This window comes from Gordonia sp. GN26 (assembly GCF_054823965.1).
The window spans coordinates 1-41918 of sequence record NZ_JSYC01000058.1 but is presented as its reverse complement, the minus strand read 5'-3'; the positions used below and the strand labels follow the sequence as shown (position 1 = coordinate 41918).

General features: G+C 67.0%; 43 protein-coding genes. 30 read left to right on the top strand and 13 right to left on the bottom strand.

The annotated features are described in order from the left end of the window. On the top strand, positions 1 to 427 hold a 427-nt coding region (locus tag OK17_RS14065; RefSeq protein ID WP_461417810.1), incomplete at its 5' end, for a GTP 3',8-cyclase MoaA family protein. Next, positions 420 to 704: a MoaD/ThiS family protein gene (locus OK17_RS14060; protein WP_006865129.1), complete on the top strand. Its 285-nt coding sequence runs from the start codon at positions 420 to 422 to the stop codon at positions 702 to 704. The genes OK17_RS14065 and OK17_RS14060, both read left to right, overlap by 8 nt. 207 nt (positions 705 to 911) lie before the next feature. On the opposite strand, the gene OK17_RS14055 is transcribed toward OK17_RS14060, so the two are convergent. Genes OK17_RS14055 through OK17_RS14035 form a run of 5 tightly spaced genes read right to left on the bottom strand, consistent with a single transcriptional unit; the run spans position 912 to position 6437 of the window. Continuing rightward, entirely contained in the window at positions 912 to 2033 is a 1122-nt protein-coding gene (locus OK17_RS14055; RefSeq protein ID WP_461417812.1) for an XdhC family protein, read from the bottom strand. Between the two features lie 14 nt (positions 2034 to 2047). Next, positions 2048 to 2716 carry an SRPBCC family protein gene (locus tag OK17_RS14050; protein ID WP_461417809.1) on the bottom strand — a complete coding sequence of 223 codons (669 nt, stop codon included), beginning with the start codon at positions 2714 to 2716 and terminating at the stop codon, positions 2048 to 2050. A 36-nt stretch (positions 2717 to 2752) separates the two neighbouring features. Continuing rightward, entirely contained in the window at positions 2753 to 5110 is a 2358-nt protein-coding gene (locus tag OK17_RS14045) for a xanthine dehydrogenase family protein molybdopterin-binding subunit (protein ID WP_461417808.1), read from the bottom strand. Then, positions 5107 to 5583: a (2Fe-2S)-binding protein gene (locus OK17_RS14040; RefSeq protein ID WP_232718007.1), complete on the bottom strand. Its 477-nt coding sequence runs from the start codon at positions 5581 to 5583 to the stop codon at positions 5107 to 5109. The genes OK17_RS14045 and OK17_RS14040 overlap by 4 nt, the downstream gene beginning before the upstream one ends. Next, positions 5580 to 6437: an FAD binding domain-containing protein gene (locus OK17_RS14035; protein ID WP_461417807.1), complete on the bottom strand. Its 858-nt coding sequence runs from the start codon at positions 6435 to 6437 to the stop codon at positions 5580 to 5582. Before OK17_RS14035 ends, OK17_RS14040 begins: the two co-directional genes overlap by 4 nt. A 323-nt stretch (positions 6438 to 6760) precedes the next feature. Between OK17_RS14035 and OK17_RS14030 the strand changes: the two genes are divergently transcribed. From OK17_RS14030 to OK17_RS13975, 12 genes are all read left to right on the top strand, one after another. Further along, positions 6761 to 7306 carry an aromatic-ring-hydroxylating dioxygenase subunit beta gene (locus tag OK17_RS14030; protein WP_232718009.1) on the top strand — a complete coding sequence of 182 codons (546 nt, stop codon included), beginning with the start codon at positions 6761 to 6763 and terminating at the stop codon, positions 7304 to 7306. A gap of 37 nt (positions 7307 to 7343) precedes the next feature. After that, the gene (locus OK17_RS14025; RefSeq protein ID WP_232718010.1) at positions 7344 to 8735 is read left to right on the top strand and encodes an aromatic ring-hydroxylating oxygenase subunit alpha; all 1392 of its coding nucleotides are present in this window, start codon (positions 7344 to 7346) and stop codon (positions 8733 to 8735) included. After that, positions 8732 to 9421, top strand: coding sequence for an isochorismatase family protein (locus OK17_RS14020; protein WP_269785053.1), 690 nt, complete (start codon positions 8732 to 8734; stop codon positions 9419 to 9421). Before OK17_RS14025 ends, OK17_RS14020 begins: the two co-directional genes overlap by 4 nt. After that, positions 9418 to 10680: an NADH-ubiquinone oxidoreductase-F iron-sulfur binding region domain-containing protein gene (locus OK17_RS14015; protein ID WP_461417806.1), complete on the top strand. Its 1263-nt coding sequence runs from the start codon at positions 9418 to 9420 to the stop codon at positions 10678 to 10680. The genes OK17_RS14020 and OK17_RS14015 overlap by 4 nt, the downstream gene beginning before the upstream one ends. Continuing rightward, the gene (locus tag OK17_RS14010) at positions 10680 to 10874 is read left to right on the top strand and encodes a ferredoxin (RefSeq protein WP_006865119.1); all 195 of its coding nucleotides are present in this window, start codon (positions 10680 to 10682) and stop codon (positions 10872 to 10874) included. The genes OK17_RS14015 and OK17_RS14010 overlap by 1 nt, the downstream gene beginning before the upstream one ends. Positions 10875 to 10931: 57 nt before the next feature. Then, positions 10932 to 11702, top strand: coding sequence for an SDR family oxidoreductase (locus tag OK17_RS14005; protein WP_232718013.1), 771 nt, complete (start codon positions 10932 to 10934; stop codon positions 11700 to 11702). A gap of 65 nt (positions 11703 to 11767) precedes the next feature. After that, positions 11768 to 12781, top strand: a complete 1014-nt coding sequence (locus tag OK17_RS14000) for a M29 family metallopeptidase (protein WP_006865117.1) — start codon at positions 11768 to 11770, stop codon at positions 12779 to 12781. Continuing rightward, positions 12778 to 13923 carry a DODA-type extradiol aromatic ring-opening family dioxygenase gene (locus OK17_RS13995; protein WP_461417805.1) on the top strand — a complete coding sequence of 382 codons (1146 nt, stop codon included), beginning with the start codon at positions 12778 to 12780 and terminating at the stop codon, positions 13921 to 13923. Before OK17_RS14000 ends, OK17_RS13995 begins: the two co-directional genes overlap by 4 nt. Beyond that, a complete protein-coding gene (locus OK17_RS13990; protein WP_006865115.1) occupies positions 13920 to 14813 on the top strand; it encodes a nitrilase-related carbon-nitrogen hydrolase in 894 nt (297 codons plus the stop codon). The genes OK17_RS13995 and OK17_RS13990 overlap by 4 nt, the downstream gene beginning before the upstream one ends. Beyond that, positions 14810 to 15085, top strand: coding sequence for a hypothetical protein (locus tag OK17_RS13985; RefSeq protein WP_461417804.1), 276 nt, complete (start codon positions 14810 to 14812; stop codon positions 15083 to 15085). The genes OK17_RS13990 and OK17_RS13985 overlap by 4 nt, the downstream gene beginning before the upstream one ends. Further along, complete coding sequence (locus OK17_RS13980) at positions 15082 to 15885, top strand: GntR family transcriptional regulator (protein WP_461417803.1); 804 nt, start codon at positions 15082 to 15084, stop codon at positions 15883 to 15885. Before OK17_RS13985 ends, OK17_RS13980 begins: the two co-directional genes overlap by 4 nt. A 72-nt stretch (positions 15886 to 15957) precedes the next feature. Next, on the top strand, positions 15958 to 16707 hold the full coding sequence (locus tag OK17_RS13975; protein WP_461417802.1) for a maleate cis-trans isomerase family protein: 750 nt from the start codon (positions 15958 to 15960) through the stop codon (positions 16705 to 16707). Positions 16708 to 16753: 46 nt separating this feature from the next. Here OK17_RS13975 and OK17_RS13970 read toward each other — a convergent pair whose 3' ends face one another. Beyond that, positions 16754 to 17572 (bottom strand): GntR family transcriptional regulator, encoded by an 819-nt coding sequence (locus tag OK17_RS13970; protein WP_232718017.1) that lies wholly within the window; start codon positions 17570 to 17572, stop codon positions 16754 to 16756. Positions 17573 to 17827: 255 nt separating this feature from the next. Between OK17_RS13970 and OK17_RS13965 the strand changes: the two genes are divergently transcribed. The 7 genes from OK17_RS13965 to OK17_RS13935 all read left to right on the top strand — a co-directional run bounded on the left by OK17_RS13965 (position 17828) and on the right by OK17_RS13935 (position 24009). Further along, positions 17828 to 19234: a purine-cytosine permease family protein gene (locus tag OK17_RS13965; protein WP_232718018.1), complete on the top strand. Its 1407-nt coding sequence runs from the start codon at positions 17828 to 17830 to the stop codon at positions 19232 to 19234. A 199-nt stretch (positions 19235 to 19433) separates the two neighbouring features. Continuing rightward, on the top strand, positions 19434 to 20243 hold the full coding sequence (locus tag OK17_RS13960; RefSeq protein WP_461417801.1) for an SDR family NAD(P)-dependent oxidoreductase: 810 nt from the start codon (positions 19434 to 19436) through the stop codon (positions 20241 to 20243). After that, positions 20230 to 20988, top strand: coding sequence for an SDR family NAD(P)-dependent oxidoreductase (locus OK17_RS13955; protein ID WP_461417800.1), 759 nt, complete (start codon positions 20230 to 20232; stop codon positions 20986 to 20988). The genes OK17_RS13960 and OK17_RS13955 overlap by 14 nt, the downstream gene beginning before the upstream one ends. A gap of 13 nt (positions 20989 to 21001) precedes the next feature. After that, complete coding sequence (locus OK17_RS13950) at positions 21002 to 21820, top strand: SDR family oxidoreductase (RefSeq protein ID WP_461417799.1); 819 nt, start codon at positions 21002 to 21004, stop codon at positions 21818 to 21820. Positions 21821 to 21966: 146 nt separating this feature from the next. Then, complete coding sequence (locus tag OK17_RS13945; protein WP_461417811.1) at positions 21967 to 23013, top strand: hypothetical protein; 1047 nt, start codon at positions 21967 to 21969, stop codon at positions 23011 to 23013. Beyond that, positions 23010 to 23612 (top strand): NUDIX hydrolase, encoded by a 603-nt coding sequence (locus OK17_RS13940; RefSeq protein WP_232718022.1) that lies wholly within the window; start codon positions 23010 to 23012, stop codon positions 23610 to 23612. Before OK17_RS13945 ends, OK17_RS13940 begins: the two co-directional genes overlap by 4 nt. Before the next feature lie 148 nt (positions 23613 to 23760). Continuing rightward, positions 23761 to 24009, top strand: coding sequence for a hypothetical protein (locus OK17_RS13935; protein WP_232718023.1), 249 nt, complete (start codon positions 23761 to 23763; stop codon positions 24007 to 24009). A 43-nt stretch (positions 24010 to 24052) separates the two neighbouring features. Here the strand turns inward: OK17_RS13935 and OK17_RS13930 are convergent, their stop codons facing one another. After that, positions 24053 to 24418 carry a hypothetical protein gene (locus OK17_RS13930; protein WP_232718024.1) on the bottom strand — a complete coding sequence of 122 codons (366 nt, stop codon included), beginning with the start codon at positions 24416 to 24418 and terminating at the stop codon, positions 24053 to 24055. 428 nt (positions 24419 to 24846) lie between these two features. On the opposite strand from OK17_RS13930, the gene OK17_RS13925 reads away from it, so the two are divergent. From OK17_RS13925 to OK17_RS13915, 3 genes are all read left to right on the top strand, one after another. Continuing rightward, positions 24847 to 25398: a YceI family protein gene (locus tag OK17_RS13925; RefSeq protein ID WP_461417798.1), complete on the top strand. Its 552-nt coding sequence runs from the start codon at positions 24847 to 24849 to the stop codon at positions 25396 to 25398. Between the two features lie 252 nt (positions 25399 to 25650). Next, positions 25651 to 27366, top strand: coding sequence for an adenylate/guanylate cyclase domain-containing protein (locus OK17_RS13920; RefSeq protein ID WP_461417797.1), 1716 nt, complete (start codon positions 25651 to 25653; stop codon positions 27364 to 27366). Between the two features lie 122 nt (positions 27367 to 27488). Next, entirely contained in the window at positions 27489 to 28385 is an 897-nt protein-coding gene (locus tag OK17_RS13915) for an oxidoreductase (protein ID WP_461417796.1), read from the top strand. A 254-nt stretch (positions 28386 to 28639) separates the two neighbouring features. Here the strand turns inward: OK17_RS13915 and OK17_RS13910 are convergent, their stop codons facing one another. After that, complete coding sequence (locus OK17_RS13910; protein WP_461417795.1) at positions 28640 to 28948, bottom strand: GIY-YIG nuclease family protein; 309 nt, start codon at positions 28946 to 28948, stop codon at positions 28640 to 28642. A gap of 225 nt (positions 28949 to 29173) precedes the next feature. Then, the gene (locus OK17_RS13905) at positions 29174 to 29686 is read right to left on the bottom strand and encodes a hypothetical protein (protein WP_232718029.1); all 513 of its coding nucleotides are present in this window, start codon (positions 29684 to 29686) and stop codon (positions 29174 to 29176) included. A 247-nt stretch (positions 29687 to 29933) separates the two neighbouring features. On the opposite strand from OK17_RS13905, the gene OK17_RS13900 reads away from it, so the two are divergent. Next, positions 29934 to 31448 carry a SulP family inorganic anion transporter gene (locus OK17_RS13900; protein WP_461417794.1) on the top strand — a complete coding sequence of 505 codons (1515 nt, stop codon included), beginning with the start codon at positions 29934 to 29936 and terminating at the stop codon, positions 31446 to 31448. Between the two features lie 112 nt (positions 31449 to 31560). After that, positions 31561 to 32190, top strand: a complete 630-nt coding sequence (locus OK17_RS13895; protein WP_461417793.1) for an alpha-ketoglutarate-dependent dioxygenase AlkB — start codon at positions 31561 to 31563, stop codon at positions 32188 to 32190. Between the two features lie 60 nt (positions 32191 to 32250). Here OK17_RS13895 and OK17_RS13890 read toward each other — a convergent pair whose 3' ends face one another. Genes OK17_RS13890 through OK17_RS13880 form a run of 3 tightly spaced genes read right to left on the bottom strand, consistent with a single transcriptional unit; the run spans position 32251 to position 36084 of the window. Then, complete coding sequence (locus OK17_RS13890) at positions 32251 to 33972, bottom strand: GMC oxidoreductase (RefSeq protein ID WP_461417792.1); 1722 nt, start codon at positions 33970 to 33972, stop codon at positions 32251 to 32253. Beyond that, positions 33969 to 35510 (bottom strand): flavin-containing monooxygenase, encoded by a 1542-nt coding sequence (locus tag OK17_RS13885; protein WP_461417791.1) that lies wholly within the window; start codon positions 35508 to 35510, stop codon positions 33969 to 33971. The genes OK17_RS13890 and OK17_RS13885 overlap by 4 nt, the downstream gene beginning before the upstream one ends. After that, positions 35503 to 36084 (bottom strand): TetR/AcrR family transcriptional regulator, encoded by a 582-nt coding sequence (locus tag OK17_RS13880; RefSeq protein ID WP_461417790.1) that lies wholly within the window; start codon positions 36082 to 36084, stop codon positions 35503 to 35505. Before OK17_RS13880 ends, OK17_RS13885 begins: the two co-directional genes overlap by 8 nt. A gap of 173 nt (positions 36085 to 36257) precedes the next feature. Here OK17_RS13880 and OK17_RS13875 point away from each other — a divergent pair, with 173 nt between their 5' ends. Both OK17_RS13875 and OK17_RS13870 read left to right on the top strand, forming a co-directional pair. Next, positions 36258 to 36893: a DUF3558 family protein gene (locus OK17_RS13875; RefSeq protein ID WP_461417789.1), complete on the top strand. Its 636-nt coding sequence runs from the start codon at positions 36258 to 36260 to the stop codon at positions 36891 to 36893. Between the two features lie 51 nt (positions 36894 to 36944). After that, complete coding sequence (locus tag OK17_RS13870) at positions 36945 to 37928, top strand: LLM class F420-dependent oxidoreductase (RefSeq protein ID WP_461417788.1); 984 nt, start codon at positions 36945 to 36947, stop codon at positions 37926 to 37928. A 258-nt stretch (positions 37929 to 38186) separates the two neighbouring features. Here OK17_RS13870 and OK17_RS13865 read toward each other — a convergent pair whose 3' ends face one another. Next, on the bottom strand, positions 38187 to 39353 hold the full coding sequence (locus OK17_RS13865) for a pyridoxal phosphate-dependent aminotransferase (protein ID WP_461417787.1): 1167 nt from the start codon (positions 39351 to 39353) through the stop codon (positions 38187 to 38189). A gap of 104 nt (positions 39354 to 39457) precedes the next feature. Between OK17_RS13865 and OK17_RS13860 the strand changes: the two genes are divergently transcribed. Both OK17_RS13860 and OK17_RS13855 read left to right on the top strand, forming a co-directional pair. Then, positions 39458 to 40030 (top strand): pyridine nucleotide-disulfide oxidoreductase, encoded by a 573-nt coding sequence (locus tag OK17_RS13860; RefSeq protein ID WP_461417786.1) that lies wholly within the window; start codon positions 39458 to 39460, stop codon positions 40028 to 40030. 130 nt (positions 40031 to 40160) lie between these two features. Next, complete coding sequence (locus OK17_RS13855) at positions 40161 to 41828, top strand: serine/threonine-protein kinase (RefSeq protein ID WP_461417785.1); 1668 nt, start codon at positions 40161 to 40163, stop codon at positions 41826 to 41828. The last annotated feature ends 90 nt before the right edge of the window (positions 41829 to 41918 follow it).

The window sequence follows — 41918 nt, the reverse complement described above, 5'->3', positions numbered from 1 at the left end:
CATCGAACAGATGCCCCTCGACGCCGACCAGACGTGGACCCGCGACCAGATGGTGTCGGCGCAGGAGCTGCTCGACGTCCTCGGCACGCGGTTCACACTGACCCCGACCGGTCGGGAAGACCCGTCCGCGCCGGCCGAACGGTGGCTCGTCGACGGCGGCCCCGCGACGGTGGGCATCATCGCCTCGGTCACCCGGTCGTTCTGCTCGGACTGCGACCGCACCCGGCTCACCGCCGAGGGCACCGTCCGGTCGTGTCTGTTCAGCGACGACGAGACCGACCTGCGGGCGGCGTTGCGCGGCAACGCCACCGACGACGACATCGCCGACCTGTGGCGTGGCGCCATGTGGAACAAATGGGCCGGACACGGAGTCGCAGCAGCGGACTTCGTTCCCCCGCAACGGAGTATGGGAGCTATCGGTGGCTGACGGCACGAAAGCGGTTGAGGTGCGCTACTTCGCAGCGGCGGAGGCGGTCACCGGGATCCGGTCGGAGGTCGTCCACCTGACCGCCCGCGCCGATCTCCGCGAACTGCGCACCGTGCTCGTCGACCGGCACGGCCCCGACCTGGGTCGCATCCTCGCGGTGGCGGGTTACCTGCTCGGCCCCGCCGCCGACGGCCGGGGCGACGGCGAGTTCACCCGCGAGCTGTCGACGAAGGTCGGCGCCCGCGTCGACGTGATGCCCCCGTTCGCCGGGGGTTAGACACGCCAGCGGGACAGGCACACCCGTAGAACTGACGCCCGGGGGACAGCACCACACCCGACGGCCGATTATGCCGGGAACAGGCAAACCCGAGATGATTACTGCCCCAACCTGATACACCCGAGAATGGATTCTGCCCCCGGGGACAGACACACCCGGGGGCAGAAGGTTCATGAGCCGGCCCAGCCGGCGGTGGGTAAAACCGGCTCAGCCGGGGGTGAGCGCGGGCACCACGGACCGGTGGATCGGTCCGTCGACGCGGCCGAGCGGGCTGCCGGTGCCGCCGCGGCGCTGGGCGATGATCTCGGCCAGGATCGAGATCGCGGTCTCCTCCGGGGTCACCGCACCCAGGTCCAGGCCGATGGGGGAGGACAGGCGGGCGAGCTCGTCGTCGGTGACCCCGGCGGCGCGCAGCCGCGCGAGACGATCGTGGTGGGTGCGGCGGCTGCCCATCGCACCGACATAACCGGCGCCGGAACGCAGCGCGACCGTCAGCGCCGGCACGTCGAACTTGGGGTCGTGGGTGAGCACGCAGATCAGCGTCGACGCCGAGATGGGTTGTGATTCCAGGTATGTGTGCGGCCACATGGTGACGACCTCGTCGGCCTCGGGGAACCGTTCGGGGGTCGCGAACACCGGCCGGGCGTCGCACAGGGTGACCCGGTAGCCCAGCGCCTTGGCCGACCGGATGAGGGCGCGGGAGAAGTCGACGGCGCCGAACACCATCAGGTGCGGCGGCTGCGCGGTCGACGAGATCAGCACGCTCAGATCGGATTCGAGGCAGTTGCCGGTGACGCCCATGTCGACCGTGACCGCCGACCCGGCCTCGAGGTGCCGGCGGGCCTGCTTGATGACCTCCGCGTCGAGAAGGGGATTGCCGAGGGTGCCGGCGACCTGGTCGCCGACGGTCACGATGGTGCGGCCCTGGAGCTCACCCGCCGAGACGATGGTGGCCACGGAGACCGGCACGGTCTCGGGCAGCGGGTCGGCGATGGCCGACAGGCCCGGCAGATCGGCGCGACCGGCCGGGTGGACGAGAACCCGCATCGAGCCGCCGCACATCAAGCCGATGGAGCCGGCCTCGTCGTCGTCGATGGCGTAGGTGCGGATCACCGGCACCCGGGTGTCGAGGACGTCCAGGGCCTCGTGGAAGATGTCGCTTTCGACGCAGCCGCCGGAAATGCTTCCGGCGACCGCGCCGTCGCGGGACACGGCCATGATGCTGCCGACGGGGAGCGGTATCGATCCCTGCGAGGAGATGACGGTGGCGATCGCGCAGTCGATGTCTGCGTCATGCCACCGGCTGATCGTCCCCAATACGTCGCGCATCATGGCCGAATCCCCTATCCGCGCTTGGTGAGACGGCCGAGGAGGAAGCCGAGGCCCAGGGTGACGAGCACCGCGGCGGCGACCTTGATGACCTTGTCGCGGTCGGGGCCCAGGACGCTGACGAGGTCCAGCGGCTCGGCCTCGGCCGGCTTGGCGACGGTCTTCGGCGCCGCCGCGGCCGCAGCCGGGGCCGCAGTGGCCGAAGCAGCAGCCGGAGCGGCGGTCTCCTCGGCCGGGGCCGGCTCGTCGAACTGGGTGGCCAGGTTCTTGGCGAACTGGCTGACGATCTTGCCGCCGATGTCCTCCAGGGCGCCGCGACCGAACTGGGCCGGGCGGCCGGTGATCGCGAGGTCGGTCTCGACGAGAGCGTCGGTGTTGGAGCCGTTCTCGGTCAGGGTGAGGGTGACGGTGGCGTTGACCGTGCCCGCGCCGCGGTTCTCCTTGCCGGCGCCCTCGATGACCAGGCGGTGCTTCTCGTCGTCGCGTTCGACGAAGCGGCCCTTCATCTTGTAGCTCATCTGGATGGCGCCGACCTTGACCTTCACCCGACCGGCGATGTCATCGCCTTCGAAGGAGTCCAGCGTGGCGCCGGGCATGCACGGGGCGACGCGTTCGGGATCGTTGAGGAATTTCCACGCCTCGTCGATTCCGGCCGGAACCGAGAAAGTGTTTTCGAGAATCATGTTGTCTGCCTTGCTTTTCTAGATGGCTGGTGCAAATCAGCGGGTCAGGCCGGCCTTGTCGAGCAGCGTCCACACCCGGGTCGGGGACATGGGCAGCGCGACCAGGTTCTCGGCGATCTCCGGGACGGCGTTCGCCACGGCGTTGGCGATGGCCGCGGGTGGCGGGATGGTGCCGCTCTCGCCGACACCCTTGTAGCCGCCCGGGGTGATCGCGCTCGGATGGACGGTGTGCTCCATCTCGATCTCGGGGATGTCTTCCGACGCCGGCAGCAGGTAGTCGAGGTAGGTGGTCGTCAGCGGCTGTCCCGCATCGGAGTACACGACCTCTTCCAGCAGTGCCGTGCCGAAGCCCATGGCGACGCCGCCGACGATCTGGCCTTCGACGATCATCGGGTTGACCAGCACGCCGGCGTCGTGGACCAGCCAGTAGTTCTCGACGTCGACCTTGCCGGTGTCGAGGTCGACGGCGACCTGCGCGGCGTGGGTGGCGTAGCCGTAGGTGATGCTCGGCGGGTCGTACTCGCCGAGCTCCTCGAGGGCGATCTTGTCGCTGTCGCCGCGGCCCCAGCCCATCCAGCCGCGGTGGGCGACTTCCTGCCACGTCGCCGACGCCGACCCGTCGAGGGTGGAGAACTTGTCCCCGTCGAAGGTGACGTTGTCGCGCTCGGTCTTGAGCGTGTTCGCGGCGAGCGTCTGGATGCGGTCGCGCAGCCGGGTGGCGGCGTCGAACAGTGCCGGACCACCGATGGTCAGCGCGCGGCTGGCCTGCGAGGCCATGTTGGCGAACGGCGAGACCGCGGTGTCACCGAGCTGGACCGAGACGCGGTCGAGGGGGATCTCGAGCACGTCGGCGGCGATCTGCGCGAAGGCCGTCTCGACGCCCTGACCGATCGCGGTCAGACCCGAGAACACCGTGACCGAACCGTCCTCGTTGACCCGGACCTTGCTGGAATCCCAGGTGCTCCAGTGGATTCCGAAGACCTCGGTGAGGGCGGTGGGGGCGAAGCCGGTGATCTCGGTGAACGAGGCGTAGCCGATTCCGCGACGCACCCGGTCGGTCGAGGTGGTGTTCTTGCCCTCGGCCATCGCCACCGCACGCTGCAGGGACTCGGGGTAGTCGCCGGAGTCGTACGGCATCTGCAGGCGCGTGACGAACGGCAGCTCCTCTTCGGTGAGCATGTTCCGGCGACGCAGTTCCACCGGATCGATGCCCATCACGCGGGCGGCCTCGTCCACCAGGCGCTCACGCACGTAGGTGGCCTCCTGCATGCCGTAGCCGCGGTACGCGCCGGTCGGGACGGCGTTGGTGTACCAGGCGGTCACCGTCGCGCCGGCCGCGTCGGCGTACTTGTACGGACCCTCGACCATCAGACCCGACACCTGGAAGGGGCCGGTGCCGCCGGTGCCGGTGCACGAGTGCGCGCCGACATCGCCGTGCAGGTCGACGTGCAGGGCCAGGAACTTGCCGTCGGCGTCGAGGGCGAGACGGGCGCGGTCGAGCTGGCCGCGACCCTGGTAGCTGGACACCAGGGCCTCGGAGCGGTCCTCGATCCACTTGATCTTGGCGCCGAGGGTCTTGGCGGCCAGGCACACGAACGCCTCGTCGGGGAAGAGCAGCGTCTTGAGCCCGAACGCGCCACCCACGTCGGGGGCGACGACGCGCACCTGGTCGGCGCGCAGGCGCAGCGCCTTGGCGACGTCCTGGCGGACCATGTGCGGCACCTGGGTGCTCGAGTGGATGGTCATCTGCCCGGTCGCCGGAATCCACTCGGCGAGGATGCCGCGCGCTTCCATCGAGTTGTGGCTGATGCGGGGGATGGTGAACACCCGGTCGATGACCGTGTGCGCCTTGGCGAAGGCCTCCTCCAGGGCGTCGACGGGATCACCGAAGTGGATCTGGCCGACCTGGTTGGAGCCGAGTTCGGGATGCACCAGCGGGGCACCCTCGGCGCGGGCCTCCTCGATGGAGACGATCGCCTGGGTCTCCTCGAAGTCGAGCTCGATGAGTTCCAGGGCGTCCTCGGCGGCCGCGCGGCTCTCGGCGACGACGATGGCCAGCGGCTGGCCGACGTAGCGGATCTGCCGGTCGAACAGGACGAAGTCGACCTCCTGCTGGCCGGGGATGAGCCACGGCGCGGGCAGGGTGTCGAGGCCGGCCTCGAGCTCGTCGGGGCCGAGCACCAAGCGGACCGACGGCTCGGCCATGGCCTCGGTGGCGTCGAAGCCGGTGACGCGGCCGGCGGCGATCGGGCTGCGCAGCACCGCGGCGTGCAGTGCGTCGGTGGCCTTGATGTCGTCGACGTACCAGCCCTGTCCGGCGAGCATGCGGTCGTCCTGGACACGCGGGACCGACGCGCCGATCAGTGCGTTCTGGTTGGTTTCCGTGGGGGTCATTCGGAGGCCTCCGTCCAGGTCTTGCGGATCGCCGAGCGGATGCCGGTGTAACCGGTGCAGCGGCAGACGTGTCCACCGAGAACCTCGGTCTCGGTGTCTTCGACCGTGCGCCCGCAACGCTGGGCCGCGGTCACGCTCATCAGGATGCCGGGGGTGCAGAAACCGCACTGCAGGCCGTGCTCGTCCTTCATCGCCTTCTGGAAGCAGGACAGCTCGCCCTCGTCGGCCAGCGATTCGACGGTCTCGACCGTCGCGCCGTCGGCCTGCACGGCCAGCATCAGGCACGACCGGACCGGGGTGCCGTCGACGAGGATGGTGCAGGCGCCGCAGACGCCCTGCTCGCAGCCGACGTGGGTGCCGGTCAGGTCCTCGTCGTGGCGGAGGAAGTCACTCAGCAGAGTGCGGACCGGAACCGTTCTGGTGCACTCGGATCCGTTCAGCGTGAACGTGATCGACTTGGTCGGTTCGGTCATTTCTGCTCCTCGTCAAGCGTGGACAAAATACGACGGACGAGGGACCGGAGGAGTCCTCGCCGGTAGGCGGCGGTGCCGTGGATGTCGGTGGGCGGGTTGGCCTCACCGGCGGCCGCGGTCGCGGCGTCTTCGGTGGCCTCGGCGATGGACCGGCCGACGAGCGCGGCCTCGAGCGCGGGGAGGCGCTGCGGGATGTCGGCGACACCGGCGGCGGCCGCACGCGCACTCGCCACGACGCCGTCCCGCACCGACAGGCCCAGGCACAGGCCGGCGAACGGGAAATCGCCCTGGCGGCGGGAGATTTCGTCGTAGACGAAGGTCATGCCGGCCTCGCGCGGGAAGTCCACCGAGACCAGCAGCTCATCGGCTTCCTTCGAGGTGGTGAAGGTGGACTCGAAGAACTCCTCGGCCGATACCGACCGGGTGCCGGTCTTCGAGCGGAGGTTGATCGTCGCGCCGAGGGCGACGGCGACGGTGGGCATCTCCGCGGACGGGTCCGCGTGGCTGAGCGTGCCGCCGATGGTGGTGCGGGCCCGGATCTGCGGGTGGGCGACGTAGGACGCTGCCGTCGCGAGGATCGGCAGGGCCGCGGCGACGTCGGGATCGTGCTCGATGGTGGCCAGACGGACGGTGGCACCGACGGTCACCTTGTCGGCGGACACGACGATGCCGTCGAGGCCGTCCACGCGGTTGATGTCGATGATCAGCTCGGGCCGGGCGAATCTCATGTTGAGCAGTGGCATCAGGCTCTGGCCGCCCGCCAGGAGCGATGCACCGTCCTGAGCATCGGAGAGCAGATCGAGGACTTCTTCGACCGAGGAAGGGGCGACGTAGTCGAACGGAGGCGGTTTCATAGTGGGTCCCTCGCGTGTGTAGCGGTTCGTTTGGGCTGACTGGGGGAGCACTGCATGGGGCGGGATCGGTCGAGAAACGTTGCGACGACCGAACTTTGGGTGACCTAACTAAAGTGTATGTAGCTTTGGATACAGTTAGGATGAGGGGAAACCTCCGGCGGCGCAAGTCTTCGGCCGATATTCGTTCCGGAGGTATTCCGTCCGCGACAGACAAAATTGTGACGGGCGTGTAACAGAACTCGGCGCCCCCTTGCGGGGGTCGCGAACTGTATGCAGACTCTGCATGCATCCAAAATTGTATTCAGTTACGAGGAGGTCTCCGGGTGGAAGACTCGCCGGCAACATCGAAGCCGCCGCTGTCCATTGCGGACCCGCGCCACATCGAGGCAGTCGATTTCTTGATGTTCGAGTGCGAACTGCTGGACGACTACAACGAGCGCGAGTGGCTCAGCACCATGGTCAGCCCGGACATCGTCTATCAGGTTCCCGTCCGCGAGACGGTCGAACGAGCGCGTGGCAAGGGGTTCACCGAGTCGACGTTTCATCTGAACGAGACGCTCGGCTCGCTCAACTCACGGGTGGCCCGTGGTGAGACGAAGTACGCGTGGGCCGAGGACCCGCCGTCGCGCGTGCGTCACTTCGTCTCCAACATCCGTACCCGTGAGCACGAAGACGGCGACCATCTGTTGCGGGTCAAGAGCAACGTGCTGATCTACCGCACGCGTCAGGAACAGACCACGCCGCAGATGCTCTCCGGCGAGCGTGACGACATCCTGCGTCGTGAGGACGGCCGATGGCGCCTGCTCAAGCGGGTCGTCTATCTCGATCTGACCGTCATCGGTACGCACAACCTCTCATTGTTCTTCTAGCACCACTTCCCAGCTCTTCCAGCCCAGGAGCATTCTGATGAAGCCCACACCAGCCCAGTCCGCGTTGTCGCCGCGGGTGCAGAGTCTGATGGACGAGATCGAGGCCGGTCTCCCCGAAGGCCGCATCCCGTCCGCCATCTTCGGAAACCCCGAGGTCTACCAGGCCGAACTGCGCAAGATCTTCGGCCGCAGCTGGGTCTACATGGCCCACGAGTCGGAGATCGCCGCCAACGGCGACTACGTCCTGCGCAAGATCGGCGAGGACTCGTTCATCGTGTCCCGTGACGAGCAGGGCAAGGTCAACGTCCTGTTCGACGCCTGCCGGCACCGCGGCGTCCAGATCTGCCGCTCGGACTCCGGTAACTCCTCGCACTTCCGTTGCCCGTACCACGGCTGGACCTACTCCGCCGACGGCGAGCTCGTCGGAGCCCCGCTGTGGAAGAACGCCTTCGGCAACATGAAGAAGTCGGAGAACGGGCTGGCCAGGGCCGCGCAGGTCGAGTCCTTCCACGGCCTGATCTTCGCCACGCTCGACGCCTCGGCGCCCCCGCTGCGGGAATACCTCGGCGGCATGGCCTGGTACCTCGACCTGGTGTTCGGTCTCGACAAGGACGGCGTCGAGGTGCTCGGTGCGCCGCAGCGGTTCGTCGTCGACGCCAACTGGAAGTCCGGTGCGGACAACTTCTCCGGCGACGACTACCACCTCGGCACGCTGCACAAGTCGGTGTGGAGCATCGGCGCGTTCCCGGTTCCCTTCAGCGAGAACATGATGGGCTACCACATCCAGGCCTCGCCGGGTCACTCGCTGTCGTTCTCGATGGCCGAGTACGCCGACGAGCCGGGCCCCAACTTCTTCGGTTTCCCGGAGGACCTCGCGGCCACCTTCAAGGGCTCCGACATCAGCCCCGAGCAGCTCGAGGTCGCCCGTCGCTCACGCGTTTTCGTGGGCAACGTCTTCCCGAACTTCTCGATCCTCGCCCTGCCGATGACCGAGGACGGCGCCAACCACGCGCCGACCGGTGTGCTCACGATCCGCACCTGGCAGCCCAAGGGCCCGGGCCAGATCGAGATCTGGAACTACTTCATCGGCTACAAGAACATGACCCCGGAGCAGAAGGACCGCACCTACCGTGCCGGCCTGGGCACGTTCTCGCTCGGCGGTGCCTTCGAGATGGACGACACCGAGCCGTGGCTGACCGTGGCCAAGAACGGCAGCTCGGTGGCCGCCGAACTGCTCGACTTCGACCTGAACTACCAGATGGGCATGCCCGGTGTCGGCATCGCCACCGAGGTGGACCCCGACGACTGGCCCGGCCCCGGAAAGGTCTTCTGGACCCGGTACGAGGAAGGCGTGCAGCGCAACATGTACAGCTTCTACGCCGACATGATGCGGGCCGAGCCGGGGGAGTGGCCGGAGTTCGAGTTTTGAGCGCCGACCTCGCCACCGCTGACTCCGCCGGCACCGAAACCGCTGCCGCCGAAGCGGAATCGCAGTTGCGTGAACGCTACCGGCGCGGTGGCCTCCTCGGCCGGCTGACGCCGGGCACCTCGCCCGCCGTGGTGGTCGTCGACCTGCAGTTCGGGTTCACCGAACCGCAGTACGGCCCCGGCTGCGACCTCGACGCGGTGGTCGATGCGACGAACGATCTGCTCGCCGCCGCCCGCGCGGCCGGTGTGCCGATCATCTTCACCACCATCGCGTTTCCCGTCGACAACGACGGCATCGGCGGCACCTGGCTGCAGAAGATGCCGGCGATGAAGGAACTGCGCGAAGGGACGCGACCGGTGGAGATCGACTCGCGGCTCGGGATGCGCGAGGGCGAACACCTGGTGGTCAAGCAGACCGCCTCGGCGTTCGCCTACACCGGGCTCGCCGAGCTGCTGCGGGAGCTGGGTGCCGACAGCGTGATCGTCACGGGTGCAACGACATCCGGATGTGTCCGGGCAACAGCAGTCGATGCCTGCGCCGCCGATTTCCCCACCTTCGTGGTGCGGGAATGCGTCGGCGACCGGGAAGCGGCGCCGCACGACGCCTCGCTGCTGGACATCGACGCCAAGTACGGCGACGTCATTGACGTGCAGGAAGCAATTCGAATGGTCAGGAGCGTGGGATGACAACAACTTTACGGCCCGTCTTGTATCGCGCCGCCGACATCATTCCGCCTGCCGAGGTCGTCGACGGGACGCGGGCGCGTCTGGTCGTGCCGGGCGTGGAGCAGGACGGCTGGGGACTGGACGACGAACGCCGCCTCGGCGCCTTCGCCGGGCCGGTCGAACGCGACGTCATACTGCATGAACTGGAGATCTCCGGTCTGCGCGGACGCGGCGGAGCGGGCTTCCCGGTCTTCCGCAAGTGGAGCACCGTGGCCGCGGCACCCGGCGACTGCGTCGTGGTCGCCAACGGACACGAGGGCGAGCCGGCCTCGTCGAAGGACCGCTGGCTGCTGACGCGCCGTCCGCACCTGGTCCTCGACGGCCTGCTGATCGCGGCGGCCACCGTCGGTGCGTCGGAGGCCATCGTCTGTGTGTCCCACGAGGATGCGGCGTCGTCGGTCGAGGCCGCGATCGCCGACCTCGACCAGGCCGGCCTGGTGCCGGAGGGGCTCACCCTGCGGGTGTTCCGGACCAGCATGAGCTACGTCGCCGGTGAGGAATCGGCGATCTGCCAGGCGATCAACGGTGGTCCGGCGTTGCCGACCAGCAAGCCGCCGCGGCCCTTCGAAGCGGGTGTCCGTGGTCTGCCGACGCTGATCAACAACGTCGAGTCGCTGGCGCACGCGGCCTGGATCCGCATCCACGGTGGAGCCGAATTCGCCTCGGTCGGAACGCAGACCGCCAAGGGGACCGCGCTGTTCACCGTCACCGGCGACCTCGAACGGCCCGGCGTCTACGAGATGGAACTGGGCCGGCCCGTCTCCGACCTGATCACCGCCGCGGGCGGCTCGGTCGAGAACGTCAGGGGTCTGCTCGTCGGTGGCTGGTTCGGCGGTGTCCTGGACGCCTCGGCGGTCGCGCTGCCGTGCTGTTACGACGCGTTCGCGGCGGCGGGCGGCGGACTGGGCTGCGCGGCGGTGACCGTGCTGGGCCCCGAGGACGACGTTCTGGAGACGGCCACCGAACTGGCCGCCTGGTACCAGATGGAGTCGGCCAAGCAGTGCGGCGTCTGCGTCAGCGGAACCGGTGCCATCGCCCGGACCCTGCGCCAGATCAGCCGCGGTGTCGCCCAGCCGGACGCCACCGAGAAGTTGATGAGGTGGGGCTCGACACTCAGCGGTCGAGGTGCCTGCAGCTTCATCGACGGAGCCTCCGCACTGGCCCGCAGTGCGGGGCTGGAACTGACCCGCCGTGAAGGCGCCGAGAAGGGAGACCGGTGATGCGAGTTGCGGTCGATGCAACCAAATGTGACGGCTACGGAACGTGTTTCGACATGTGCCCGTCGGTCTTCCGGTCGGACGAATGGGGTTATGCGTCGGTAGAGGGTGACGGAACCGTCCCCGCCGGCGACGAAGGCAATGCGCGACGGGCGATCTCGCTCTGCGCCGAGCAGGCGATCCGCGAGATCTCCTGACCGGCACCGGCGGAAGCCGTCGCCGACAGCGAGCGAACATCAACAAAGGAGTCATCGGTGTATTTGGGTTTGGACAACGGGGTTGCACTCGTCACGGCAGCCTCCCGGGGTATCGGCCGGGCGACCGCCGAACGTCTGGCCACCGAGGGAATGACGGTGATCGCTCTCTCGCGTAGCGGAGGCGAGCCGGAGAAGTTCGACGACGGACAGATCGTGCCCTGGCAGGCCGACCTCTCCGAGAGCGGGGCCACCGCCGGCCTCGTCGAGGAGATCGTGGAGCAGTACGGGAGTCTCGACGTCGTCGTCCTCAACACCCCCGGCCCCAAGATCACGCCCGTGCTCGACTCCACCTGGGAGGACTGGGAAGCCGCGCACGACACGCTGCTGCGTCCGGTGGTCCAGCTGGCGCTCGACGCCGGACGGCAGATGCGGGAGCAGAAGTCGGGTGCGATCGTGCTGATCTCGTCGACCTGGGTCCGCCAGCCGGCGCCCGGCGGCGTGCTCTCGGCTTCGTACCGCTCGGCGGCGTCGGCGTTCATGAAGTCGCTCGCCACCGAACTGGCCCCCTTCGGTGTGCGGGTCAACCAGGTGATGCCCGGCGCCACCGGCACCGACCGGATGAAGAACATCGTCGAGTCGAAGTCGGCCGGCAACGGCACCACCGTCGATCAGGAGATCGAGAAGATCGTCAAGGACATCCCGCTCGGCCGCTGGGCCGAGGCCGCCGAGATCGCCGACACCATCGCCTTCGTCGTGTCGCCGCGGGCGTCCTTCATGACCGGCAACGCCGTCGCCGTCGATGGGGGAGCGGTCCGCGCCGCTCACTGACGAACCCCGCGAATTCGTCAACAACACAGAACATCTGACCGAACGTCGAACAGAGGAATCCAGAAATGCCGAAGACCCTGACCGAGAACTTCGTCGAGCAGTTCAAGCTCTGCAAGGTGACCGCATCCGAGACCGTCGGCATCATCGCCGAGCTCGGCCAGAAGGAGGAGTATGTCTCCGCCGCGGTCGCCGCCGCACGTCAGCTCGGCGCCAGCGCTCTCGTCCTGCACGCATCGAGTCTGTCGAATCCGAACCTGCCGCCCTACGAGGCGGACGGCCGTGAGGTCGCCCCGCTGCTGGCCGCGGCCGGCGAGTGCGACATCGTCATCGACGTCACCGTCGGTGGCCTCATCCACTCCGACGTTCGTACCCGCATCACCGGCAACGGCAAGCGGATGCTGTTCGTCGCCGAGCCCAACGACGTCCTCGAGCGTCTCGCCGGCAACATCGAACTGCGCGAGGCCGTGGAGAACGGCGGCAACAAGCTCCGTGCCGGCAGCACCCTGCACGTGACCAGCGCGGCCGGCACCGACCTGACCGCGGACATCTCCGGCGAGAACCTGCCGATCACCCACCAGTGGGGCTACGTCGACGAGCCGGGTCGCTGGGACCACTGGCCGTCCGGCTTCGTCGCCTGCTTCCCGAACGACCGCACCGCCGAGGGCCGCATCGTCCTGCAGCCGGGCGACGCCCTGATCCCGTGGCAGCGCTACGTCCGCGACACCGTGACCATCGAGGTCGAGAAGGGCTTCATCCAGGAGATCAAGGGCGACGGTGCCGACGCACACGTGCTGCGCGACTACTTCGAGGCATGGAACGACAGCGAGGTGTGGGCACTGAGCCACATGGGCTGGGGCCTGCTCGAGCGTGCCCGCTGGTCGGCGTTCGACGTCTACGACCCGCGCTCGCTGTACGGCCAGGAACTGCGTTCCACCGCAGGCAACTTCATGTGGTCGACCGGTTCCAACCGGTTCGCCAACCGCGAGACCCCGGCACACCTCGACGTGCCGATGCGCAACTGCACGGTCGAGATCGACGGCGTCGCCGTGGTCCGGGACGGAAAGCTGGTCAGCGAATGAGTGTCGACAAGAGCTCCATCGAGCGCGCCATCCTCGAGATGGCCAAGGACACCGACCTTCTCGCATCGGTGAAGGCCAGCCCCGAGCGGGCGCCGGAACTGCTGGGCATCGACGCCGAATGGGCCGAGACCATCCTGTCCGGCAACCGCGACCGGCTGCGTGCCATCGGTCTCAACGACGGTGTCACCATCCTGGTCAGCCGCTGGTTCAACGATGACCTCGGCGACGCCGCGAGCACCGGCGGTTTCATCGTCGACGACAGCATCCCGGTCCCGACGCCGGACCTGCCGCGCAACCTCGTGTTCGCCGGTGGCTGTTCGCATGTGCCGGACCTGCTGGCCCGTCCCGAGATCGACCCGCCGGAGGCCGTCGAGCGTCTGCTCGCCGGCTACGAGAAGCTCGCCCGTGACATCGCGGCCGCCGATCCCGACGTCATCCTGGTGTCGGCCGACTGCCACTTCCAGAGCTTCAACACCGGGCATTTCGTCCTGGGTGTCGGCGACGAGCACGTCGGCTCGATGGAGTTCTTCAAGCGCCCCGATCTCGATCTGCAGCTGACCGGTCACCGCGAGTTCGCCACCGAGCTGGCCCGCGTCGTCCGCGCTCACGGGCTGGAAGTCGAAGAGGCACAGAAGGTCGAGCTCGACCACGGGCTCATCGTCCCGCTGCGACTGCTGCTGCCGCGGCCGGACCTGCCGGTCATCCCGATCATCACCCAGCCGGCCCGCTCGTTCTCGCCGTTCAACGCACGCGAGTTCGGTGTGGCGATGCGCGACGCGATCGAGAACTCCGGTCTCAAGGTCGCGGTCCTGGCCACCGGTGGCCTGTCGCACTGGCTCGACCCCGGCCACTTCGGCGGCGTCGACGTCGAGTTCGACACCTACCTGCTGAAGCTGCTGGCGACCGGACGCGGTCTGGACATGTGCTCGCTCGAGCCGTATCCGCTTCTCGCACACGGCCAGTACGAGATCATGAACTGGATGATCATGCTCGGCATCACCGGTCCGGGTGTGTTCGGCGACGTGTACAGCTACGAGCCGATGGAGGCCTCCGGCGGCGGCTGGACCGTGGTGAACATGGACCTCGACGCGGCGGCTGCGAAGGCTGCGGCCGCGAACAGCGCCGCAGGCGTCTCGTCATGACGGAGACGACGGGACGGTCGCTCAAGGTCGGCCTGACGCAGTGGCACGCCACCACCGACATCGACGCCAACCTCGCCGTCGCCGTCTCGCTGGTCGAGCAGGCGGCGGACGGGGGCGCGGCGTTGGTCGTGCTGCCGGAGAACGGCCTGATGCTCGGCTCGAACGTCCAGATGCGTGCCTCGGCGTTCACCGAGGACGGCCCGGCCATCGCGGCGCTGGCCGAGGTGGCCGCGCGGCGCGGGGTGTCGGTGATCGTCGGCGGCATGAAGAACCAGACCGCCGACGGGGTCGTCAACTCCGCCATCGTGATCGACTCCGACGGGACCGTCGCCGGTCGATACGACAAGCTGCACCTGTTCGACGCGAACATCGGGGGCCAGTCCTTCGAGGCGTCGTCGGTGGAGAAGCCGGGGTCGGAGCTGGCCGTGCTCGACATCGACGGCGTGCGTGTCGGATTGACCATCTGCTACGACGTGCGCTTCCCGGAGTTGTTCCGGGCGCTCGCGCTCGCCGGCGCCGAGGTCCTGCTGGTGCCTGCCGCTTTCGTCCAGTCGACCGGGGAAGCCCACTGGCACACCCTGTTGCGGGCGCGGGCGATCGAGAACCTGGCGTACGTCGTCGCACCGGCCACGGTGCGTTCGCCGTCGCCGGAGTACACCGACGCGTTCCCGACCTACGGTCATGCGCTCGCCGTCTCCCCGTGGGGCGAGGTCATGGCCGATCTGGGCGAGAGCCCGGCGGCGGTCGAGGTGGTCACGCTGGACCTCGACGCCGTGGAAGCGGCACGCGCGAAGCTCTCGGTGCTGCGGGGTGTCCGCGGTCCGGAGATCTATGGTTCGGAACCGAAGGTCATCTCGGTGACGAGCCGGACGGTAGGAGTGAACGCATGAGTGACGAAGGCATCGCAGGCCAGGAGTCGGTCGCAGCGCAGCTGCCGACCGGCGTCGAGCGCGCGGAGGAATGGGACGGCATCGGCAACGAGTTCGCCGGTGTCCAGTTCCGAAAGGTGTGGACACGCAACGGGGCTCGGCTCCAGCTGTACGTCCCCAAGACGGACGCGACAGTCCTCCTCGACGCGATGGCGCTCGAGGTGCTGGCCGAGCAGACGCCGGAGTTCTTCACCCACCTGATCGCCACCCGTCTGGGGTCCGAGGATGCGTGACATCGGTGGGCGCTCGGGGTAGCGCCGTCGAGACCGCGTACCAGGCACTCCGTGAACGCATAGTCTCCGGCTCGTATGAACCGGGATTCGCGTTCTCGCAGGTGCAACTGGCGCGCGAGCTCGAACTCTCCCGTACGCCACTCCGCGAGGCGCTGCAGCGACTCGAGGCCGAAGGCCTCGTGGTCAGCCAGGCGAATCGCGGAGTGGTGGTGGCGCCGATCGACCTCGCTGATCTCGAGGCGTCCTACGCGCTGCGGCTCCTCGTCGAGCCCGCGGTGGTGTCGGCGATCCTCGGGCGGGTCACCCCTGCGGATCTCGACGAGATGCGACAGGCCCTGGCGGCCATGGGGAAGAACGACCTGAGCTCGCGGACATTTCAGTTGGCCCACTGGGACTTCCACCGTGCACTCCTGAAGCGGTGTCCGCCCGGGGTCGAGACGATGATCGAATCGCAGCTGACCCAGATCGATCGGCATCAGCGCCTGTACTTCTCCCGTCCGGTCGCCGTCTCCGACGTGATGGTGACCGACAGGAAGTTCCTCGAGGCCGTCGAGGCCGGTGACGCCGGCTCGGCCCGGGACGTCCTCACGTTCCATCTGCTCGACACCGCGTTGGGCGTGATCGCCACCGGCGATCCGGGCCATCGCTTCTGCTCGCTGCCGATCGCGATCCGCGGGCAGGCGTTCGGACTCGGCGGTCTCGACGATCTGCGGGCGGGGCGGCAAGCCCAGATCTCGTGGCGTCATCCCACGACGGATGTGGTCCGGGAACTCGAGACGACGCACCTGCGCGTCGTCTGAGGCCCGGGCAATCCAGTTCATGCCGGCCCGCCGGGGTCGGTCCGTAATGAATTATTTTGTTAGGCAGGCATTATGACGAACAACTACCGCATCGGGATGATCGTTCCGAGCTCCAACACCACGATGGAGACCGAGATCCCGGCGATGCTTCGCGCTCGCGAGGAGATCCGGCCCGAACGGTTCACCTTCCATTCCTCGCGCATGCGCATGAAGAAGGTGACGCCGGAAGAGTTGACCGCGATGGACAACGACTCGCTGCGGTGCGCGGCGGAGTTGGCCGACGCCCGCGTCGACGTGATGGCCTACGCCTGCCTGGTCGCGATCATGTCGCAGGGCCTGCGCTACCACACGTGCGCCGAACCGAAGCTCGCCCAGGTGGCCAAGGAGGAGAGCGGGGAGGACATCCCGGTCCTGTCCTCGGCCGGTGCCCTGACCGAGGCCCTGACCCATCTCGGGGTCAAGAAGATCGCGGTCGTGACCCCGTACATGAAGCCGCTGACCGAGACGGTGTGCGAGTACATCGCCCACGAGGGGTTCACCGTGGTCGATTCGCTCAGCCTGGAGGTCGCCGACAACCTCGAGGTCGGGCGACTGAACCCCGAGAACCTGATCGAGCACGTCAAGAAGGTCGACACCAGCGACGCAGATGCGTTGGTGCTCAGCGCATGTGTGCAGATGCCGTCGCTGCCGGTGCTCGACACCGTGCAGCAGCAGTTCGACATCCCGGTGCTCACCGCGTCCGCGGCCACCACGTGGCGGATTCTCAACCGGCTGGGTCTCGACCCGGTCGTGCCGCGTGCCGGTGCGTTGCTCGCTCCCTGACAGACGAAAGCCGCGGTCCCCGGTGCGAACCGGGGACCGCGGTTTGTCATTTGGGTGCGTAGGTGAGGATCAGGTTCGACGTCGTCCGTTCCGGCAGGACCTCGTCGTGGTCGAGCCAGTAGATACGTGCGGGCCGGGGAACACGGCCCGCGTCGTCGTGCTCGAGGACGATGTCGCGGCCCTTGAGCGCGACGAGCAGGGAATCGAACTCGTGGTCGGGATCGGCATCGAGGACGAGTCCCAGCGCCGCATCGATGAGATGGAATTCCAGCACGCGACGGGCCGAGCCCGTGCGGCGCTCGGTGATCGCGTCGAGGAGGTCTTGATCGAGCTCGATGAAGTCCTCCGGTGCCCGGTGATGCGAGAGGTACACGCTCTGATGCCGGTAGATCATGGTGTACAGGTTCTGCGTGAGGTCCGCGAAGGACTTCGGGTAGCGGACGCGGATCACGTCGTGGAACGCCAGATGTGCCTCTTGGAACCTCCTGCTGTGATCGCGGTGGTCGCGCATGTCGCGCAACGCCGTCTGCATCTGGTCGATGTCGGCGTCGGACAGCGACTCGAGCACCGCGGCGACGGTCGGCGGCTCGAGCAGGATGCGCAGGGCGTAACTCTGTTCGGTCTCGGAATTGACGATCGGGGCGACGTGGACGCCGCGGTTGGCGGTCGAGACCAGGAGCCCGTCGGCCTCCAGGCGTTGGAACGCCTCGCGAAGCGGGGTGCGGCTGACCTTGAACTCCGCCGCCAGTTGTTCCTGCGACATGCGCTGCCCGGGGAAGTACTTGCCGGCGACGATGCGATCCCGAAGTGCGGTGCAGAGTTCATCAACCGTTGTTCCGGACCGCGTCTTCGGACTGCTGGCCACTCGCCCCGCCTTTCTGCCGGCGTTGCCGACTGTATTCAACATTGTCCCCAAAGTATCAAAAACGTGCCGGATGACAAGGCTTTCCTAACTCGATCCGACTCAGTGGGAACCTCGGCGGCGTTGCGCGCCAGGGGAAGTCGCAATCAGGGCGTGAGGTGTAACGCAACTGTTACACGAAAGACTTACCTCGGGCGGGTCCTTCGTACACACTGATCGCACTGTATTCAAAACTGTGTGCAAAACCGGAGGTAATCGATGCCAGCTTTGCCGGCAAGTCCCCCCACCGAACACTCGGAACACGAGGGTTCGGACGCCAACTTCAGTACCGCCGCGGTCCCGAACTCCATGCGGCTGGGTCGTTGGCAGGTGACCATGTCGTACTGGTCCCTGTTGTCGGCGATGGTCTGGCTCTTCTACGGCGCACTCGCGGCCAGCCTGTACGGAACCGTGAACGCGATCATCGCCGTCGTGGTGTCGACGGTCCTCTACGGTGCCGTCAGCATCGTCATGACCCGCCTCGGAATCCGCTACGGACTCAACACCACCATGCTCACGAAGGCGATCTTCGGACGCTGGGGTGCGACCCTCACCGCACTGCTGGTGGCGGCGACCGTGCTCTACTACGCGATCTTCGAGAGCAGCACGCTCGCGGTCGCGTTCCAGGTGTACTTCGAGGCCGGCGACATCCGGATCTGGTACGCCGTGGTGGTGCTCGGCATGCTGCCGCTCATGCTGGGGCGCGTCCAGGACTGGATGGCGAAGCTGAACGGATACCTCTTGCCGTTCTACTTCATCGGTCTGATCGTCGTCATCGTCGCTGCAGCAGTGAAGTTCGACTCCGGATCGTGGACGAGCTTCGAGGGCGTCGTCCCCGACGAGGGCCGTGCGCTGCCCGGTTGGCTGCTGGGTGTGGTCCTCTACCTGGGCATCCTCATCACGATGCCGACCACCGTCGACTTCGCACGATTCGCGAAGAAGGAAGACGAACGGTTCCACGAGAACGTCACCTTCGGCTGGGTCTTCTACGCTGTGCTGTTCATCATCAACGGCGTGGCCGGCATCTTCCTGGTGCAGGTGGCCCTGCCGACCGAGCCGGCGTCGGAGATCGGTGTCGTCCAGGCAGTCCTCATGAGCGCTGGACTCTTCGGCCTGCTGTTCATCGTCATCTCGCAGACCCGCGTGAACACCCTGAACTACTACCAGTCGACGACGAACTTCGAGCGAATCCTCAGCACCTTCACCAAGATCCGCCTGCCGCATGCGGCGTGGGTGGCTGCCGTGGCGGTTGTGGTCTTCCTGCTCATGCTGACCGACGTGTTCAGCTACGTGCAGACCGCGCTGAATTGGCAGGGCGTGTTCGTCGTGGGCTGGGTCGGTGTCGTCCTCACCCACTTCGCCCTGAACGCCCGCGACCGCGCCTTCGGGCCGAAGGTCGACGACGCGCGGTTGCCCCGCCTGGGCTGGGGTCTGATCGCCTGGATCGTGCCGTCGATCGTGGGTGTCATCCTGCTGGAGAGCTCCACGGTTCCGGCGATCTGGAACCAGTCGGCGCAGCTGGTCGTCTTGTTCTCGTCCATCGTCCTCTACGCCGTGGGTTACCTGGTGGCGTCGAAGCGAGACGAGAAGGACAGTACGACTGTCGGATCCGGTCTCGGGAACTGACGACGGGGCGCCGGAAGTGGCCCGGTCCGGGACTGCTAGAATCAACGAAATGCATTGCCCGGTAGGGGTTTCCGCGACACAACGGTCCGCCTGACGGACGAAGAAGGAACGCCTCGCCATGCATGTGGCGAGGCGTTCTGTCTCGGAGCGCCAACGCGTACGGGCGGTGGATCGAAGCAATGAGAGAAAGGCAAACAAAATGAGTGCTCTGAGCGATCAGGTCATCGTGTTCACCGGCGCGGGCGCGGGTATCGGCCGGTCGGTCGTGTCGCGCTACATCAACGAGGGCGCGCGGGTCGTCGCCGTCGACATCTCCTCCGCCGTGGAGAGTCTGCGAGATGAGTTCGGTGACAAGGTCATTCCGCTCGTCGCCGACGTGAGCACCTGGGAGGGCAACCTCGCGGCGGCCAATGCCGCCACGGAGGCCTGGGGCAAGATCGACGTCTTCGTCGGTAACGCCGGGATCACCGACGCCGCCCGCCCGCTCGAGGACATCCCCGGTGATCGTCTGGGTGCGGCCTTCGGCGAACTCTTCGGAGTCAACGTCCTGGCGCCGATGCTGGGTGTGCGGGCCTGCCTCGACGAGCTCATCAAGTCGCAGGGCAACGCCATCCTGACCGGGTCGTACGCGAGCTCGAACGCCGGCGGTGGTGGTGCGCTCTACACCGCGTCGAAGCATGCGGTTCTGGGTCTGGTCAAGCAGCTCGCCTACGAACTCGCACCGGACGTTCGCGTCAACGGCGTGGCGCCGGGCGTCGCACCCACGCGCCTCAAGGGCACCGGATCGCTGGGGCAGGCCGCAGCCGACTCGGTCCTCGACGGAACCCGCGAAGCGCTTCCGCTGCAGGAGGTCTCGGGTGTGGACGCCTACAACGAGGTGTTCACCCTGCTGGCCTCGCGCGTCGGCACCGCCGCGATGACCGGCACGATGGTCTCGGTCGACAGCGGTCTGTCGATCCGCGGTATCGGCAAGCCCGGCGGACGTGTGCGCCGCGATGGCGACAACTGATCTCGAGGGGCGCGTCGCCCTGGTGACCGGTGCCCGCCGCGGCATCGGCTTCGCCATCGCGACCGCCCTGCTCGAACATGGTGCGTCGGTCGTCGTCGGCGGTCGGAACCCGGCCCAGTTCGGCGACCTGCAGCAACGCCTGGAACAGATCGCGCCGGGACGCGTGTACGGATGCGCCGCGGACCTCACCACCGAGGCCGGCCGGGCCGCACTCGTCGGCGCGGCGCCGAAGGTCGACATCCTGGTCAACAACGCGGGCGGTTTCACCGACGTCGTGGACACCCTGACGTCGACGGAAGACGAGTGGAATCAACAGCTCCATCTCAATCTGACCGTTCCGTTCCTGCTCTGCCAGGCCGTGCTGCCGCAGATGATCGACCGCAAGTGGGGTCGGATCATCAACATCGGCTCGGTGGTCGTCGCGGCACCGCAACTGGGTAACGCGATCGGATACGTGGCCGCCAAGTCCGGTCTGGTCGGGTTCACCAAACAACTGGCGGCGGAGGTCGCATCCCACGGGGTCACCGCCAACGTCATCAATCCCGGGACGATCAAGACCGAACATCTCGGCGAGTACTTCGAAGCGTCCGGGGTCACCGAGGAGTCGATCGCGTCGGGTATCGCGGTCGGCCGGCTCGGTCGTCCCGGTGAGATCGCTGCGGCGGTGCCCTTCCTGGCATCGGAGCAGGGGAGTTTCACCACCGGCGCGGTCATCGACATCAACGGAGGCGCGGTCAGTGCCTGAGAGGAACGAGCACATGGCAACACTGGACGGAAAGGTCGCACTCGTCACCGGCGGTGCAGGCGGGATCGGGCGTGCGGTCGTCGAGGGTTACGTCGAGGCCGGCGCGAAGGTCGCCGTGCTCGACCGCGACGCAGAACGCCTGGGCGAGCTGGCGGAGACGTTCGGCGACAACGTGGTCACCACGCTGGGGTCGGTGGAGAACCTCGCCGACAACCAGCGCGCCGTCGACGAGGCCGTGAAGGCCTTCGGCAAGCTGGACGTCTTCGTGGGCAACGCAGGTGTCGGAGCGGGCAATCTCTCCCTCGCCGAGGTCCCGCTCGACAAGCTCGAGGCGGCGATCGACGAGATCTACGCGATCAACGTCAAGGGCTACCTGCTCGGTGCCCGCGCGGCACTGCCCGCCCTGCTGCGCACCGGCGGCAACATGATCTTCTCGTGTTCCATCGCCAGCTACCGCGCCGTCGACGACGGCACGCTCTACGTGTCCACGAAGCACGCCAACCTGGGCATCGTGCGTGGACTGGCGTTCGAGTTCGCGCCGAAGGTCCGCGTGAACGGCGTCGCCATCGGCGTGGCCCGGACGAAGATGGAAGGCCTCGCCGCCCTGGGCCAGGAACCGCTCGACGCGGTGCTGCCCGGCGCCGAGGAGGTCATTCCGCTCGGCTTCATCCCCGAGCCCAGCGACTATGCCGAGGGTTTCGTCTACCTGGCGTCCGACGCAGCACGCGTCGTGACCGGTGAATGCCTCTGGGCGGACAGCGGTTTCGGTATCCGCGGCATCGGCAGCCCGGCAGGTGGACGGGACCTAGACCCCGATCTGCTCGAGGCCTGAGAAGCAACGACGACCGCACCGCGACGAGCCGAGCAAATCGGCTTGTCGCGGTGCGGTCTCGTTTGTTTCGTGCCACCCGCAGTGTTTGTCGTGGTGCCGGGTCGTCGACCCGCAATACTCACTTCATGAGAACTCGCACCACTTCGGTGATCGTCCGCAGCGCCCACGGCACCGCGGCCGTCGAATGGTTCCTCATCATCGCGATCGCCACCATCCTCATCACCCGCCTGTATCTCGAGCTGACCGGCTACCCCCAGGTCGGCAACGGCACCCTGCACATCGCGCACGCGCTGTGGGGCGGGGCGCTCATGATGGTGGCGCTCGTCATCGGGTGGCTGTTCCTGGGTGCCAACGCGCGTGTCACCGCGGTCATCGTGGGCGGTATAGGTTTCGGGTTGTTCCTAGACGAAGTCGGCAAGTTCGTCACCCGCGACAACGACTACTTCTACGGGCCGGCCCCGGAGATCATGTACGTCCTCGTGGTCCTGGTCCTCCTGGCCAGTCGTATCGTCCGCGACCTCAAACCGCCCACAGGTGCCGAGGCGCTCGCCAACGCGGCGTCGATCGCAGCCGAAGGTGTCGCACACGGGCTCCCGGAGCGTCGTCGACAGTTGGCCGAGGATTTTCTCGTCGTCGCCGAGACGAACGGCTTCGACGCCGCCACCATCGCCAACGTGCGCGCCCTGCTGGAATCGAGCAGAGGTACGCCGGATCGGCTGATGATCCTGCGGGGTCGGGCCGTGGGACTGATCCCGGACTTCTTCCGCAGCCCACGGTGGGTGTCGATCGTCGGTTGGGGCCTCGTGGTGGCGTCGGGGCTCGCGGTGGTCGTCGGCGCGTTGAGTTTCGTCTTCCCCGAACATCGTTCGGACGACGTCGACTTCTACCTCGAGCTCGCGGACAACGCTCCGGCCACCTGGATTCTCTTCATCAGCGGCATCGTGGTCTTCGTCATGGCCCTACCTGCGATGGTGGCGCGCCGGCGGGGTCTGGCGGGCATCTGGCCGTTGCGGACACTGCGCATCGCGGCGCTGGTGTTCATGCTCAGCAACGCCCTGGTGGACTTCGCGATGGAGGGCTTCGGGGCATTGCTGAACGTGGCCATCGGTCTGTTCACACTCAGCGTGCTCGGCTACCACCTGGCGCAGGCCGTCACGGCGTCGAACGACAGGCGTGATGAACTGAGGGTGTGACTCACCTCGAGCGGGCAGTGGCGGCCGAACGGGTCGAACGATTTCAGCACCGGACCGTCGACGTCCCCGGATCGGCGGCAGCGGCTGTCGTGCTGGCGGTGGCGGAGAAGGACGGCCGACAGGGCATCTGGCTGTGCAAGCGACCGCCTACGATGCGTCGCCACGCGGCCCAGTTCGCGCTTCCCGGTGGCCGGCTCGACCCGGGGGAGGACCACATCACCGCGGGGCTGCGGGAGCTCGACGAGGAGCTCGGTGTGCAGTTGTCGCCCGGCTCGGTGCTCGGGACACTCGACGACTATCCGACCCGGTCCGGTTTCGTGATCACCCCGATCGTCTGCTGGGCCGAGGAGTATCAGGAGCCGACGCCGAATCCGGCCGAGGTGGCGCAGCTGTTCTTCGTGACCTTCCAGGAATTGGCCGTGGAGCCGCGGTTTCTGAACATCCCGCAATCGGATCGTCCGGTGATTCAACTACCCATCGTCGAATCGCTGGTGCATGCGCCGACCGCAGCGGTGATCTACCAGTTCGCGGAGGTGGTTCTGCGGGATCGGCAGACCCGGGTCGACGGTTTCGAACAGCCCGTTTTCGCCTGGAAATGAATCGCCATTTGGGTCAATTGACATACATGTACGATCGTCCCATCTAATTGTCGACGTATTCAGATGCGCTCTGCGGCACGAATTTCCACTAATCGGACGACACGCATTTGTATGACAACTCACCTACCGGTTAGGCATGATTACGGGCGTGAACAATGCCAATACTTCGAATACGGCGGCCGATCCGTCCTTCGAGGTCCGCTCAAGTGAATGGGCTCCGGCACCGAGCACGACGCCGCAGCCGCCTGCGATCGAGCCGGCCAAGGTCGTGTACCGCTACGAGTACAAAGATCCCTACGCACCCATGTCGATGCGCAACCAGGTCATCCTGGGCTGCGCGATCTCGCTGGTCGTGATCGCGTTCATGGTCGCGGCGCTGGTGATCGGCTCGCGGTAGTCCCCCGTCGTCGGTCCGACCTCGTCTCGGATCCCTTCGAGGACTAACAGATCGAGAGATAGCAGTCCCGCGCCGTCACGTTGACCGGCAGCGGATCGCTGGGGAATTGCTGCTTGATGGTCTCCTCGGCATTCTGGATCGGGACCGGGGGATTGGTGCCCCAGACGGTCCAACCCAAACCGTTGAACTCGTCGGAATTGCTGGCGTAACCCGAACATGCCCAGAAGACGTTGTATCTGCCCTGCGCGAGCGTCATGGTCTTCGCCGTGTTGCCCTGCGGGGCCTCGAAGGAATCGGACGGGTTCTCGTTGAACGACGAATCGCCGCGCACCGGGACCTCCGGAACCGGGAGGGTCTCGACCGCACACAGCTTCGGATTGTCGGAGTTGTTCACGATCGTGACCGTCACCTCCTGACCTTGAACCAACGGCGGCATCGCCAGGACGTCGTTCGGTCCCGCCGACGCAGGAGACGCGACGGTCGTGGCGGAAACCGCCAATATCCCCACCGCGGCGGTTATCAGGGCTCCGGAACACTTTCGCATGGCTCATGACCTCCTGTTTTGACTTTCTTTTACGGGTCTTTTGAGTGTGGCGAGATATCGAAAACCCATCGGTCGACTTCCGGTTTATTTGTCGACTTATGGATGTGGTTCGGGCGAGCGGTCCCGAGGTGACGCGGGCAGTCGGGGCCGTCCCGTCCAAGCGTGACCGAGATCACGTCGGCTCATAGGCGGCAGGGGAATGTAATCGGACCGCGGTCCGTTTAAAGTGTCAATGGGTCGCGAAGGCCCATGCGAATCGAGATGAACTCGCCCCCGTCTGGAAGGACGCAACCATGACCGCAGCAACCACCGTCAAGGCACCCATTCCCGCAGGTACCTGGAATATCGACGCCACCCACTCGACCGTCGGCTTCTCCGTCAAGCACCTCATGGTCAGCAAGGTCCGCGGCACCTTCGACAACTTCTCCGGCACCATCACTGTCGACGAGAACGGCGCACCGTCCGTGCAGGCCGAAATTGACGTGACCTCGATCAGCACCAACAACGCCCAGCGTGACGGCCACATCAAGTCGGCCGATTTCTTCGACGCCGAGAAGTACCCGACCGCGACCTTCGTCTCGACCGGCGTCCGCGAAAACGGGGACGACTACACCCTCGAGGGTGACTTCACACTCAAGGGCATCACCAAGCCGGTCACCCTCGACCTCGAGTTCAACGGCACCAACCCCGGCATGGGCCACGGCACGGTTGCCGGCTTCGACGCCAAGACCGTGATCAACCGCAAGGACTTCGGCATCGACATCGAGATGCCCCTCGAGGGTGGCGGCGTCGTCGTCGGCGACAAGATCACCATCACGCTCGAGATCGAGGCTCTCCAGGCCTGATCGCCCACAAACCCCGACCGGGCTCGACACCCCAGAGCCCGGACGGCCCACGGACCGGCACCGCGCGACCCCGCGTCGGTGCCGGTCTGTTGTTCCCGGTGCAGGTTTCGACAGTGTCGACCGGCGGGTACGGGGGGCCGGTAAGCAGCAGGCCGTGAGTCAGTGGAACCACCCACATCGGGACCTTGGATGTGACATGGACGTCACCGACTCCGGTACGCTGCGAGTATCGCCAGCAGGCAGGAGAGGTCCATGGGACGCAGGCGCCGCACCCGCCGTGGCGTGCCGTGGTCGCGGTTGAGACGCCGCACTTCCGGGATGTTGTGGGGACTGCCCACGGTTCCGAGCCCCAAGGCGTGGGCTCGAGTCGGACCGGACATGCGGGCGCGGATCGCCCGCCACGCGACCGTCACGGCGATGACCGGTGTCGTGGCCAGCAACGCACTGATCGGTGTCGAGACCTTCCTGCTCGTGCAGCTCGCCTTCAACGGCGGGCAGCTCACGTTCGCCGAGACCCTCGGCGCCCCCAACTTCCCGGCCGTCGTCGGCGCGATCATCACCGGCATCCTCGTCAACCTGATACTCGGCTTGCTCGTCTTCCGGCCGCAGCTGAAATGGTTCGTCAGCTGCCAACCCGCCGACCATGCGCGTCGACGCGCCGTGCAACGCATCCCGGGCTACCAACTGCTCGCCACAGTGGGGGCGTGGTTCAGCGCCGCACTGTTCTACGTGCTGGTCGCCGACGACCTCACCGTCGCGACCGTTGCCGGCGTCGCGGTGGCGTTCACGCTCGCCGGATTGTCGAGCTCGTGTCTGACCTACCTGTTCGTCGAGCGTGCCGCCCGACCGCTGGCCATCGTCGTCCTCGAGGACTTCCCCGCCAATCACGTCATGAACGGCGTCCGCATCAGGTTGTTCGCCGTGTGGGCGGTGAGTTCGGCGGTGCCGATGATCGGCCTGCTGACCGTCAACGCGGGGCGCTTCACCGGCATGCTGCCCGACGTGGCCGGCGCCGTCGACTGGACGACCGTGATCCTCACCGTCGTCGGACTCGCCGCCGGCATCCGCGTCATCTACCTGGTCGGTCAGGCCATCACCGATCCGCTGACCGAGATGCGTCGTGCCGTCCATCGCGTCGACCACGGCGACTACGACGCCCGCGTGCCCGTCTACGACTCGTCGGAACTCGGTGTCCTGCAACACGGATTCAACGTGATGGTGCAAGGACTCGCCGAACGTGACCGGATGCGCGAGATCTTCGCCCGACACGTCGGTGACACCGTCGCCGACCTCGCCATCTCCGACGGCGTCGGCATGCACGGCACCAACACCGAGGTGGGCGTCCTCTTCGTCGACATCGTCGGCTCGACGCGGCTCTCCCAGCACCGCAGTCCGGACGACGTCGCCGAACTCCTCAACGCCTTCTTCAGCATCGTCTTCGACGTCGTCGACCATCACTCCGGCTTCGTCAACAAGTTCGAGGGCGACGCCGCGCTGGCCGTCTTCGGCGCGCCCGTCGAGCTCGACGATCCGGCCGGGCACGCGCTCGCCGCCGCCCGAGACCTCGCCGACCGCCTCTCCAAGAGTCTCGATATCCGGTGGGGGATCGGCGTCTCCCACGGCGAAGTCTTCGCCGGCAACATCGGCGCCGAACGACGCTACGAATACACCGTCATCGGCGACCCGGTGAACGAATGCGCCCGCCTCTCCGACATGGCCAAGACCGGTCGCGTCCCCGCCCTCGCTAGTGGCGCCGCCATCGACTCCGCGGGCGCCGAAGCCGACGAATGGGAACTCCTCGGCAGCCGGATCATGCGCGGCCGGTCCCAGCCGACCGAGTTCTACGCTCCCTCCGAACTCGTCGAACGGCTCGGGTCGTCGGGCAACTTGATCGCCGAACTGCTGCGTCCCGCACGACGCATCGTCGGCGCCAATCCTCTGCGGCTGACGACGTTCTTCGGCGGCTGAGAACCGCGGCGGCGAGCGGCCCGCTCGAGACGATTCGTTGACGCCGTCCGGGGGCGTCAATAGCGTGGGCCGCAGGGTCGCGGCGAGGCCGCCGGACCGACACACCATCCCAGGGGGCTGCGATGAGCGGTTGGACGTCAGCGAATATTCCGGATCAGACGGGGCGCACCTTCGTGGTGACCGGCGCCAACAGCGGCCTCGGGGCCGAGTCGGCCAAGGCGCTCGTCGCCGCCGGCGCCAACGTCATCATGGCGTGCCGCAACACCGCCAAGGCCGACGCCGTGGCGTCGAAGCTGGGACCCAACGCGACCGTCGCCCAGCTCGACCTCGCTGACCTGGCGTCGGTTCGGGCGTTCGCATCGAGCTTCACCGGCGCCGACGTCCTCATCAACAACGCCGGACTCATGGCCGTACCGCTGCGACGCACCGCAGACGGTTTCGAGATGCAGATCGGCACCAACCACCTGGGCCACTTCGCGCTCACCGCGCTGCTGCTGCCGAAGATCACCGACCGTGTCGTGACCGTGTCGTCGGGCGTGCACCAGATCGGGAACATCCAGCTCGACGACCTCAACTGGGAGCAGCGCCGCTACCGCCGCTGGCAGGCCTACGGCGACTCCAAGATGGCCAACCTCATGTTCGGGCTCGAGCTTGCCAAGCGGCTGGAGGAGGCCGGGTCGTCGAAGCAGTCGTTCATCGCCCATCCCGGTTACGCCGCAACGGAATTGCAGGGTCGGAGCGAGAACTTCGTGGACGTCCTCGCGAAGCTGTCGAACAAGCTGCCGATCGCGCAGCCGGCCGCGGACGGGGCACTGCCTCAGCTCTACGCCGCGACGATGTCGGGCCTGCCGTCCGGCACCTACTACGGACCGACCAAGTTCTTCGGGCTGCACGGTGCTCCCGGACGCAACAAGTACAAGAAGGCGGCCGACGACGCCGACTTCCGCGCGGCGCTCTGGGCGGAATCGGAGAAGCTGACAGGGGAGAAGTTCGACGTGTCGGCGGGTTCTGCGGGTTGAGTAGGTGAGGAACGTTAGCGACGAGCCGTATCGAAACCAGGCTGGTGGGCTGACCTCGATATGGACCTCGGCTAGCGCCTCGGTCCTACTCGGCCAGCAGGGGATCGTGTCTGGTTTGGCTATCGGGCCTACTCGGTCAGCAGGGGTCGTGTCTGGTTTGGCTATCGGTCCCACTTACTCGGCCAGCGGGACCGCTGGTTGAGTAGTGAGGAGCGTTAGCGACGAGCCGTATCGAAACCAGCTCCGCAGCGGGCTTATTCGCCCGGCGGGGCGGCGTCCCGCTTCCACTTCTTGCGCGCCAGCTCCGGCAGCAACTCGAACTGCCCATTGATGAGCGCCAAGCGTTTTGCTCGCGACCAGCCGTGGAGATGTACTTCGGCGTCATATGCCTCGCCGACGTGCTCGAACTCTTGTCGGTAGACGAGCCGTACTGGTCGGCGAGATCGGGTGTACACCGAACCCCGCCCGCTGTCGTGTTGCTGGATCCGATTCTCTAGGTTTCGTGTGCTTCCGACGTACAGACTGCCGTCGGAGCATTCGAGAATGTAAAGGTACGCGCCCATGCAAGGACTATCGATCGAGATGACTGAGCGCTCGGTCCGGAAACGCACAGCGCCGTGCCGCCATCTCACTTTGTCCACAAGTGGTTTCGATACGGTCCTCGGCTAGCGCCTCGGACCTACTCAACCAGCGTTGGGACGGCTTGCGCCTCGGTCCTACTCGGCCAGCAGGGGACGGCTGGCGCCTCGGACCTACCAACTACCAACCAGCTGGGGCAGTACGCGGTACTACTGGACCGAGAACGCGATGCTGTTCGACGCGCCGGAGACCAGGTCGGTGACGCGGATGGTGAAGTTGCCGCCGCCCTTGAAGAAGTAGGACTTCACCGCGGTGCAGTCCTGCGTCTTGTACAGCGCGGCTTCCTTGGGAACCTTGGGTCCGGCGAGGCGGACCTCCATGCGGCACTCGTTGCCGTCGACGATGGGGCCGGCGTCGATGATGGAGTTCCAGCGCACGCCGAGACGCGAGTTCTTGGGGAAAGTGCCCGGAGTGATCTCACGGACGCCCTTCGGGTTGTAGACCCAGACGTTGATGGACTTCACGCCGTTGCGTGCGTCCGGGCGGCCGAGCTTGCCGTAGTGGGTGACCTTGTCACCCGACGACCCGAAGGCCGAACTTCCGGCGTCGAGGCTGCCGCTGGCGCTACCGAACAGGTCGCCGACCGGATCGGCGGTCGCCGGAGCGATCGGGATCAGCATGGCGGCAGCAGCCAACAGGCCGGCGATACCGGAGCGCTTCATCGAGTTCCCCCTTGTAACGTTTTATAACGGAATGATTAAAGCATCGACTCGAATAGAGTGCTGTGGGCCACTTCACATTTCGACCTCTGTGCGGTGGGTGGAATGTGCACTTGGCCACTGCCGGATCGGGTGGGGGCCGCTTGACCTGCGTGGACGGGCTTCACGGCCTGGCTCGAAAGTGTGAGTGACGCCTCGCGCGCGTATAGAGTCCGCAGGTTCGACAATTCCCGATACAGAGGAGTCCGCGGTGCGGAGTTCCGCAAAGGCCGCCCCCGAAGCCATCTCCCCGGCCGACCGCCAGTCCGTCCTGTTGACGCTGCGCTCGCCGAGCCGGCTGCGGACCGAGATCCTGGCCGGACTCGTCGTCGCACTGGCCCTGATCCCCGAGGCCATCTCGTTCTCGATCATCGCCGGCGTCGACCCGCGCGTCGGCCTGTTCGCGTCGTTCACCATGGCGGTGACCATCGCGATCGTCGGCGGTCGTCCCGCGATGATCTCGGCCGCCACCGGAGCCGTCGCGCTGGTGGTCGCGCCACTGGTCGAGAGCCACGGGTTGCAGTACCTGATCGCCGCGGTCCTGCTCGGCGGCATCCTCCAGGTGCTCCTCGGCGCGCTCGGCGTCGCGAAACTGATGCGGTTCATCCCGCGCAGCGTGATGGTCGGCTTCGTCAACGCGCTGGCCATCCTCATCTTCTCCGCGCAGGTGCCGCACCTGCTGGGCGTGCCGTGGCTGGTGTATCCGATGGTGGCGATCGGCATCGCGATCATCGTCCTGTTCCCGCGCCTGACGACCATCGTGCCGGCGCCGTTGGTCGCCATCGTGCTGCTGACCGCGGTCACCCTCATCGCGAGCCTCAAGGTGCCGAATGTCGGTGACGAGGGCGAACTCCCGGACAGTCTGCCGACACTGCTGCTGCCCGACGTTCCGTTCACCTGGGACACCTTGTCCGTCATCGCGCCGTACGCTCTCGCGATCGCGATCGTCGGCCTCCTCGAGTCGCTGATGACCGCCAAGCTCGTTGACGACATCACCGACACCCACTCCAACAAGTCCCGCGAGGCCGTCGGGCAGGGGATCGCCAACCTCGTCACGGGCTTCTTCGGCGGCATGGGCGGTTGCGCGATGATCGGGCAGACGATGATCAACGTCAAGGAATCCCGTGCGCGCACAAGGATTTCGACGTTCCTGGCCGGTGTCTTTCTGCTGATCCTCGTCGTGGGACTGGGTGACGTGGTCGCCAAGATCCCGATGGCGGCACTGGTCGCGGTGATGATCATGGTGTCGGTCGGCACCTTCGACTGGCATTCCATCAACCCGAAGACATTGCGCCGCATGCCCCGGTCGGAGACCGCTGTCATGTTGGCGACCGTCGCGGTGACGGTCGCGACGTCGAATCTCGCGTACGGCGTCGTCGTCGGCGTACTGACCGCGTCGGTGCTGTTCGCGCGTCGCGTCGCGCACATGACGGAGGTCGTGGTGGTCGCCGGGCCCGACCCCGACACCCGCGTGTACGAGGTCCGCGGCGAGCTGTTCTTCGCGTCGAGCAATGACCTCGTCTACCAGTTCGACTACACCGCCGACGAGTCCCACGTCGTCATCGACATGAGTGACTCGCACGTGTGGGATGCGTCGTCGGTTGCGACCCTCGACGCCATCACCACCAAGTACAAGGCCAAGGGCAAAGACGTCACGATCGTTGGGCTCGACGACGCCAGCGCCGAACGCCACGGCCGGTTGAGCGGACATCTGGGCGGGGAGTAGCCCGACTTTCGCTCACTCGTTCCGTTCGCGCTCACTCGTCAAAGGTGAGCGCGAACGGAACCAGTGAGCGGTTTATCGAACGTGCGTTCGATCTAGGTGTACGGTGGTGGGCATGTCCATCGGCATCCAGGGCTCGTTGTTCGCCGAGGTCGCCGCGGAACCGGCGCTCTCGGACCTGTCGACCTCGATGACGCGGCGTCCACTCACCGACGGCGCGTGGGTGGACCTGTGCCCGGGCTGGATCAGCGGGCCGGACGAGTTGTTCGATCGGCTTCGACGTCATGTGCCGTGGCGAGCCGAGCGACGACAGATGTACGACCGCGTCGTCGACGTCCCGCGGCTGGTCTCGATCTATCAGAAAGACGATCCGTTCCCAGACGGGTTGATCACCGAGATGCGGTCATCGCTCTCGCGGCATTACCGCGACGAGCTGCCGGAAGGTTTCGCGACCGCGGGGATCAGCCTCTACCGCGACGGCAACGATTCGGTGGCGTGGCACGGGGACCGCATCGGCCGGGCGTCGACGCACGACACGATGGTCGCGATCATCTCCCTCGGCGCCCCACGGCCGCTGATGCTGCGGCCGCGGGGCGGCGGGAAGTCGCTGAAGTTCACCCTGTCGTCCGGTGACCTGTTGGTCATGGGTGGCAGCTGCCAGCGCACGTGGGAACACGCGGTCCCCAAGGTGCGCGGCGTCGGCGCCCGGATCAGCATTCAGCTGCGGCCGCCGGGGGTGTGGTGATCAGTAAGGAGGGGATGTAGAAGTTGTGGACGCCATACGCCCACAACTTCTACGAAATCCTCAGCCGGCGTTGGAGATCGGCGTGATCGGCAACCGCAGCGCGGCGGGCGCGTAGTCGGGCACCGTCGGACGCACCGGCGGCACCGGGGAGATCGGCTGGTACGCCGACCCGAGCTCCGGACGCGGGTCGGCCTCACCGGCATTCGGCCACATGGCGAGCGCGCGTTCGGCCTGGGCGGTGATCGTCAGCGACGGGTTCACGCCCAGGTTCGCCGACACCGTCGAACCGTCGACGATGTGTAGGCCCGGGTGATTGAACACGCGGTGGTACGGGTCCACGACGCCGTCGGCGGCGGACCGTCCGATCGAGCAACCGCCCAGGAAGTGCGCGGTCATCGGGATGTTCAGCCAGTCGACGATGGAACCGCCGGCGTCGCCGTCGATCTCGTCGGCCATCTTGCGGACGGCTTCGTGGCCGACCGGGATCCAGGTCGGCGGGGGATCGCCGGCACCCTGCTTGCTGCGCAGCATCGGACCGAAACGGCCGCGGCGGGCGAACAGTTCGAGCGAGTTGTCGGCGGTCTGCATCACCAGGGCGATGATCGTGCGTTCCGACCAGCGTCGAACCGAGAGTCCACGCAGCGTGACCAGCGGATGCTTGATCATCTCGACGAGGGCGGCCAGTGGTCGCGGCAGGCGGCCGTCGCCGTCGATGAGCATCGCCTGCAGCATTCCGATCAGGTTGCTGCCCTTGCCGTATCGCACGGGTTCGATGTGGGTGTGCTCGTTCGGATGGAACGACGACGTGATCGCCACACCCTCGGTGTAGTCGACCCTCAGGTCGGTGGCGGTTGCGGCCAGGACGGCCTCCGAGTTGGTGCGGACCACCTTGCCCAGACGCGACGACAGGCCGGGCAGGTTGCCGCTCTGCTGCATATCGAGCAGCAGCTTGTTGGTGCCGTACGTGCCGGCCGCGAACACCACATGATCGGCGGTGAACGAGCGACGGCCCCGACGCGACCAGCGTCGACCGGTCCGATGTGTCCCGACCGTGTACCCGCCCTCCGACAGCGGGCGGACGGTGTCGACGGTCGTCATCGGGATGACGGTCGCACCGGCCTGTTCAGCGAGATACAGATAGTTCTTGACCAGCGTGTTCTTCGCGCCGACGGGGCAACCGGTCATGCAGGCGCCGCAGTCGGTACAGCCGGTGCGGGCGGGGCCGGCGCCGCCGAAGAACGGGTCCTCGACGGTCTTGCCCGGCTCGCCGAAGAACACGCCGACGGGGGTGTGCACGAAGGTGTCGCCCGCGCCCATGTCCTCGGCGACCTTGCGCATGACGCGGTCGGCGGGCGTGACCTTCGGGTAGGTGGTCACGCCGAGCATGCGCGACGCCTGGTCGTAGTAGGGGTCGAGTTCGGCGGCCCAATCGGTGATCCGACCCCAGTGCGGGTCGTCGAAGAACGCGGGGAGCGGACGGTAGAGCGTGTTCGCGTAGTTGAGCGAGCCGCCGCCGACACCCGCGCCGGCCATGACCAACACGTCGCGCAGGAGGTGCATCCGCTGCACGCCGAACATGCCCAGGGCCGGGGCCCACACGTAATCCTTGAGGCGCCAACTGGTCTTGGGCAGGTCGCCGTCGGCGAAACGACGGCCGGACTCGATGACCGCGACGCGATAACCCTTCTCGGTCAACCGGAGTGCGGCCACCGAGCCGCCGAATCCGGAACCGATGACGATGGCGTCGTAGTGGTCGGCGTCGTTGCGACCAAGTCTTTTCACTGGGCGAGGGTCCTTTCGGGATCGGTGTCGGTGGCGGAGGCCTCGACGGTTTCGGCAACGGCCGGGATGGCGTCGTCGAAGCGGTGGTCGGCGGCCACGAAGGACGCCATCTGGCGGCGGAAGTCGCTGGTGAACTTGGGCCACATGACGGAGTTGCGGCCGGTGGAGTCGAGGTACCAGCTCGAGCAGCCGCCCGAATTCCACACGGTGCGTGCGAGTTCGGGGTCGAGCTCGGCGTTGTAGGCGTCCTGTGCAGCCTGGGTGACCTCGAACGAGGAGTGTCCGGAGCCGGTGACCTCGGCGATCGTCTTCGACATGTAGTACGCCTGCGGCTCGAGCATCAGCACGATCGAGCTGTGGCCCAGGTTGGTGTTGGGTCCGTACAGGAAGAACAGATTCGGGAAGCCGTGGACCTCGACGCCGCGGTAGGCCTGAGGCGATCCCTGCCAGGTCTCGGCCAGGGTGCGTCCGTCGCGGCCGGTGACGGCCTTCGCGATGGGCGGCTGGGTGGGGGTGAACCCGGTGGCGAAGACGACGGTGTCGACCTCGTGCTCACGACCCTGATCGTCGACGGCGCCGTTCGCGGTGAGGCGGGTGATGGCGCCGGTCACGGTGGCGTTGTCGCGCTGGAGGGCCGGGAACCACTTGTTGGTCAACAGCATCCGCTTGCAGCCGATGGTGTACTCGGGGGTGAGGCGCTTACGGAGGGAGCGGTCGCGGACCTGGACCCGGAGCTGGGCCAGGGCAAGGGTTTTCGCGATCGGCAGCAGCTTGGGGTTGCGGGCCATCATCAGCACGTAGGCCTCGCGGTAGGCCCACACCATCTTGCGGACCAGGCGGTGCACGCCGGGGACACGCTTGTAGAGGGCGCGTTCGGCCGGGCCGATGTTGCGGTCGAGGCGCGGCACGACCCAGGCGGGGGTGCGCTGGAAGACGGTGAGATGTCCGACGGTGTCGACGATCTCGGGCACGATCTGGATTGCCGACGCGCCGGTGCCGACGATGGCGACCTTGCGTCCGCGCAGGTCGTGGGTGTGATCCCACTGGGCGGAGTGGAAGATCTTGCCGGTGAACTCGTCGGCGCCGGGGACATCCGGCACGCCGGGCTCCGACAGTGCGCCGGGAGCGGCGACGAGGAAGCGGGTCCGGATCTGACCCTGCGTCGTGTCGACGACCCACTCCTGGGCGGCACCGTCCCACCGAGCAGCGGTCAGGGCGCAGTTGTAGCGGATCTGATCGTCGTAATCGGCGGCGACAGAACGCAGGTAGCTGTGGATCTCGTGGCGTCGACCGTAGGTGTGCGACCAGTCCGGGTTCGGGGCGAACGACAGCGAGTAGAGCGAGGTCGGGACGTCGCAGGCCGCGCCGGGGTAGTCGTTCTCGCGCCAGACCCCGCCGGCGCCCTCGGCGCGCTCGATCGCGAGGGTCGTCAGACCGGGATGATCCTTGCGCAGCCGGTGCAGTGCGGCGAGGCCGCCGAATCCGACGCCGACGACGAGAACGTCGACGTGCTCGGGTAGCGAACTGATGTCAGCCATGGTTCAACAGGTCCTTCCAGATGGGCAGAAGTCGGTCGATGTATTCGCGGTCGGCGTCGGGGGATCGCAGGATGCGCGACACCGCGAGGCCGCGTGCGAGTTCGATGGAGAGCTCGAGTTCGGCCGGGGTGTAGCGGTCGCCGAAGATCTCGGCGCACCCAACGGCCAGGGCGTCGGAGACCCGCTGTTCGAGCGGGATCAGCGCGGTGCGCAGCTCGACGTCGCAGCGTGCCGCTACCCAGAGTTCGAGCGCGGCGTCGAACAGCGGTCCGCTGAACGACTCGATCAGCACCTCGAGTCCCTCGTCGCCCGTACGCGGGCGCGACAGGACTTCTTCGAGGCGACGATCGACGAGGTGTCCGACGGCTGCGACGACCAGCGATTCCCGGGTGGGGAAGTGATGCAGCAATGCGCCGCGGGACACACCTGCGCGCCGATTGACCTCCTGGGTCGTGGTGGCCGCATAGCCGACCTCGACCAATGCGTCGACCGCGGCATCGAGGACCCGGGTGCGGGTCGCCGCGGTGCGTTCGGCCTGGGTACGCCGGCGCGGGGTGCTGGTGGGCTCGGTCACAGTGGCGAGCGTAACACACAAACAGTCCGGACTGCTTGTAAGTGGGGTTGGCGTCATCGAGCGATCGGGCGCGCTCTGTCGAGTAGCCTCTGGAGCTCGTGAGATGCCGTCGGGTCGAAGGGGTCAGCTGCGGAGGCGGTGCCGCTCGCCAGCTCCGGAGGCTGGCACTGGTCATGGCGGTCGCCGTACTCGGCGCGGCGATGGTGGCCTGTGACGTAGAGGGGGTGCCGAGCGCGCAACCCGAGGCCATGGCCTCGGCCTCCTCGGCCGCGGCGGCCGAGCCGATACGTCAGACCGACGATGCTGGGAACCGACTCCCGTTCGACACCGAGTTTCCGGATCGGTGGAGCCGCAACAATGACGGAACCACCTACGAACCGTGCACTGCCGTGGACGATGAGCAGGTGCGGGCATTCGGATTGGACCCGGCGACAGTCGAAGATGTCGCGGCATCCAACCACCAGACCGCGCGAGGGTGCCAATGGGACCTTTTCGAGGGAGATGACATTCTCCGGCCATCGCTGAGCCAATTCGTCGGGAATCTCGAGGGAATGGGCGTGGACAACCTGCAGGACTACAAGCAGCTGCAGTCCACTGATTACAACGAGTGGCTCGACGATGTCGTAATCGCGGGCAGGACGGTCGTGGTGAGTGTCGAGCGCGGCTCGTGTGACGCGTTCGTTCAGTCCGGTTCGGCGGTGGTCGTAACGACCATGCATGATCTGCTCCGCGACGGCACGGAGGCGAATCTGCTGTGCGAGAAAGCGCTCGGATTCGTGCGGCTGACCATCGACAGGATGCCGCCATAGTCGGGCTGTTCGTCCCCACCAAGCCGTCGGCGTCGGGGTAGGTTCGACGACATGCGATTCGGACTCTTCATTCCCCAGGGCTGGCGGCTTGATCTCGTGGGCATCGACCCGGCGAACCAGTGGGAGGTGATGTCGTCGGTCGCGAACCGCGCCGAATCGGCCGGCTGGGACTCGGTCTGGGTCTACGACCACTTCCACACCGTTCCGCTGCCGACGGACGAGGCCACGCACGAGGCCTGGACCCTCGTCTCCGCACTCGCGGCGACGACGAGCCGCGTCGACATCGGCCAGATGTGCACCGCGATGAGCTACCGCAACCCGATGTACCTGGCGAAGGTCGCGGCGACCGCAGACCTCATCTCCGGAGGCCGAGTGCAGATGGGCATCGGCGGCGGCTGGTACGAGCACGAATGGCGCGCCTACGGATACGGATTCCCCTCGGCCGGTGAGCGTCTCGCCCGGCTCGACGAGGGCGTGCAGATCATGAAGCAGGCGTGGGAGACCGGCCGCGCCACCCTCGACGGCAAGCACTACACCGTCAACGACGCCATCTGTCAGCCGCAGCCGACGGCCGGGAAGCTGCCCCTGTGGATCGCCGGCGGTGGCGAGAAGAAGACGCTGCGGATCGCGGCGCAACACGCCGACTACACCAACTTCGACGGCACGCCCGAGGGCTTCGCCCACAAATCATCGGTGCTGCAACAGCATTGCGCCGACCTCGGACGCGACTTCGAGGCGATTGTCCGGTCCGCGAACTACAACGTGATGCTCGGCGAGACCGAGGCAGACGTGGAGCGCAAGCTCGACGACCTCGAGTCGCGGCTCGCGAAGATCGTCGGACCCGACGCGGCGTCGGGCAGCATGGGCGCCTTCCGCGGGATGCCTGCGGTCGGGACGCCGGAGCAGGTCGCAGAGAACCTCCGCGGACTCGAAGACGCCGGGATGTCCTACGGGATTTTCTACTTCCCGAACGTCGCTCATGACCGCGAGGACCTCGAGATGTTCGAGCAGCACGTGGTGCCGGCGTTGCGCTGATTGCACCTGCGGCAGTTGGTCCCGATATCCGGGGCCAGCTGCCGCAACGTGTTTGGAGCTCGGGTCGCCGGGGGGGGGGCGTCGCTTCCTTTCGATACGCTCGCAAGCTCGCTACTCAAGGAGCGGAGTGGTGCTCGCAAGCTCGCTACTCAAGGAGCGGAGTGGTGCTCGCAAGCTCGCAACTCAAGGAGCGGAGTGGTGCTCTCGCTACTCAAGGCGCGGCGCCGTGCTTGCGATCTCGCTACGTAAGGAGCGAGGTTACAGCTTTCGTAGACGCTCCGCGGCGTCGGCGATGACGTCGTCGCGTTTGGCGAAGGCGAAGCGGATGAGGTGGTGCCAGGGTTGGCGGTCGTCGGCGAACACGCTGACCGGGACCGCGGCGACGCCGATGCGTTCGGGGAGGGACCGGCAGAACTCGATGCCGTCGTCGACGCCGAGGGGGCGTGGGTCGGCGCAGACGAAATAGGTTGCCTCGCTGCGGTGTACATCGAAACCGGCGTCGAGTAGAGCGGCGGTGATCATGTCGCGCTTGTTCTGCAGCGCGGCGGCCGATGCCCGGACCCAGCCGAGTTCGTTGTCGAGGGCGTGTGCGACGGCCGGCTGGAACGGTCCGGAGCCGACGTAGGACATGTACTGCTTGGCGGTCTTGGTCGCGGCGATCAGTTCGGGCGGTCCGCTGATCCAGCCGACCTTCCAGCCGGTGCAGTTGAAGGTCTTGGCGGCGCTGGAGATCCGGAGCGTGCGTTCCTTCATACCCGGCAGGGTCGCGATCGGGGTGTGGGTGCGGCCGTCGAACAGCAGGTGTTCATACACCTCGTCGGCGACCACGATCACGTCGAATTCGATGCAGAGTCGGGCGATCTCGGCGAGATCGTCGTCGGAGAGCACGGTGCCGGTCGGGTTGTGCGGCGTGTTCAGCATGAACACCGCGGTTTTCGGTCCGAACGCATCCGCGAGACGCTCGCGGTCCAAGCGGAAACCGTCGCCGTCGGGGATGAGCGGGACGACGCGTCGAACACCTCCGGCCATCGCGGCGGTGGCGGCGTAGGCGTCGTAGTAGGGCTCGATCATGATGATCTCGTCGCCCGGCTCGATGAGTCCGACGACGGCGCCGGCGATCGCCTCGGTGGCGCCGACGGTGACGAGCACCTCGCGGTCTGGGTCGTAGTCGAGGCCGTACTGCTCGCGCTGGTGACGTGCGACCGCGTGTCGTAACTCCGGGACGCCGATACCGGGCGGGTACTGGTTGTGGCCGTCGGTGATGGCGCGGCGGGCGGCCTCGAGCATCGACTCCGGGCCGTCGGTGTCGGGGAAGCCCTGCCCCAGGTTGATGGCGCCGTGCTCGACGGCGAGGGCCGACATCTCGGCGAAGATCGTGGTCATGAACGGCCGCAAACGGGTTGCGGTCCTGCTCTCGAAGGACATGCGTCCAGGGTGGCACATCGCTCGCGGCGCAGAATTGGGACTCGTTCCGAGCTGCCCGATTGTTTCCGCGTTTCGCCACGTCGCCGCAGCGTACGATCCCTCGCATGACAGCGCCGGTGGTGGTTCACCAGCATGGTCGGGTTCACCAGCATGGTCGCGCGGGACATGGGGTCACCGCGATCGTGGGGTGTGCCGCGCTGTTCGTTCTCGCCGCGTGTTCCTCGGTCGACCGCGTGACCAACAACGTCTCGAAGCCGACCGACGTGGCGATCGGGCAATGCGTACAGGTCAGGTCGGCCGACGGCGACAAGTCGAACGTCGAGGCGACGAAGGCCGAGTGCGACGCCGACGGGATGACCTTCATCGCCTCCCAGGTCGTGCCCGGCGAATGCGGAGAGTACGAGAACTACCTGACCTTCCCGGACACCTCTGATCGGCTCTGCCTGATGCCGAACTTCGTGCAGGGCCAGTGCTACGAGATCCCGCAGTCGGCAGGTGGCTCGTTGGTCGACTTCAAGAACGTCGACTGCAACGCCGACGCGCGCGCCGAAGCCGCGATCTATCGCGTCGAGACGGACGGGGGTGGCTCCCTCGAATGCGCCGAAGGCCAGGTCAAGGCCACCTACGACAAGCCCGAGCCGCGCGTGTTCTGCCTGGCGTCGCTGTCCGGCGGCTGAACCCGTCGCCGCGCGGGTCACGCCCACCCGGGGTGGTCCGGTCGAGTGACACCGGGACGCATTGTGGTCGCCGCACACGGTCTGGAGGCGCAGACTTGGCGCACCTGCCCGAGAAGGATGAGGAGGGGCGATGCCGCGGAACCCCGGCGAGCATTTCGCCGGCTACACGATCATCCGACTCATCGGTCGAGGCGGAATGGGCGAGATCTACCTGGCCCGGCACCCACATCTGCCGCGCGACGAGGCGCTGAAGGTCCTACCCGCGGAACTCAGCCGCGACCCGATGTACCGGCAACGCTTCGTCAAAGAGGCCGAACACGCGTCGAGCGTCGTGCATCCGGCGATCGTCACGATCTTCAACTCCGGTGAGTACGACGGTCATCTGTGGATCGCGATGGAGTACATCGACGGCATCGATGCCCTCAAACTGCTGCGGAAGACCCCGCAGGGCCTCGACCCCCGCACTGTCATCGCGATCGTCCGGTCCGTCGGCGCCGCCCTCGACCGCGCCCATGCGACCGGCCTGCTGCACCGCGACGTCAAACCCGCCAACATCCTGCTCCAGGGACTCGACGGTCCGGAACCGCGAGTGTTGCTCGCGGACTTCGGGATCGCGAAGTCTGAGCAGGACGTCAGCCACCTGACGTCGACGAACGTCTTCCTCGGCACCGTGGCCTACGCTGCGCCGGAGCAGCTGCTCGGCGACGCGGTCGACGCCCGCGCCGACCAGTACGCCCTCGCCGCCACCGTCTTCGAACTCCTCACCGGCCGACCGCCGTTCCAGGGCGCGAGCACGGCGTCGATCATCGCCCACCACCTGCAGTCGATGCCGCCGCGGTTGTCGAGCCTGCGTCCCGGGATCTCACCCGCCGCCGACGCGGTGTTCAACCGCGCGCTGGCCAAGGAGCCCGGTCGTCGCTACCCGTCGTGCCGCGAGTTCGGCGTCGAACTCCAACGTGCACTGACCGCGCCCGGACCGCCGGGTGCTTCCTTTCAGCAGCCGGATGCCCATCAGCCACCGCAGCCGCCGTATGGAGGCCGGCCGGCCGCTGCGGCCTCACCTGGGACACAGGGCCATCCGCCCGGACAGCTCCCACCGGGGACGTATCCCGGTGGATACCAGGGCTATTCGTCACAACCCGGCTACCCGCCGCCGCCGTCGGAGAAGAAGGGGGCGGGGGTGCTGATCGCGCTCGGTGCCGTGGCGCTGGTTCTGGTCCTCGCGATCGTCGCCGGCGTCGTCTACGTGGCGACCAAGGTGTCGTCGACGCCCGACGCTTCCGGAACGTCGACGACCGCGTCGGCGCCGGCGGCGACCACCCCGAGCCAGAGTCCCGCGGCGCGCACCACCGATACGACGCCGCTGTCGGTCACGGGGCCTGACGACGTGCAGGCCGGCGAGTGCGTGAACATCGCCATGCAGGCCGGGTCGTCGACGACGGTGCTGGCGTCGAAGGTGGACTGCGACTCGGCGGGCATGAACTTCTACACCGCGTCGATCGTCCCCACCGCGACTCCCTGTGCCAGCGAACAGAATTCGACGCTGACCTTTCCGAACAGCACCCGGAAGCTGTGCCTCACGCCGAACTTCTACGAGGGACTCTGCTACCTGATCCCGAAGGAGGGCGGGTCGCTGGCCGACTATCGCGAGGTCCCGTGCGCGAGCGCACCCGCGTTGCGGACGGTGCTCGCGCAGGTGACCAGACGAGGCGCGTCGACCATCACCTGCGCCGCCGGCGAGGCCCGCTGGACGTTCCTCCAACCCGAGTCGATCGGGTACTGCCTGATGGAGGTGTGAGGGTCGCTGCCGGCCGAGTGCGTCGACCGAGCGGAGCGAGGACGCCGTGTATCGAGGTCGGGCTGGTTTCGATACGGCTCGTCGCAAGCT

Excerpts from the sequence above, each read along its gene's own strand:
- OK17_RS13965 (WP_232718018.1), top strand. The coding sequence starts at position 17,828 with ATGCCAGCTTTGCCGGCAAGTCCCCCCACCGAACACTCGGAACACGAG.
- OK17_RS13870 (WP_461417788.1), top strand. The coding sequence starts at position 36,945 with ATGCGATTCGGACTCTTCATTCCCCAGGGCTGGCGGCTTGATCTCGTG.
- OK17_RS14035 (WP_461417807.1), bottom strand. The coding sequence starts at position 6,437 with ATGAAACCGCCTCCGTTCGACTACGTCGCCCCTTCCTCGGTCGAAGAA.
- OK17_RS13875 (WP_461417789.1), top strand. The coding sequence starts at position 36,258 with ATGGCGGTCGCCGTACTCGGCGCGGCGATGGTGGCCTGTGACGTAGAG.
- OK17_RS13915 (WP_461417796.1), top strand. The coding sequence starts at position 27,489 with ATGAGCGGTTGGACGTCAGCGAATATTCCGGATCAGACGGGGCGCACC.
- OK17_RS14000 (WP_006865117.1), top strand. The coding sequence starts at position 11,768 with ATGCCGAAGACCCTGACCGAGAACTTCGTCGAGCAGTTCAAGCTCTGC.
- OK17_RS13860 (WP_461417786.1), top strand. The coding sequence starts at position 39,458 with ATGACAGCGCCGGTGGTGGTTCACCAGCATGGTCGGGTTCACCAGCAT.
- OK17_RS14015 (WP_461417806.1), top strand. The coding sequence starts at position 9,418 with ATGACAACAACTTTACGGCCCGTCTTGTATCGCGCCGCCGACATCATT.
- OK17_RS13995 (WP_461417805.1), top strand. The coding sequence starts at position 12,778 with ATGAGTGTCGACAAGAGCTCCATCGAGCGCGCCATCCTCGAGATGGCC.
- OK17_RS13905 (WP_232718029.1), bottom strand. The coding sequence starts at position 29,686 with ATGAAGCGCTCCGGTATCGCCGGCCTGTTGGCTGCTGCCGCCATGCTG.
- OK17_RS13920 (WP_461417797.1), top strand. The coding sequence starts at position 25,651 with ATGGGACGCAGGCGCCGCACCCGCCGTGGCGTGCCGTGGTCGCGGTTG.
- OK17_RS13950 (WP_461417799.1), top strand. The coding sequence starts at position 21,002 with ATGGCAACACTGGACGGAAAGGTCGCACTCGTCACCGGCGGTGCAGGC.
- OK17_RS13895 (WP_461417793.1), top strand. The coding sequence starts at position 31,561 with ATGTCCATCGGCATCCAGGGCTCGTTGTTCGCCGAGGTCGCCGCGGAA.
- OK17_RS13855 (WP_461417785.1), top strand. The coding sequence starts at position 40,161 with ATGCCGCGGAACCCCGGCGAGCATTTCGCCGGCTACACGATCATCCGA.
- OK17_RS14025 (WP_232718010.1), top strand. The coding sequence starts at position 7,344 with ATGAAGCCCACACCAGCCCAGTCCGCGTTGTCGCCGCGGGTGCAGAGT.
- OK17_RS13955 (WP_461417800.1), top strand. The coding sequence starts at position 20,230 with ATGGCGACAACTGATCTCGAGGGGCGCGTCGCCCTGGTGACCGGTGCC.
- OK17_RS13885 (WP_461417791.1), bottom strand. The coding sequence starts at position 35,510 with ATGGCTGACATCAGTTCGCTACCCGAGCACGTCGACGTTCTCGTCGTC.
- OK17_RS13910 (WP_461417795.1), bottom strand. The coding sequence starts at position 28,948 with ATGGGCGCGTACCTTTACATTCTCGAATGCTCCGACGGCAGTCTGTAC.
- OK17_RS14045 (WP_461417808.1), bottom strand. The coding sequence starts at position 5,110 with ATGACCCCCACGGAAACCAACCAGAACGCACTGATCGGCGCGTCGGTC.
- OK17_RS14010 (WP_006865119.1), top strand. The coding sequence starts at position 10,680 with ATGCGAGTTGCGGTCGATGCAACCAAATGTGACGGCTACGGAACGTGT.
- OK17_RS13960 (WP_461417801.1), top strand. The coding sequence starts at position 19,434 with ATGAGTGCTCTGAGCGATCAGGTCATCGTGTTCACCGGCGCGGGCGCG.
- OK17_RS13975 (WP_461417802.1), top strand. The coding sequence starts at position 15,958 with ATGACGAACAACTACCGCATCGGGATGATCGTTCCGAGCTCCAACACC.
- OK17_RS14055 (WP_461417812.1), bottom strand. The coding sequence starts at position 2,033 with ATGCGCGACGTATTGGGGACGATCAGCCGGTGGCATGACGCAGACATC.
- OK17_RS13990 (WP_006865115.1), top strand. The coding sequence starts at position 13,920 with ATGACGGAGACGACGGGACGGTCGCTCAAGGTCGGCCTGACGCAGTGG.
- OK17_RS14040 (WP_232718007.1), bottom strand. The coding sequence starts at position 5,583 with ATGACCGAACCGACCAAGTCGATCACGTTCACGCTGAACGGATCCGAG.
- OK17_RS13865 (WP_461417787.1), bottom strand. The coding sequence starts at position 39,353 with ATGTCCTTCGAGAGCAGGACCGCAACCCGTTTGCGGCCGTTCATGACC.
- OK17_RS13925 (WP_461417798.1), top strand. The coding sequence starts at position 24,847 with ATGACCGCAGCAACCACCGTCAAGGCACCCATTCCCGCAGGTACCTGG.
- OK17_RS14050 (WP_461417809.1), bottom strand. The coding sequence starts at position 2,716 with ATGATTCTCGAAAACACTTTCTCGGTTCCGGCCGGAATCGACGAGGCG.
- OK17_RS13985 (WP_461417804.1), top strand. The coding sequence starts at position 14,810 with ATGAGTGACGAAGGCATCGCAGGCCAGGAGTCGGTCGCAGCGCAGCTG.